Annotated in this window: 50 protein-coding genes (2 of these 50 cut by a window edge); 39 read left to right on the plus strand and 11 right to left on the minus strand. The window is 43.2% G+C overall.

Annotation, left to right across the window (positions count from 1 at the left end; genetic code table 11):
• The 11 genes from R7M92_RS17065 to nirD all read left to right on the plus strand — a co-directional run.
• Positions 1–148, plus strand: partial view of a GNAT family N-acetyltransferase gene (locus R7M92_RS17065; protein WP_031781129.1) — the 3' portion only. 287 nt of this gene lie to the left of the window's left edge; 148 of the gene's 435 nt are visible here — the last part of the coding sequence; the start codon falls outside the window, past its left edge; its stop codon occupies positions 146–148.
• A gap of 293 nt (positions 149–441) precedes the next feature.
• Positions 442–3,105, plus strand: a complete 2,664-nt coding sequence (locus R7M92_RS17070) for a nitrate reductase (protein ID WP_318133855.1) — start codon at positions 442–444, stop codon at positions 3,103–3,105.
• A gap of 20 nt (positions 3,106–3,125) precedes the next feature.
• Positions 3,126–4,031: a uroporphyrinogen-III C-methyltransferase gene (gene cobA / locus R7M92_RS17075; protein ID WP_017634211.1), complete on the plus strand. Its 906-nt coding sequence runs from the start codon at positions 3,126–3,128 to the stop codon at positions 4,029–4,031.
• A complete protein-coding gene (locus R7M92_RS17080) occupies positions 4,028–4,981 on the plus strand; it encodes a glycosyl transferase family protein (protein WP_318133857.1) in 954 nt (317 codons plus the stop codon). The genes cobA and R7M92_RS17080 overlap by 4 nt, the downstream gene beginning before the upstream one ends.
• Positions 4,982–5,210: 229 nt before the next feature.
• Positions 5,211–6,128: a dienelactone hydrolase family protein gene (locus tag R7M92_RS17085; RefSeq protein WP_005375880.1), complete on the plus strand. Its 918-nt coding sequence runs from the start codon at positions 5,211–5,213 to the stop codon at positions 6,126–6,128.
• A 73-nt stretch (positions 6,129–6,201) separates the two neighbouring features.
• Positions 6,202–6,783: an ANTAR domain-containing response regulator gene (locus tag R7M92_RS17090; protein WP_012129218.1), complete on the plus strand. Its 582-nt coding sequence runs from the start codon at positions 6,202–6,204 to the stop codon at positions 6,781–6,783.
• 265 nt (positions 6,784–7,048) lie between these two features.
• Positions 7,049–8,413: a CmpA/NrtA family ABC transporter substrate-binding protein gene (locus R7M92_RS17095; RefSeq protein WP_318133859.1), complete on the plus strand. Its 1,365-nt coding sequence runs from the start codon at positions 7,049–7,051 to the stop codon at positions 8,411–8,413.
• 72 nt (positions 8,414–8,485) lie between these two features.
• The gene (locus tag R7M92_RS17100) at positions 8,486–9,451 is read left to right on the plus strand and encodes an ABC transporter permease (RefSeq protein WP_053303689.1); all 966 of its coding nucleotides are present in this window, start codon (positions 8,486–8,488) and stop codon (positions 9,449–9,451) included.
• An 11-nt stretch (positions 9,452–9,462) separates the two neighbouring features.
• A complete protein-coding gene (locus tag R7M92_RS17105; RefSeq protein WP_005450080.1) occupies positions 9,463–10,299 on the plus strand; it encodes an ABC transporter ATP-binding protein in 837 nt (278 codons plus the stop codon).
• 10 nt (positions 10,300–10,309) lie between these two features.
• Positions 10,310–12,829, plus strand: a complete 2,520-nt coding sequence (nirB, locus tag R7M92_RS17110; RefSeq protein ID WP_318122691.1) for a nitrite reductase large subunit NirB — start codon at positions 10,310–10,312, stop codon at positions 12,827–12,829.
• Complete coding sequence (nirD, locus tag R7M92_RS17115) at positions 12,830–13,165, plus strand: nitrite reductase small subunit NirD (protein ID WP_047009252.1); 336 nt, start codon at positions 12,830–12,832, stop codon at positions 13,163–13,165.
• A 98-nt stretch (positions 13,166–13,263) separates the two neighbouring features.
• Here nirD and R7M92_RS17120 read toward each other — a convergent pair whose 3' ends face one another.
• Both R7M92_RS17120 and R7M92_RS17125 read right to left on the minus strand, forming a co-directional pair.
• Positions 13,264–13,668, minus strand: a complete 405-nt coding sequence (locus R7M92_RS17120; protein WP_225473143.1) for a PPC domain-containing DNA-binding protein — start codon at positions 13,666–13,668, stop codon at positions 13,264–13,266.
• Position 13,669: 1 nt separating this feature from the next.
• Complete coding sequence (locus tag R7M92_RS17125) at positions 13,670–14,245, minus strand: TetR/AcrR family transcriptional regulator (RefSeq protein WP_225473142.1); 576 nt, start codon at positions 14,243–14,245, stop codon at positions 13,670–13,672.
• Positions 14,246–14,529: 284 nt separating this feature from the next.
• Here R7M92_RS17125 and R7M92_RS17130 point away from each other — a divergent pair, with 284 nt between their 5' ends.
• From R7M92_RS17130 to R7M92_RS17145, 4 genes are all read left to right on the plus strand, one after another.
• Complete coding sequence (locus tag R7M92_RS17130; RefSeq protein WP_225473141.1) at positions 14,530–15,144, plus strand: glutathione S-transferase family protein; 615 nt, start codon at positions 14,530–14,532, stop codon at positions 15,142–15,144.
• 220 nt (positions 15,145–15,364) lie between these two features.
• Complete coding sequence (locus R7M92_RS17135; RefSeq protein ID WP_017820228.1) at positions 15,365–15,625, plus strand: hypothetical protein; 261 nt, start codon at positions 15,365–15,367, stop codon at positions 15,623–15,625.
• 29 nt (positions 15,626–15,654) lie between these two features.
• A complete protein-coding gene (locus tag R7M92_RS17140; protein ID WP_225473140.1) occupies positions 15,655–16,884 on the plus strand; it encodes a PP2C family protein-serine/threonine phosphatase in 1,230 nt (409 codons plus the stop codon).
• Entirely contained in the window at positions 16,865–17,326 is a 462-nt protein-coding gene (locus R7M92_RS17145) for an ATP-binding protein (RefSeq protein ID WP_025998580.1), read from the plus strand. The genes R7M92_RS17140 and R7M92_RS17145 overlap by 20 nt, the downstream gene beginning before the upstream one ends.
• Positions 17,327–17,396: 70 nt before the next feature.
• Here the strand turns inward: R7M92_RS17145 and R7M92_RS17150 are convergent, their stop codons facing one another.
• The 3 genes from R7M92_RS17150 to R7M92_RS17160 all read right to left on the minus strand — a co-directional run bounded on the left by R7M92_RS17150 (position 17,397) and on the right by R7M92_RS17160 (position 20,555).
• On the minus strand, positions 17,397–17,588 hold the full coding sequence (locus tag R7M92_RS17150) for a hypothetical protein (protein WP_025767706.1): 192 nt from the start codon (positions 17,586–17,588) through the stop codon (positions 17,397–17,399).
• Between the two features lie 34 nt (positions 17,589–17,622).
• The gene (locus tag R7M92_RS17155; protein WP_031781126.1) at positions 17,623–17,958 is read right to left on the minus strand and encodes an Hpt domain-containing protein; all 336 of its coding nucleotides are present in this window, start codon (positions 17,956–17,958) and stop codon (positions 17,623–17,625) included.
• A 446-nt stretch (positions 17,959–18,404) separates the two neighbouring features.
• A complete protein-coding gene (locus R7M92_RS17160; RefSeq protein WP_225473128.1) occupies positions 18,405–20,555 on the minus strand; it encodes a serine/threonine-protein kinase in 2,151 nt (716 codons plus the stop codon).
• A gap of 312 nt (positions 20,556–20,867) precedes the next feature.
• On the opposite strand from R7M92_RS17160, the gene tagH reads away from it, so the two are divergent.
• From tagH to R7M92_RS17270, 22 genes are all read left to right on the plus strand, one after another.
• On the plus strand, positions 20,868–22,061 hold the full coding sequence (gene tagH, locus R7M92_RS17165; RefSeq protein ID WP_238967145.1) for a type VI secretion system-associated FHA domain protein TagH: 1,194 nt from the start codon (positions 20,868–20,870) through the stop codon (positions 22,059–22,061).
• 11 nt (positions 22,062–22,072) lie between these two features.
• Positions 22,073–22,528 (plus strand): type VI secretion system lipoprotein TssJ, encoded by a 456-nt coding sequence (tssJ, locus tag R7M92_RS17170; protein ID WP_238967146.1) that lies wholly within the window; start codon positions 22,073–22,075, stop codon positions 22,526–22,528.
• Positions 22,529–22,549: 21 nt separating this feature from the next.
• Positions 22,550–23,875, plus strand: a complete 1,326-nt coding sequence (gene tssK, locus R7M92_RS17175) for a type VI secretion system baseplate subunit TssK (protein WP_080276943.1) — start codon at positions 22,550–22,552, stop codon at positions 23,873–23,875.
• Positions 23,876–23,886: 11 nt separating this feature from the next.
• A complete protein-coding gene (gene tssL, locus R7M92_RS17180) occupies positions 23,887–25,179 on the plus strand; it encodes a type VI secretion system protein TssL, long form (protein WP_053307737.1) in 1,293 nt (430 codons plus the stop codon).
• Positions 25,180–25,195: 16 nt separating this feature from the next.
• Positions 25,196–28,714 (plus strand): type VI secretion system membrane subunit TssM, encoded by a 3,519-nt coding sequence (tssM, locus tag R7M92_RS17185; RefSeq protein ID WP_258498032.1) that lies wholly within the window; start codon positions 25,196–25,198, stop codon positions 28,712–28,714.
• Positions 28,696–29,391 carry a type VI secretion system-associated protein TagF gene (tagF, locus tag R7M92_RS17190; RefSeq protein WP_053349939.1) on the plus strand — a complete coding sequence of 232 codons (696 nt, stop codon included), beginning with the start codon at positions 28,696–28,698 and terminating at the stop codon, positions 29,389–29,391. The genes tssM and tagF overlap by 19 nt, the downstream gene beginning before the upstream one ends.
• A 9-nt stretch (positions 29,392–29,400) precedes the next feature.
• Positions 29,401–30,195, plus strand: a complete 795-nt coding sequence (locus R7M92_RS17195) for a PP2C family protein-serine/threonine phosphatase (protein ID WP_005375947.1) — start codon at positions 29,401–29,403, stop codon at positions 30,193–30,195.
• Entirely contained in the window at positions 30,188–31,303 is a 1,116-nt protein-coding gene (gene tssA / locus R7M92_RS17200) for a type VI secretion system protein TssA (RefSeq protein ID WP_213867750.1), read from the plus strand. Before R7M92_RS17195 ends, tssA begins: the two co-directional genes overlap by 8 nt.
• A 15-nt stretch (positions 31,304–31,318) precedes the next feature.
• Positions 31,319–31,849 carry a type VI secretion system contractile sheath small subunit gene (tssB, locus tag R7M92_RS17205; protein WP_005387524.1) on the plus strand — a complete coding sequence of 177 codons (531 nt, stop codon included), beginning with the start codon at positions 31,319–31,321 and terminating at the stop codon, positions 31,847–31,849.
• Positions 31,849–33,342, plus strand: a complete 1,494-nt coding sequence (tssC, locus tag R7M92_RS17210) for a type VI secretion system contractile sheath large subunit (protein WP_005375950.1) — start codon at positions 31,849–31,851, stop codon at positions 33,340–33,342. The genes tssB and tssC (R7M92_RS17210) overlap by 1 nt, the downstream gene beginning before the upstream one ends.
• A gap of 52 nt (positions 33,343–33,394) precedes the next feature.
• Positions 33,395–34,906: a type VI secretion system contractile sheath large subunit gene (gene tssC / locus R7M92_RS17215; RefSeq protein ID WP_025767712.1), complete on the plus strand. Its 1,512-nt coding sequence runs from the start codon at positions 33,395–33,397 to the stop codon at positions 34,904–34,906.
• Between the two features lie 10 nt (positions 34,907–34,916).
• Positions 34,917–35,711: a type VI secretion system accessory protein TagJ gene (locus tag R7M92_RS17220; protein ID WP_005387519.1), complete on the plus strand. Its 795-nt coding sequence runs from the start codon at positions 34,917–34,919 to the stop codon at positions 35,709–35,711.
• A 7-nt stretch (positions 35,712–35,718) separates the two neighbouring features.
• Positions 35,719–36,183 (plus strand): type VI secretion system baseplate subunit TssE, encoded by a 465-nt coding sequence (gene tssE, locus R7M92_RS17225; protein ID WP_042520997.1) that lies wholly within the window; start codon positions 35,719–35,721, stop codon positions 36,181–36,183.
• Positions 36,180–38,003 (plus strand): type VI secretion system baseplate subunit TssF, encoded by a 1,824-nt coding sequence (tssF, locus tag R7M92_RS17230; RefSeq protein ID WP_213970838.1) that lies wholly within the window; start codon positions 36,180–36,182, stop codon positions 38,001–38,003. The genes tssE and tssF overlap by 4 nt, the downstream gene beginning before the upstream one ends.
• Positions 38,000–38,965 carry a type VI secretion system baseplate subunit TssG gene (tssG, locus tag R7M92_RS17235; protein WP_213970839.1) on the plus strand — a complete coding sequence of 322 codons (966 nt, stop codon included), beginning with the start codon at positions 38,000–38,002 and terminating at the stop codon, positions 38,963–38,965. Before tssF ends, tssG begins: the two co-directional genes overlap by 4 nt.
• Positions 38,966–38,975: 10 nt before the next feature.
• Positions 38,976–41,543, plus strand: coding sequence for a type VI secretion system ATPase TssH (gene tssH, locus R7M92_RS17240; protein WP_318084483.1), 2,568 nt, complete (start codon positions 38,976–38,978; stop codon positions 41,541–41,543).
• Between the two features lie 208 nt (positions 41,544–41,751).
• Complete coding sequence (locus R7M92_RS17245; protein WP_005375967.1) at positions 41,752–42,231, plus strand: Hcp family type VI secretion system effector; 480 nt, start codon at positions 41,752–41,754, stop codon at positions 42,229–42,231.
• A 49-nt stretch (positions 42,232–42,280) separates the two neighbouring features.
• Positions 42,281–44,116 carry a type VI secretion system tip protein TssI/VgrG gene (gene tssI, locus R7M92_RS17250; protein WP_206949029.1) on the plus strand — a complete coding sequence of 612 codons (1,836 nt, stop codon included), beginning with the start codon at positions 42,281–42,283 and terminating at the stop codon, positions 44,114–44,116.
• Positions 44,117–44,127: 11 nt separating this feature from the next.
• Positions 44,128–44,418: a PAAR domain-containing protein gene (locus R7M92_RS17255; RefSeq protein ID WP_005375969.1), complete on the plus strand. Its 291-nt coding sequence runs from the start codon at positions 44,128–44,130 to the stop codon at positions 44,416–44,418.
• Complete coding sequence (locus R7M92_RS17260; RefSeq protein WP_318133863.1) at positions 44,419–45,258, plus strand: NAD/NADP transhydrogenase subunit beta; 840 nt, start codon at positions 44,419–44,421, stop codon at positions 45,256–45,258. It begins immediately after the preceding gene.
• 361 nt (positions 45,259–45,619) lie between these two features.
• Positions 45,620–46,753: an exonuclease SbcCD subunit D gene (locus tag R7M92_RS17265; RefSeq protein WP_318133865.1), complete on the plus strand. Its 1,134-nt coding sequence runs from the start codon at positions 45,620–45,622 to the stop codon at positions 46,751–46,753.
• 9 nt (positions 46,754–46,762) lie between these two features.
• Entirely contained in the window at positions 46,763–49,819 is a 3,057-nt protein-coding gene (locus R7M92_RS17270; protein WP_318133866.1) for an SMC family ATPase, read from the plus strand.
• A 59-nt stretch (positions 49,820–49,878) separates the two neighbouring features.
• On the opposite strand, the gene R7M92_RS17275 is transcribed toward R7M92_RS17270, so the two are convergent.
• Positions 49,879–50,259 (minus strand): cystatin family protein, encoded by a 381-nt coding sequence (locus tag R7M92_RS17275; RefSeq protein WP_318133867.1) that lies wholly within the window; start codon positions 50,257–50,259, stop codon positions 49,879–49,881.
• A gap of 307 nt (positions 50,260–50,566) precedes the next feature.
• Between R7M92_RS17275 and R7M92_RS17280 the strand changes: the two genes are divergently transcribed.
• Positions 50,567–51,100 (plus strand): lipocalin family protein, encoded by a 534-nt coding sequence (locus R7M92_RS17280; RefSeq protein ID WP_017820207.1) that lies wholly within the window; start codon positions 50,567–50,569, stop codon positions 51,098–51,100.
• A gap of 206 nt (positions 51,101–51,306) precedes the next feature.
• Here R7M92_RS17280 and R7M92_RS17285 read toward each other — a convergent pair whose 3' ends face one another.
• The 5 genes from R7M92_RS17285 to R7M92_RS17305 all read right to left on the minus strand — a co-directional run bounded on the left by R7M92_RS17285 (position 51,307) and on the right by R7M92_RS17305 (position 56,099).
• Entirely contained in the window at positions 51,307–52,302 is a 996-nt protein-coding gene (locus R7M92_RS17285) for a succinylglutamate desuccinylase/aspartoacylase family protein (protein WP_262629081.1), read from the minus strand.
• Between the two features lie 110 nt (positions 52,303–52,412).
• Positions 52,413–53,945, minus strand: coding sequence for a putative basic amino acid antiporter YfcC (gene yfcC / locus R7M92_RS17290; RefSeq protein WP_005387492.1), 1,533 nt, complete (start codon positions 53,943–53,945; stop codon positions 52,413–52,415).
• A gap of 212 nt (positions 53,946–54,157) precedes the next feature.
• Complete coding sequence (locus tag R7M92_RS17295; protein ID WP_033907021.1) at positions 54,158–54,478, minus strand: c-type cytochrome; 321 nt, start codon at positions 54,476–54,478, stop codon at positions 54,158–54,160.
• A gap of 78 nt (positions 54,479–54,556) precedes the next feature.
• The gene (gene ltaE / locus R7M92_RS17300; protein WP_005375978.1) at positions 54,557–55,561 is read right to left on the minus strand and encodes a low-specificity L-threonine aldolase; all 1,005 of its coding nucleotides are present in this window, start codon (positions 55,559–55,561) and stop codon (positions 54,557–54,559) included.
• A gap of 22 nt (positions 55,562–55,583) precedes the next feature.
• A complete protein-coding gene (locus R7M92_RS17305) occupies positions 55,584–56,099 on the minus strand; it encodes an NUDIX hydrolase (RefSeq protein WP_005375979.1) in 516 nt (171 codons plus the stop codon).
• Between the two features lie 269 nt (positions 56,100–56,368).
• Between R7M92_RS17305 and R7M92_RS17310 the strand changes: the two genes are divergently transcribed.
• Positions 56,369–57,671, plus strand: the 5' portion of a protein-coding gene (locus R7M92_RS17310; protein WP_054576741.1) for an ATPase RavA domain-containing protein. 359 nt of this gene lie beyond the right edge of the window; the window shows 1,303 of its 1,662 coding nt (coding positions 1–1,303); it begins with the start codon at positions 56,369–56,371; the stop codon falls past the right edge of the window.

Below are 57,671 nucleotides of genomic sequence, written 5' to 3' on the forward strand. Positions count from 1 at the left end.
GTTAGGCTCAAGCGTGAAATTGACTGTCGATCCTAAGAACCAACCTGCATTGTCTTTATACCTCTCCCTTGGCTTTAAAACGTTAGAAGAAGAAGCGCATTATTTTGGTGACGAAGAATCCAGGTTAGTCATGGAATTAGTAAAGTAATTCTGCACGATAATGATCGAAATTTGCACACAATCAGTGCGTAGCATTACGTTGCTATAATTGGTTTTAAGCTAACCTTTTGTATAGTAAAGGTTTTTAATCTTGGCACCTCACTTGCTTTACATAAACGTTCATCGATAACTCGATGCGCCGCTCTCAATAGCAGGCGAGAGCGGTATAGGGTATTACTTTTTGAAAATGTACTAACAGCGTTAAAGGCATTGCTGCCTCTCTCGATTCGGGAGAGGCTTTTTTTTTGCTAGTAAGTTGGGCTGAATCGCACTGGAGGTGTTATGTCGCAAGGATGCAAAAAAACCACTTGTCCCTATTGTGGTGTTGGATGTGGTGTCGAGGTCAATGCGAAAGGAATCGTTGGGGATGCGTGTCATCCTGCAAATGCGGGCTCACTGTGCGTAAAGGGCGTCGCGTTGGCAGAGAGCTTGAATATGCCTTCGCGCTTGTTGTATCCAAAGCTTGTCACCAAGCAACGACCTCAAGGGCAAGAGGTGCAATGGCAACAAGCCACGGATCTGATTGCTGAAAAGATTCATCAAGCGAAAGCGGAGTTTGGACCGGATTCCATCGCGATGTACGTGTCAGGGCAGTTGTTAACGGAAGACTATTACGTCGCCAACAAACTCATGAAAGGCTATGTTGGCAGCGCAAACATCGATACGAACTCCCGTTTGTGTATGTCTTCGGCGGTTGCGGCTCATGTACGAGCATTTGGTGAAGATGTCGTTCCCGTCAATTACGACGATATTGATAAGACTGAGCTATTGATAATTTGCGGTGCTAATACCGCTTGGACGCATCCTGTTTTATTCCGACGTATTCAACAAGCGAGAGAGAGCAATCCTAACCTCAAGCTGGTGGTCATTGACCCGCGTGAAACGGTCACAGCGCAGCAAGCGGATTTGCATCTACCGATTAAAAACGATGGGGATGTATCACTTTTTAATGGGCTGCTTAAGTTTCTTATTGATCAGCAATGCCTTGATTCTCAATACATAAATTCCCATACCGACGGGGTTGATGCGCTTGCAGAAGAAGCTTCTGATTTACGTTACGATGTCACTAATCTAACGTCTTCCATTGGCATTTCAGAAGAAAAACTCACGACATTCTTCCAATGGTTTGCGCAAAGCCCAACCGCAATCACATTGTTTTGCCAAGGGGTTAACCAAGCCGAAAATGGTGTCGATAAAGGCAATGCCATTATTAATGCACATTTGGCGACAGGTAAAATTGCCAAGTCAGGTTGCGGGCCGTTTTCTATTACAGGTCAACCGAATGCAATGGGTGGGCGAGAAGTCGGTGGACTGGCAAATCAATTAGCGGTTCATCGTGCTTTTGACGCAGAGTCTATCGAGCAAGTGCAAGCGTTCTGGGATTCACCAGAAATTGCCACTCAGCCCGGTTTAAAAGCCGTTGAATTGTTTGAGGCGGTAGAACGTGGTGAGATTAAAGTTCTGTGGATCATGGCAACTAATCCTGTTGTCTCTTTGCCAGATAACCAATTGGTAAAACGAGCACTAGAGATTTGTCCGTTTGTGATTGTTTCCGATATCACAGCGGATTCGGATGTGGCGCATTACGCGGATCTGTTGCTGCCCGCCGCTGGTTGGGGTGAGAAGCAAGGCATGGTGACCAACTCTGAGCGTCGACTTTCAAGGCAGCGCCAGTTTCAAACGCCTCCCGGTGAAGCAAAATCAGATTGGTGGGCGATAAGCCAAGTTGGGCAAGCTCTGTGTGCATTGGAAAAGACACAAAATGGCTTTGCGTTTACTTCTGAGCGGGCGGTATTCAGGGAATATGCCGCGATGACAGGCATGAATGCAGATTCGCCATTGAAGCTAGATCTTTCTCAATACGCCAACTTAACCGAGCAAGAATACGAAGAGTGGGTGCCGACACAATGGGGAGGAGAGCGCCCTTTTGCTGATGGCGTCTATTCACACCCAGATGGAAAAGCGCGTTTTGTCGTGACCAGTGAATCTCCAACGCGCTTAGAAAGAACAAAAGGCTGGTGGCTCAATACGGGCAGGCAACGTGACCAATGGCATACCATGACGCGCACAGGGCATATCGCCCACCTTGCCGCCTCAGAGTTAGAACCAACCGTGTACATGAACACGCTCTCTGCCACTCAAAATCGCTTAAAAGCAGGACAACTCACCAAGCTGTTTCAGCCTGCTTCAAACACCGGTATTTATGCCAAAGTTGCCATTGATGAAGGTTTGGGTTTTCAGGAGCTGTTTATGTCAATGCACTGGGCGGGTCGATATGGCGGTGAAAGCAGTGTTAATGCGATAGTAAACAGCGCAAAAGACCCTATTTCAGGGCAGCCTGCATTTAAGTCGTCTTATGTTGAAGTGCAAGACGCCGCGGTCAAAACCTACGGTATGTTCATCGGTACGCAGTTTGATTCCGGTAAATTTCTCTACAGCGCATTTCAAGCAGAAAGCAATTTGGGCATTTGGCGCTTTGCACATGATAAGCGACCAAAGAAGCAGAGTTTTTGTCGAACGGAAAAGAGCCGCAGAATTACGATAGATATTGCCCAGGGTTGGCTAGCGGTGGATTACGACCTTGTTGGAGACGTTCGTATCATTCGCTCTGTTTTAGTGGTGTCTAGCGAACCGATTCAAACTGACTACACCAACTTTACTGGCTTGATTGGCAAGCCGATGGCGCTATCGCAACTGCTTACCATCACTCAATCGCAAAGCAGTGCCAAACTGGTTTGTAGTTGTTTCCGCGTTACCGATAAACAAATACATGACGCGATGGAGAAACAAGACTGCACTTCACTGACCCAACTTCAAAACAAACTCAAATGCGGTACTAACTGTGGCTCGTGCGTCTCTCAAATCAAACAAATGGTCGACAGCCATCAGCATCAAAAGGGCAAACAGCAAGCGAACCAGCAAAGTTTGGCTATTCAAATAAAGTAAGTCATAAAGAGGATAAGCACATGGAAGCGCCTTATCAAAAGTCTTGGTTTAAGAAAGGACAAGCGAGTCAGAAACAAGAACGCTCGTCTCGCTTTTCTAAGCATGATCAAGCAAGCAAACTGAACCAACTTTTAGAAGACCATTCACTAGACCTGGACGCGAACCACAAAGGTTTTGTCTCGATTGTCGGAGCAGGGCCGCACGATCCTGACTTGTTAACGGTAAAGGCTGTGAAAGCGATTATGTCGGCAGAGGTACTGTTGTACGACCGTTTGGTTAACAAAGATATTTTGGAGTTGGCTTCGCCACAAGCCGATTGGATTTACGTGGGCAAAAGATGCGGACAACCTAGTATTGGTCAGGAAGAAATTTGTGACTTGATGGTATCGCTCGCTCAACAAGGAAAGCGAGTTGTACGCTTAAAAGGGGGAGATCCTTTTGTATTTGGCCGTGGAGGCGAAGAGGCGTTAGCGCTCGTCAAACACTCAATCGCTTACGAAGTTATTCCCGGCATTACTGCTGCGATTGGATGTTCAGCAAACAGCTTGATTCCGCTGACTCATCGTGGCGTTGCTCGTAGCGTTACCTTTGTTACGGGGCAAGTGGTAACTGGCGCATTTGAGGCTTGGAGCCAACTGATGCAAAGCGGACAAACGTTAGTCTTCTACATGGGGTTAGAAAAGTCATCGCAAATACAAACGGGTTTAATAGGCTCTGGTTTGAGAGAAGATTTCCCTGTCGCGATCATCACTCATGGTTGCAGCCCTCAACAACAAGTGCATGTTACACAACTCAATCAGCTCAATGATTTATCGATTACACTTAAAGGCGTGAGCCCAGCATTGATTGTGATGGGAGAAGTTGTCAAACTGCGCGAACAACTAATAGAAACCGTACAGTCAGTGACGGAATACGAGGGAATATGAGCAGCATTTTGGAATGTATTAGAACAGTCGGTCGTGGCGAACGTGGTAGAAAACCACTGAACTTTGACCAAGCGTTTCGAGTTATGGATGAATACCTAAACGGTGAGTGCGATGATGATCAGATGGCAATGCTATTGATGCTGATCCGTGTACAGAACGAAACTCAACAAGAAATCGCTGGCTTTGTGAAAGCATTCCAATCCCGCATGCCAGCTATTGGTGCAGACATTGACTGGCCATGTTATGCAGGCAAACGTGAAGCGGCAGGTCAGCCTTGGCATCTGTTGGCAGCGAAGATCCTCGCCGATAATGGTCATAAGGTGCTGATGCATGGCTACCACGATCGTCAATCTGGTCGTTTACACGCTGAAGACTACCTCGACAAATTTGCTATTACGAAAGCGGAATCAGCAGAAGACGCAAAGCGTGTCTTAGAAACACAAAACATTGTGTATCTACCGCTAAGTTCGTTTGCACCCCAAGCAGAAACCATGATCGGTTGGAAGAATCGTTATGGGCTTAGAACGCCGATTAATACCGTGGTTCGTGCATTGAATCCGGGGCAGGCGACGGTTGGTATTCGTGGTAGTTTCCATCCGGGATTCCAACAACTTCATGCTGAAGTCGAATACGAGATTGGTCAAACCGCTCATGCCGTTGTGTCATTCAAAGGACAATCTGGTGAGTCAGAATACAACCCGAAAGTAAGTCAAACCGTATGGTTAAGCCAAACAAGCGGCGTGACATCGCACTACTGGACGGAGCAAATGCTGTCTGAGGTGCCAATGCCTGCGAACTGCCCATTTGGGACGTCAGAAGACGACATGAACCAAATGGCAAATACGGTTCTTGCTACCATGACAGTGGTCTTGTTTGCACAAATGCACGACAGAGAAAAAGCATTCGAACGTGCCTTTTCTTACTGGCAAGCCTATTGCGGCCAGCAATAACGTACTATTGTCAATTAATGTAAAACCAACGGCGCAAAGTTGTTGAATCTGAATCCATTATCTATTGTTTGAAGAAGGTAAAAGATCCTAGCTCGCCAATGATGTGTTTCACCACCTTGCTCCGTATCAGAGTGGTGAAACCGCAGTTTTAGCCTCAATCGCGTTCGTTTCTCGCTTCGCTTTTGAGAATGAGAAAATCCCATATGGTAAGACACAGAGGACATGGATAATGGTTCTAAAGCATACCACTCCTAGTGAAAAGGCTTCTCACCCGATCCCGCAAGAAGCCTTCGATTGGTACGACGAATACGCCCACGGAAAAATCACGCGCCGTGAGTTTCTTAATAGGCTGGGTGGCCTTGCTGTGCTCGGCTTTAGCATGACAGCACTGGTCGATGCGTTAACCCCGAATTACGCACTCGCAGAACAAGTTTCATTTAACGATCCTGACATCAAAGCAACTTACGAAACCTTTCCATCTCCAAATGGGCATGGAGAAGGGCGTGGTTATTTGGTGATGCCACAGAAGAAGACCTTAAAATCGCCGACCGTGTTGGTGATTCATGAAAATCGAGGTCTGAACCCTTATATCAAAGATGTCGCAAGACGACTTGCAAAAGACGGTTTTATTGCTTTCGCTCCAGACGCGCTTTATCCACTCGGCGGCTATCCGGGGAACGACGATGAAGGTCGCGCGATGCAGAAAGAGATGGACAGAGCCAAGATCGAACAAGACTTTATTGCAGCCGCTAACTTCCTCAAACAATACGAGGGTGGCAACGGTAAATTGGGCGCGGTTGGATTCTGCTTCGGTGGATACATTGTCAATATGCTTGCAGCGGTAATGCCTGAAGAGCTCGATGCAGGTGTGCCTTTTTATGGAACACCAGCTGCGCAAGAGATCCAAAAGCAAGTAAAAGGGCCGTTGATGATTCACTTTGCAGGGCTCGATAAGCGTGTTAACGACACATGGCCTGCTTATGAACAGCAATTGATCGCAACCGACGCACAGTATCAAGCGCTAATGTATGAGAACGTCAACCACGGCTTCCATAACGACTCAACAGCACGCTACGCACCGGAAGAAGCAGCACTCGCTTGGGAGCGCACACTCGGCTTCTTCAAAGAACATCTCGCCTCTAGTTAAAGCGCGTCTACTTTAGTTGGCACATTCCTTGTTATGTCTCTCTTAGTGAGTGAGATATAAACAAGGAATGTGCATGACTCAATCAACGTCAAAAACACCCATCATAGTATGCTGCGATAGCCTCCAAGAGCAGGCTCGATTGTCCGGCTTATTGAGCAAAGATTACGACAACATCATCGGCTGCCAATTGGCACAACTAGAAACGTTGATGCAACGAGAACCGTCGGCAAGCGTTGTGGTTGGATGGCAGCAACCAACCGCGGAACTGCGTTTGATCGTCGATTTCTGCCGCAGAAAATCGGCACCACTTCTTATCGTCTTAAAGCAGTTATCATCTAATGATATCAATCGGTTATCAGAAAAAATGGACTATGTACTCATGCCGCATGATAGTGAGTTTGCACTTCAACCTTGGATTGAACATGCGACATTAGTGAGAGCGAAATTCGAAAGTATGCAATCGGAAATTGAATCGCTGACCCACAAGATTGAAGAGCGCAAGCTGGTGGAAAAAGCCAAAGGTCTGCTGATGAAGATGCACAGCGTTGATGAAGATCAGGCTTATAAAGCACTTAGAAATTCGGCCATGCAATCGAGCCAAACGCTCGCACAAGTTGCCAAGAATTTGATAACTACTTTGGAAGTATTGGATTAGTCGCTCTACCACTTTGGGGTTAGAGTGCATTTTCTAACGTGGTGCGTGTTGCACTATCAGCAAGCAATAACGGGGGATAACGAACTGCGGAATATGCTAATTTATTGTATTTGCTGTGAAAAATAAGTTGGCACAGTAATTGGATTAGTAGAATTGGGTTTATTGTTGAATCGCTTATCTCAATTATCAACGGCGGTAATTGTAGACTTAGCAACGGCGCTACTGCTCTTCGGAGTAGTGGCGCTTTTTTTATGGGAGCAAACCAATGAAATGGAGTTCGATGCTGAAAGTGTCAGCAATTTCGTTATCGGTATTCACCACGGTCAGCGTAAAGGCAGAGTTGGGTGAGCCAGAAATTGAAGATCTGAAGTTTGGTTTTATTAAGTTAACCGATATGGCACCGCTGGCGGTTGCTTATGAGAAAGGCTTTTTTGAAGACGAAGGCTTGTACGTCACTTTAGAAGCTCAAGCAAACTGGAAGGTGCTTTTAGACCGAGTCATCGATGGTGAGCTTGCGGGCGCGCACATGCTTGCTGGTCAGCCATTGGGCGCGACGATTGGTGTCGGCACAAAAGCAGAAGTGATTACCGCGTTCAGTATGGATTTGAACGGCAACGCAATCACGGTTTCCAATGATACTTGGGAGCAGATGAAGCAATACATTCCAAAGCAACCAGATGGCAAGCCAGTTCACCCAATCAAAGCGGATGCACTGAAGCCTGTGGTCGACAGCTATCTGGATAAAGGCAAACCGTTCAACATGGGGATGGTGTTTCCTGTATCGACGCACAACTATGAGTTGCGATACTGGTTAGCGGCAGGTGGGATTCATCCAGGCTTTTACGCACCAGACTCAGGCGATAACAGTGGCCAGTTGGATGCTGACGTTCTTTTGAGTGTTACACCGCCACCACAAATGCCAGCAACAATGGAAGCGGGCACGATCAAAGGGTACTGCGTAGGCGAACCATGGAACCAACAAGCCGTATTCAAAGGTATTGGTACGCCAGTCGTGACCGATTACGAGATCTGGAAGAACAACCCAGAGAAAGTGTTTGGTGTTTCCAAAGCTTGGGCTGAGAAGAATCCAAACACACACATTCGCGTAGTGAAAGCCTTGATTCGAGCGGCACATTGGTTGGATGAAAACGACAATGCCAACCGCCAAGAAGCAGTGAAGATGCTATCAAAAAGCGACTACGTTGGAGCCGACGCCGAAGTTATCGCCAACTCAATGACCGGCACATTTGAATACGAGAAAGGCGACAAACGAGACGTGCCAGACTTCAATGTGTTCTTCCGTCATAACGCCACTTATCCGTATTACAGCGATGCGATTTGGTACCTGACCCAAATGCGTCGCTGGGGACAGATCTCAAGCGAGAAATCCGATGATTGGTACATGGATGTCGCAAAAGAGGTTTACCGTCCGGACATTTACCAACAAGCGGCTCAAGCACTGATTGAAGATGGTGTGTTGAGCAAAAAAGACTTCCCAGATTTCAGTGCTGAAGATGGTTTCCGTGCGCCGCAAACACACTTTATCGACAACATCGTTTATGACGGTCGTGAGCCAAATAAATATCTAGAGAAGTTCTCTATCGGGCTTAAAGGAAAAGACAAGGTTTAACCATAACGATAAACGCCACAGGCGAGGGAATTCGCTTGTGGCAACAAGGATGTAAATTTCTTAGGAGTGAGTATGTCTAGTAATGTCATTTCCCTTTTTCCTGCTAAGCAGGTAGTGAACCGAAGTCGGTTGGTGCTTTTGCCCGTCATTGGCTTGCTGATCTTTTTGGCAATGTGGCACTTAGCAGCGAGAGAAGTGCAAACTTCATTAGGTACGCTACCGGGACCAGTGCAAACTTTTCAGCAGTTTAGCAACCTTGTCGATGACCATTGGCAAGAGCGAGAAAAGGAACAAGCGTTTATCGAGCGTCAGGAAAAGCGCAATGCTGCGAAGTTAGCGAAGAATCCAGACGCGGAAGTGAAGATTCGTCCTTACACAGGTAAACCGACGTTTTTCGACCAAATCGTGACTAGCTTAGTGACTGTGACCGCGGGCTTTCTGCTGGCGACGATTATCGCGATTCCGCTTGGCATCGTGCTTGGTCTTAATCAAGGGCTGTATCAAGCGTTCAACCCAATCATTCAACTGCTCAAGCCCGTATCACCTTTAGCTTGGCTACCCATCGTTACCATGGTTGTAAGTGCCACTTATGTGAGTGATGACCCGATGTTTGCTAAGTCGTTCATTAACTCTCTGATCACAGTAGCGCTATGTAGCTTATGGCCGACGCTGATTAATACCGCTGTGGGTGTAACGAGCGTTGATAAAGACTTAATCAACGTGAGCAAAGTGCTCCAACTTTCGTGGTGGCAGCACATTCGCACTATCGTTTTACCTTCTGCCATTCCAATGATCTTCACAGGTTTACGTCTCTCTTTAGGTATCGCTTGGATGGTGTTGATTGCGGCAGAAATGCTCGCTCAGAACCCGGGGTTAGGCAAGTTCGTTTGGGATGAATTCCAGAACGGCAGCTCGGCATCATTGGGGCGCATCATGGTGGCAGTCATCACCATTGGTTTTATCGGTTTGATGCTCGATAGAGGCATGCTGCAACTTCAAAAGTGGCTGTCTTGGAATAAACAACAAGCGTTGAGATAAGGGAAACGATCATGGAAAAAGCATTATTAGATCTAACGCGTTTAGGGATGCGATTCCCAACGCCAGATGGCGAGTTCATCGCGCTTAAGAACGTCGATTTACAAATCAATAAAGGTGAGTTTGTATCCCTAATTGGTCACTCTGGCTGCGGTAAATCAACGGTATTAAACTTAGTCGCAGGGCTACACATGCCAACAGACGGCGGCGTAATAGTCGATGGACGAGAGGTGGCAGGACCGGGACCCGACCGCGCAGTGGTGTTCCAAAACCATTCATTATTGCCTTGGTTAACCGTGTATCAAAACGTTGAGCTTGCAGTAAAACAAATTGCCGGCAAAAAGGGCAAAGCGTGGATTCAGGAACAAGTGAACCACTATTTAGAGTTGATTCAAATGCAGCATGCTGCGCACAAAAAGCCGGATGAAATCTCGGGCGGTATGAAGCAGCGAGTCGGCATCGCGAGAGCACTGGCACTTCAACCAAAGGTTTTGCTGATGGATGAACCATTTGGCGCGTTGGATGCGTTGACACGTGCACACCTACAGGATGCACTGATGAAGATCCAAGCCGAGCTAAACAACACTGTCATCATGATTACCCACGACGTGGATGAAGCGGTGCTGCTATCCGACAAAATCGTGATGATGACTAACGGACCGGCGGCAACCATTGGTGAAGTGTTAGAAGTGAATCTACCTCGCCCTCGTGAGCGTGTAGCACTGGCAGATGATGCGCAGTATCAGAAGTGTCGACAAGCAGTGCTGAAGTTCCTTTACGAGAAGCAATCCAAAGTCGAGATTCCTGCTTCGAAAGAAGACAAACCCAAAACCGCAGCGCAAACGGCATAAGGAGGCAGCAATGAACAGTCCTTTAACGATCCCAGTAAAGAACGCATTGAGCCACATCGTTGTGGTAGGTAATGGTATGGTCGGGCAACACCTTGTCGAGCAATTGGTACAGAAAAACGCGCATTTGGAGCACCGAATTACCGTGATTGGTGCAGAGCGCTTTATCGCGTATGACCGTGTACAGTTGTCCTCTTTGTTTGCGGGTAAGTCTCATGATGATTTAATGCTGAGTAACCAAGAATGGTACGACATGCATGGCATCCAACTCGTACTTGGCAGCCAAGTAACAGGCATCGACAGAGAGCAAAAGCGCATTCTGCTTGATGGTGAAGATGTGCTGGGTTACGACCAACTCGTGCTCGCGACCGGTTCTTACCCGTTTGTGCCTCCAATTGAAGGTAAAGACCGAGACAACGTGTTTGTCTACCGCACGCTTGATGACCTTTCACAAATCAAAAAGGCATGTGAAGGCGCAAGAACAGGCGCAGTGATTGGCGGTGGCTTGTTGGGTTTAGAAGCGGCAAACGCACTCAAACTATTGGGGTTAGAAACTCACGTTATTGAATTTGCTCCTCGCCTGATGCCCGTGCAGTTAGATGATGGTGCTGGCTTGGTGCTAAAAGAGAAGATTGAAGCGCTAGGGCTAACCGTTCATACCTCGACGGGTACGGAGCGAATTTGCGATGGTGAAACGGCTAAGCATCGTATGGTGTTTAAAGACAAAGATCCTCTCGAAGTGGATGTGATTGTCTTTTCCGCAGGTATTCGCCCTCAAGATGAGCTGGCAAAAATGGCTGAGCTGGAAGTAGGCGAGCGAGGCGGTATTGTGATCAATAACCAATGCCAAACCAGCGATGAAAACATATACGCGATTGGCGAATGTGCCCTTTGGGATCAGAAGATCTTTGGTTTAGTCGCACCCGGTTACACCATGGCGAGAACCACTGCCGATGTTTTGACTGGAATGCCAAGCGAAGGTTTTAAAGGTGCAGACATGAGCACCAAGCTCAAGCTACTAGGGGTGGATGTGGCGTCTATCGGCGATGCACAAATGCAAACCGAAGGCGCACAAGAAATGGTATTGCAAGATGCGGTTGCAGGCATCTACAAAAAGCTGGTGGTTGATGCGAGTGGTACCCAATTGCTTGGTGCAATTCTTGTTGGTGACAACAGCGACTACGATGCGCTCTTACAGTGTTATTTGAACAAAACAGTCCTGCCAGACCACGCGGCGAACCTGCTGTTTGATACCGGAATGCTGGATGGAGAGATGCCAGACAGCGCTATCATTTGTTCTTGTCACAACGTCACAAAAGGCGACTTAGTTGCCGAGATACAAGCTGGCACTACCAACCTGACGGACCTTAAAGCCAACACCAAAGCCGGTACTGGCTGTGGTGGCTGTAGCAATATGGTCAAGTCGGTATTGGATACTCAATTAGCAGCCATGGGGGTAGAGGTTAACAACCACCTTTGTGAGCACTTTGAGCTCAGTCGCCAAGAGATGTTCCATATTTGCCAAGTGGAACAGATTAAAGACTTCGACACCTTAATTGCACTGCATGGCAAAGGGCATGGGTGTGATATCTGTAAGCCGACAGCAGCATCTGTGTTTGCTTCTTTGTGGAATGAACACATCATGGAGCCTCAACATCAATCTCTGCAAGATTCTAACGATGCCTTTATGGCAAACCTGCAAAAAGATGGCTCTTACTCAATTGTACCTCGTGTTCCGGGCGGCGAAATTACACCAGACAAACTCATCGTGCTAGGCGAAGTTGCTCAGCAATACGATCTGTACACCAAAATCACTGGCGGTCAGCGCGTGGATTTATTTGGTGCGCAGTTAGAACAGCTTCCTGAAATCTGGCAAACCTTAATTGATGCCGGTTTTGAAACAGGGCACGCCTACGGCAAGTCGGTCCGCACCGTGAAATCTTGTGTGGGTTCTACTTGGTGTCGTTATGGTGTTGATGACTCGGTCGGATTAGCCATTGAGCTAGAGAACCGCTACAAAGGATTGCGAGCGCCCCATAAGCTTAAGTTTGCCGTATCGGGCTGTACTCGCGAGTGTGCAGAAGCGCAAAGTAAAGACATTGGGGTGATCGCCACTGAAAACGGCTGGAATCTATACGTTTGCGGGAATGGCGGCATGAGACCAAGGCACGCAGATTTGTTTGCATCCGACTTATCCAAATCAGAGTTGATCACCATGATCGACCGAGTATTGATGTTCTACGTCAGCACCGCAGATCGCTTGCAGCGCACGTCTGTGTGGATGGAGAACATGGAAGGGGGCCTAGATTACCTTAAACAAGTGATTTTGGATGACTCTCTCAACCTATGTGACTCATTGGATGAGCAAATGGCGCGAGTCATAGATACCTATCAATGTGAGTGGAAGAGTACGCTGGATAATCCTCAAAAATTGCAACGCTTTCGTCCTTTCTTGAACAGCACGTCGGGCAGCAAAGTCTTGCCGTACCAGCGTGTGCGCGGTCAGCGTATTCCCGTGAAACAGGAGGTGTAAATGGCAGCTTTAACCAAAGTGAAATTGTGTCAGCTTGATGACCTAATGCCGTTCATCGGTGCCACGGTGTTGATTGAAGGCGAGCATGTCGCGTTATTCTACATTCCAGATAGCGGTGTTTACGCCGTTCAAGATTGGGACCCAATTGGTAAGGCTTATGTGATGAGTCGAGGGATTGTCGGTGATATTGATGGTGAGATGTGTGTCGCATCACCACTGTATAAACAGCACTTCAGTTTAAAGAGTGGGCAATGTTTGGAAGACGATGCGCACTGCCTAAAAACGTGGCAAGTAACGATCGACGATAATCAGGTTTGTTATTTAGCCGAAGAATGATCCTCGAAATTAGCTTGCTCGATATGAGTAAATGCTTAGCGTAAGAGACAAGCGAATAAAGCTCCAGAGACTGCACAGTATGGCTCTGGAGCTTTTTACTATTTGGAAGGATTCACTTGCAGTTCGGTATAGCCAGTCGAGTCGTCCATCGCTCTAGTGAACTCAAGTTCTGAGTAAGAATGGATGATCAATTCTGCGGTAGTATCAATCACTGTGCCTTCCAGCAAATGCCCACCCCAAACTCGTCCTTCACGATCAGACACCGAGATATGAACGTGTTGATGCTCAGGCGTCAGGGTTCCCATCACAGATACGATTTCAAATGGCTCTTGTTTGGTTAACGTACTCTCTGCACCTGCCAAACGAAGGTTGAGGTGAAAGATACAGCCAACGCATGAGGCAATCGAGCCTGCTTTGATACCATGCTGCTCGACCAATTTCGCTAGGCTCAGCTTTAAGTCCATGCCTTTGGTAAGGCGTACTGCTATCACTTCAATCGACATGTTATTTCCTAATCAAAACCAGCAAGCAGGAAAGCGCCGTATCCAAGTCGGCATAACGTTTGGCTTTGCCAAGTACGCGCATGCCTTGCATGTTGTTGAGAACAAAACGAGCAAGCTCTTCTGGTTTAAGCGTTTTCGGCACTAAGGTTTCTTTTTGTGCATTGGTCAGCGCATCCGCAATGATGTCGATAAGATGGTCAAACAAAAAATGCCCTTTACGCAGTACATCATCGTCTTCACCTGCGTGCTCAATCAACGCATTTTGAATAAAACACCCACAGCTGCGTGTGCGTTGCAGCTCAGCAAAAGATTTAAGGAACGATTCTAATTCAGGTAAAGACGCGTCGTCTTTTTCCAAATCATTCAGTGAAGGTAGCGAGACCTTCTTCAAGTAAGTATCGAGCGCCTCGTAGTAGAGCTGTTGCTTGTCACCATAGGTGTTGTAAAGACTGAAGCGGTTGATGTTCAACTCGTCGGTGAGATCCGAGATGGACGTGTTCGCAAAGCCCTTGCGCCAAAACACATCCATAGCCACGAGAAGCTTTTCATCTCGGTCGAAGTTGGCTTTTCTTGCCATAAATTACCTGCCTGGGTCTGCTTATCGGGTAATTAAATTGCTTTGGAGGGATGGTACAGAGAACCTCTAGCGTTCGAACTGAACCAATATGATGAATACCCATCTATTCTTGGGTATCAGCCTCCAAATTCATGTGAACTCACAAACGGCATCAAAAATCTCGCTCAGCAAACAGACCCACAACTGTTTGAAAATTTTTGATAGTGAAGTTCTTGACTGATCGTTTATAAACTGGCTACAGTATATCCTAACCAATCGGTTAGAAAAAGATAAAAGGATGTGAAATGAAGCTCTATGAAACCGCAATGACTCCAAGTTGTAAGCGAGTTAGCATTTTTCTAAAGGAAATCGGTGGCGAGGTTGAGCGAGTTGCGCTGAACGTTCGTGAGGGCGATAACCTATCTGAACCGTTTAAATCGAAAAGCGTGAACGGCAAAGTGCCTCTGCTGGAACTGGATGATGGTAAGACGATCTGTGAAAGCGTGGCGATTTGTCGCTACCTAGATGAAGCGTTTGAAAATGATCTGGCGTTGTTTGGTGCTAACCAGCTCGAACGTGCTCAGGTGGAAATGTGGCATCGTGTGGTGGAGTTCCAAGGACTAAATGCGGCATTTCAGGCGTTTCGAAACATGACCGGAGTTTATGGAGACAGAGAACGTTGCGTTGAAGCATGGGGCGAAGAATCAAAACAACGCGTCTATGAATTTCTGCCTGTCTTAGACAAGCGGCTTGAACATAATGATTTTATCGCCGTAGACCATTTTACTATCGTCGATATAACAGGCTTTATTTTGATCAGTTTCGCAATTAAAGGCCTAGAAATTGATGTGCTATCGACGTCGCCAAACATTGCTCGATGGTATAACCAAATTTTAGCTAGACCTGCATTTCAGAGTTAATGTATTGCAGCGAGTGGATGATAGCTCGCTGCTACCACCTTACCGATTCTTAACTCAGCAGGATATTCAAATTTTTTCAGATTTTTCTTATTTTTTCTCCTATCGCCTATAATTGGAAAAACAACCTCAATTTGCTTCGTTGCGTTTTAGAGCCTTGAGCTCTTGGTCCGTAGACGCTCTCTTTCATCATGGAAAGTCTAATAATAGACAAGGAGAGGTCATGAGTATTCAAGTGAAAACTATCAATAATATTCTAATCGCCCTGTTAATGGTTTCGGTTTTTGGTCTATTCGCACTGTACCTCAATTACACACAGCAGAATGAACAGATTGAAAGGCTGCAAAGTCAGTTAATCGAAAAAGAGCATCAGATACTAATTTCTAATGAAGCGTTGTCTTACACTCGATATCAACACCAATTATTAGCCGAAGACTACAGCCGTTTTAGAAATGAGCAGTCAGTGACTAGTGTTTTGCGTTAGCCAGTAAAGCAACCGTATTAAGGAGGAAGATGAAACCCATTCTTTTGGTCGATGATAGTAAAACAGTCCTGCTTTACATCAGCAGTGCATTGGAAAAGCAGGGCTATGAAGTGGTTGCAGTTGAAGACGGAAGAGCGGCGCTTGAAGTGCTAACCCACCGCCCTGATATTCAGTTTGTGCTGAGTGATTTAATGATGCCTGGAATTAATGGTATTGAATTGTGTCGCCAATTAAAATCTAAAGTTAGCGAGCGTTACATTTTCTTTGTTCTACTGTCTTCTAGAAATGACCAAAGTTCGATCGTGAAAGGCATTGATGCTGGCGCAGATGATTTCGTAGATAAGAAGACGTCTGTAGAGGAACTTCAGGCCAGAATCCGTGCGGGGTTTCGTACTTTAGAGCTGCACAACAAACTCGTTGAGAGAAATAAAGAACTAGATGCGGCCTATCAAACAATTCACCAAGACCTGCAGTCTGCGAGTCATCTGATGGAGCAACTACTCCCTGCTGAATCAACTATCCAAAATATACAGTTTAGTTATGTCTACAAACCATGCTCCCAGATTGGTGGTGATATGTTGGGGTATTTGGAGCTCGATGAACAACATGTTGCGTTTTATGTATGTGATGTTTCTGGTCATGGTATTTCTTCAGCTTTGATGGCTTTTTCTATTCAACAGACACTATCTCAAAGTCAGGGGCCTGATTCGATCACGATGGAGTTGAGAGATGACGGCTATTACGTAAGTGAGCCAGCATCTGTGATTGAACGGCTAAATCGGCGTTATCAGCAAACTAGAAACAGTCAACTTTACTTTACTATGGCTTACGCCATTCTTAACACAAAATCAGGGCAACTTAGCTATTGCACGGCTGGCCACCCCAGGATCTTAGTTTGGCGAGCGAGTACGAAAACGATGGAGCAGATAGGTGATGATAACTTTATCGTTGGTGCAATGCAGCCGATGGAATATAGCGGTAACCAAATTAGTCTAGATGAGGGCGATGCATTGTGGCTTTATTCGGATGGTTTGATTGAAGCGAGGCAGGGTGAGGAGATGTTTTCACTACAACGATTGGCATCGAGTATAAAAGCTGTTTGCACGCTGCCAGTTGAAGATCAAGTGGGAGACGTCTTTAAAAAAGTACAATCTTGGCACAACGAAGATGAGTTTGATGATGATGCCAGCCTTTTACAGGTAAAATGGCATGGTGAGAGGCTCGATTTTAAGGAAAAGAATGTCAAAGAGCGAATTTAAACGAACTTACGGGAGCTCCCTTACTCACTCACGAAGTGCGAGCAAAGACGTTGTTCGGTTTTTGATGGGTCATCAAATCCCCTTAAATGCAATTCAATCATTGGAGCTTTGTGTCGTTGAGCTCATGAATAACGCTTATATTCATTCTTACAGTGAAATAGAAGGCCTGCCAATTGAAGTGGAGTGTAGGGTTGGGGATGACCAAGTGTCCGGTTTCGTGGAACTGAGAGTCTCTGATTGCGGAGCGCCGATCAATGAAAAGACGTTCATCCAACATAAAAATAAACAGATTGAGGCACCTAACTTAATGGATGACGATAGTTGGTCCTCCTCAGGTCGCGGACTGATGTTAGTCGCTCAATTATCTGACCTGTTTACATTGGAAAAAGGTTTCGAAAACAATACGTTTGTTGTAGTGAAAAGGAATAGGGAGAGAAACTAACAACCAAGCAAAGTCGATTTGCTTCACTTGGTCCCTAGCGTTAATCTGACGGTTGCGTTGTATATCATTGTTATTTTGTATTCGTTGTTGGTGCCGGTGATAGTAACGCCTCCAACTCTTCTGGTGTTAGAATATCACTGATGTTTAACATATTACTTTCATCATCTAGCGCCATCTTTGTACGGCTAAGTAAGTACCTTTTTTGAGTTGGTGTTAAGTCTTTGAGAGACTCAATCAACTCCCTGAAATTGCTATTATTCATTGCCATATTTCCCCCAGTTAAGCCTTGAATTTCTTTATTGCATATTCTTCAAGTAAGTGAAGATTTGTTGATTAATTGCAGCTAGCTCTTTAGTAACTATAGCTATATCTGAGCTATCTGGCGCTGTATCGTTTCTGGTTTTTTCTTCTATTCTTTGAAACGCAATGACCGCGGTGTCTTCTCCGAAACTCTCTAGAATGCCCTTTAAACTATGAGCTAATAGATAGAGTTCTGACCAACATTTGCTTGCATATAGCTCATCTATACGCTCTATATCATTCGTGTGATCTTCAAGGTATGTAGAAAAAACAGTGACGATCAGATCTACGTCGTTATCCATGTATGTATTGAGAACATCAAAATTAATCATGTATACCCCTATTAAACGTTGAGGTAGAGGAATGTTTCGGATAATGAAGGCTTAGCCGAAGGTATGAATGGCATAACCAGTATTTGAGCAGAAATAGTTTGCTTGTCGCTTGAGATAAACTTACAAAAAGAAAGTCATTGTTAAAGATATTTTGACTTATATCCAAACGGCAATGGTCGAAATGTAGGGATGAAAAAACTTCAACTCGCGTGTTTTTAACACAAGTAGCAAAGGGGATGTTTCCAAGTAAAACGCCGAGTCGGTAAGTGTCTTGCAGTCCTAGTTTAAGGCTATCGTTACATACGGACGCCAGACGTTCGCCAACTTTGACTATTCCTTCAGTCAAGGCTAACTCTCCTCATTAAGTACAAGTATAAATTAGCAATCTAGTTGCATATTGGCAAGTGATCTGCGGCAAAAAAGGGACTCGCGTCCCTTTTGTATTACTAGCTTTGCTTAGAGTCCTGTTCTATTTGCTTCATAAGCTCGTTGGCTTTCTTCATAGCGCGTCTTGCGCTTGAAGTCCTTCGCTTATTAAGTAATATATCGGAGAAGCGTAAGTATTTATCAGCAGTTTTGAATCTTAAATCGTTAACATCCTGAAAACCAATAGGAAAGTTTTTCGAGAACAGATCCACATCCTTCACCAAGTTATCGAGATGAGTTGTCGTCCTTGCCTTTTCTAGGCGAGAATAAAAGTTTTCAAACTCTTCTTGGAACAGGATTCTAGCGGCATCTTCTGGAAACGGTAGAGGGCTGTTGGAATCTAGCGCTGTCTCATATAATTTCATTTCCAGCACTGCATCTTTCATCGCATTACTTATCTGTAAGTTCTCTTGATGCTCTTCTACGTTTGAAAAGAAGGTGTTCCCAACCTTAATAAGAGCAACAAGTGCAGCTGCGTCTTTCTTTTGGAGTGCTTCAGTGAGGTGCTGACCGAAAACATCGCTAGATAACGAACTTGGCGTGAAAGGATAACCTTGATGAATCTGATTTAACTCATCCTTGAGCTCATAGATGGATTTACTGCCGTCTTCTTTACTGTACCGAGACTTTTCAAGTTGACTATTGATTTGCCTTGCTATCGAAAGTAACGTGGAGTGCTTGCTTGACTGAATATCTAAGGCAAGAACTTCTATTTTATGTGAGTCAGGGTAGTAGGTTTTTGCTTTATCAAGTATGGACTCAATTTCATCATAATTCGGGTAGTTGTTGGCATCAGAATTCAAAACCTGATCAATTTCAGATTCAAACTCGCTGAGAATATAGGTCTTGTGTAAGCGTAATAAGCCAGCCTTAACGACTGGATGTAAGCTTTTTTCACTATTAATCAGTGCTAAACTTTTTTCTGCTGGCGTATCAAGCTGCCACTCTTGTCCGGCAATTTGATCATTTTGCTTGCTAATAACGGTTTCCAAAGTGGCGATGGTTTCTTGTTGCTGCTGATAACCAAATACAATGCCGCTAACTAATAATATACTCGCTGCCGCGCCGCTAGCGATAGGCCAATAGCGCATATTCAATTTGCGTTTCAACTGCTCAGGGGTCAGCTCGTTCGGAATGATGCCAGTTGAAAATACGCTTGAAAATATTGGCCACTTAGATGCGGGCATGTTAGTTGGTTTAGAGACCTTGATCTTCTGTTTGAGAGCTTCATTAACTGGAGTTCTTGCGTAAGGGTGTTTGCAACTCAATAACTCGTAAGCAATACAAAATAGAGCAAACATATCGTCGCTTAAGTTCGGTTCCTTACCGGATAACAGGTTGAGTGATGCATAGTTGGGAGTATAACCAAGCGTTTCAACATTTTCGGATTTACGTTTAGCCGCATATTGATCCTGCTTTAATTGATGAGTTTTAGATACACCAAAATCAAGCAACTTAACGTTACCCTCAGACGTTAAAATCACATTAGCGGGCTTTAGGTCGGCGTGCACTACACCAAGAGAGTGAGCATATGAGAGCGCATCGAGTACCTGATTTAGGATTGATAAAGTTGCATTAAACTTCAGCCCATGCGGCCTAGAACGCTGTATTAAACTCTCTAATGTTTCTCCGTTAATATACTCCATAACTAAAAAGTATATTTCGCCATCAACACCAAAATCAAAAACCCTAATGATATTAGGGTGGCTTAACCTTTGAGTTTGTTGAGCTTCACGTATTAACATGCGTGCAGTCTCTGGTTGAGAAGCAAACTCTTTCTGTAATATTTTTAACGCAACGTAGGGTGTTTCTGAACCTGAAGATTCAAGAATCTTATCTTTAGCTAAGTAAACATCGCAAAGCCCACCATGCCCAATAACCGACTCAATTTCATACCGATTTTTAACGGTCGTTCCTATTAAGCTTTCGTTAATAACATCTTTGTTATTATTTAATGAGTCATCTTTATTGTTTTTTTTCTTATTAACTAACGGAGTGTTTTCTTTTTGAGACAGTTTTGTATTTGTTTCATTTTTATTTTTAACGGAGGTTTCATTATTAGTGAGTTTGGTTGATTTAATTGCATTGTCTCGTTTTTGAGTCTTTACAATTTTAGTTTTATCTCCGCTCTCTTCGTTATTTATAGAATTGTTTTTATTACTGTCTTCCATCACAAGAACTCCGTATAAATGATGGGGGAATATATACCTTTCTGCTCAATGAAAAGTCATTATGTTAGAATTTCTCGGCCAAACTAACATTCGTTTTTTTATTGATGAAAGTCTAAGTGTCAAAAATTTGAACTTGGTTGGATAATTAAAATTGTTGAACAATACGTGATTGCTTTGATAAAAAAATGATTCATTATTCCGTGCATGATTTTCAATGGCAGTATTAAGGTTTTTATTAATCTTACTGTTAATAAGAAAGCAGTTAATAATAAAATTAAAAATAATATCTAGCAGGTCTTTGGCGAGGTTTACATGAAGTTGGTTTTAACCATAACAAGTTTTCACAAATTTACTCCAGAGATTGAGAGTGAGTTCGTGTTTGAATCAAGTGATGAACATGCCAAGGTTACATTTGGTCGGTCTGAACAATGTGATTGGACACTACCAGATCCTGAAAGAGTGGTATCCGGAACCCACGGAGAACTGATTAAGTTTGGTGACAAATACTTGATAAAAGACCTCTCAACTAATGGTACTTTTGTAAATAATGCTGTAACTCCTGTGGGTCAAGGAAATGAAATAGCACTAAGCGATGACGATATGGTTAGCTTAGGGGATTATCAAATTTCAGTTTCTATTCAAACAGATACAGATGTATTCAGTCTTGAGACAAGTAAAAGTCTTTCTAGCGCCCCCCCTGAAGTAGTCTCAAGTCCATCGGAAGAGGAATTTGTTGACCTAGGCCTTAGTGCTAGTGAACTCTTAAACGAAAGTGTTCCTTCTGACTTTCAGCTAGATATTGGTTTAGTCGATGATTTTATTGATATCCCAAAGCCCGAAAAACAGAGCACCGTATCTGAAACTTTACCGAAAGTTAACCGACAATCAGAACAACTATCGACTCCCAACTTTGATACCAATGGGGGTGAACTTGCGGCTTTTGTTAGAGGGGTGGGTATAGATCCAATGATGATTCCCAGCGATAACCGAGAAGAATGGTTCGAACAACTGGGGGAGTCATTTTCTTTGATGCTAGTTGGTTTAATGGAAACACTGCATAACAGAGCAGTGTTTAAACAAACAAATCGACTTAGTCATACCGCATTTCGTAAGTCAGAAAATAACCCTTTAAAGTTTTCTGCAAACTTAGAAGATGCGATTCATAACTTATATAACCGTCAAACCGCTAGCTTCTTAAAGCCAAATGCAGCCATTAAAGAAGCATTTAATGACATCGAAAGTCATGAGCAAGCCTTAATGAAAGGTGTTGAAGGTACGGTTTCGAGTGTTATGTCACTTGTTGAACCTACTTCTATATACTCAGATGCTTTAGCGAAAGACACGGTTATTAATAAGGTTATTCCAGCTAGAAAATATGCTCAAAGTTGGAAGAGGTTTGAGGATATTCATGAAAAGTTATCCGATGATATTATCAATAAAGAGTCTCCGTTCTATTTAGAAGACTTCGCTAAGCACTATGAATTAGCATTAAAAAACAAAGGCTAGGAATTAGGGTGATGAAAAAGTTTTACCAATATATTTTGTTATTAATTTCAATGGTTTTATTTGGGTGCTCAGCAGCGAACCTAGTTGTTGATCCATACTCAGATTTAGAAATAGCAGCAAGTCATAACATTAATCCTGATTCAAACGGCAGGCCTTCTCCTGTAGTGGTGTATGTATTTGAATTAACGTCAAATACCATTTTCGAAAGCCAGGACTTTTTTTCTATTTATGAAGAAAGTGAAAAAGTCTTAGGACCTGATTTAGTGAATAAATATGAAGTTTCATTAACTCCAGGTCAGAAAGAAACATATCAAGCAAGTATGTCTCCAAAGACAGAATATTTAGGCATTGTCGTCGCGTTTCGAGATATTGAAAACTCAAATTGGCGACAAGTCATTAAAGTGGATAAGACCGGTTACAACACATATCAAGTATTGTTAGAAGATCTGTCTTTGGTCGTTAAATAACGTTTAGTTGGCTAATTATAAATGACGCAATACTCCAAGACGGCTTGGTGCGAAGGAATGTTTTTACGTCCCCAGCACTTCCAACAACAAGAACGCGCAACCTCTCAAGAATTCAAGGGCTTACATCAGTTAGGTGGGGCTTACAATTGGGGAGTTTGGAAATGTCGAGTAAAAAAACACGCGCTAAAAGATGGTCTTATTGAACTTGAGCATCTTGAAGCTGTTTTGCCAGATATGACGTTGGTTAATACGTTAATATCCAACGATTCAGTTTCGCCTCTACTTATTGATAAAAACACTGAAAATACGTTAGTAAAAATAACTCTCCCTCTTTCAAGTGTTACAGGTAAAAACGTTTCGGATGTAAGCGAATCGATCGTCTCTCGTTATGTACTTCAAGATATCGACGTGATAGATAACCTTACAGGACAAGATGAGGAAACCATCCAAGTTGCAGCCCTTAACCTAGAGTTGAAAGCGAGTAATGACAAATTAGCGGGTTATGTGGAGTTACCTATCTTAAGGATCAAAGAGGTAACTCCTGAAGGGGAAGTTATACTAGACGATGAGTACGTTCCTCCGCTTATCAATCTCCTTAGCGACAAAGTTATGTCAGCCTATCTACGTAACGTTATCGCGATGACAAAGATGCGTGCTGACGTTATTGCGCAGCGCTTGATTAAGGGTAAATCTGCATCGGCATCTGCTGTTGATTTCATTATGCTCCAAATGCTGAACCGATATGAGGCTAAGTTAAAGCATTTCAGTGAGTTAGATAGGTTACATCCACTGGAATTAGCGACGACACTTAAAGGTTACATTGGTGAGTTAGCCACTTTTTCTAATAAAACTAAAAGAGTCCCAAGTTTGCTTGCGTATGATCACTTAGATGTATCAAGTGTCTATAGCGAGTTGAATCAGATACTCAGTCAGTACCTCAGTGTTGTTCTTGACCAAACTGCGACCAAACTTCCGTTGGAGCCTCGCCAGTACGGTATTCAAGTGACGCCACTTCCAGATAAACGCTTGCTTGAGTCATGCCAATTTGTGCTAGCAATTAAAGCAGATACCACAACAGATGAAATAAGACGCCTGGTCCCAGCGCAACTCAAGTTTGGCCCCGCAGAACAGATTCGCGATCTAATTAATAATCAGATCAACGGTATAAACGTAGTGCCGTTGAGTGTCGTCCCGAGACAGATTCCTTACCAAACGGGCTATGTCTATTTCGAAGTTGTCAAGAAAGGGCCATTTTGGATGAGGCTAAAAGATAGTGGCGGTATTGCGCTTCACCTATCAGGGCATTTTCCGAATGCTGAACTTGAGCTTTGGAGTATTAATCAATAGGCGCGCTCAGTATGGAACAAACGATCGTAAAACCAACACCGGGTGGAAGAGCACCCGCATCGAAACCACAATCAGAAAAGTCACTGGATAATACCGTAGTTATCTCAAAAAGCCCTGAATTGGTGAACAATGATTCAGTGGTCGCTTATGGGAATAACTCTCTACTAGCAGAGGCGAATGGCCTGTTATCTATTATCGGTCAAATTCGGTCGACAGCGACTCATTCCGATCCGTTGTTTCTAAAAGAGACATTGGCACAAAAGCTTAGAGATTATGAGAACCGATTACGTCAGCATGACGTTGATTTGGATACCATTGATACAGCTCGTTATTGTTTATGCTGTTCACTAGATGAAGTTGTCCTTAACACCAATTGGGGGGGGCATTCATTCTGGAGTCACGATTCATTACTCAGCTCCTTCTATGCTAGCAGTCAAGGTGGGGAAGCGTTCTTTAAGCATCTTGATAAGTGCATGGCGAAACCAGATGCGAACTTAGATTTGCTTGAACTAATGTATGTGTGCTTATCTCTCGGGTTTCTGGGTCAATACCGTTTAGAAAAAAATGGACTGGAATCGCACCGGAAATTGAGAAGACAGGTTATTGCTACTCTTAAGTCTTATGGGAGAGGAGTCCCTCAGGAGCTAAGTAATAGTATCGACCAACACATTTTGAATGGCTCAAAGGCTTCTGATAGAGCCCCTCTTTGGGTTGTATGTTCTGTAACGGCGGCATTATTGGTCTGCATATATATGTATTTTAGCTATGAGCTAAATAAGGCATCCAATCGCACCTTTTCTCAATTAGTCAATTTGATTCAACCGCAACAACTTAACCAAGATGCAACGTCAGAATCAAAATCAGCGCCAATTGCAGAAAAGATTTCAATGTATCTAGCAACTGAGATCGGTAAGGGGCTAATCAATGTTGAGCCGCTGCAAGACAGGGTAAGAATTTCGTTAAAGTCTCAAGATCTATTTGAATCAGGTAGTGCTGATGTTGTCGCTTACATCCAACCCGTTATTTCTAAGCTTGCGAGAACATTGGAGTCGACCCAAGGCAAGATCATTGTTACTGGTCACACCGACGATAGGCCTATTTTCACGAGTAAATATCCCTCGAACTGGCACCTATCATTAGCTCGAGCCACTGCTATGTCTGAACAACTGATCTCGAATAGTGCATTAGAAGGGCGAGTGATACCCGAGGGATTGGGGGATGCAAGACCATTAGTTGAAAACAGTAGTGATGAAAACCGAGCTATTAACCGCCGGATTGAAATCGACCTTCTTGTCGCGAATTAATAATAGGTAGATAGAGATGCGTATTAAAGAAATTGGCAGAATATTTACTCAAAGATGGTTTCTCGGTCTTATCGGTGTCGCTGCTTGTTCTATTTTCATTTGGGTTGTTGGTCCACTTATTACGATAGCGGGGTATGAGCCCCTAAAGAGTGACTTTCAACGGCTAGTCACTATTCTTGTGTTAGTGTTGCTTTGGGCGATATTTAACGTTACCAAGCAGCATAAGCAGAAGGTGAAAGAAGACGAAAGTATTCAAACGTTGCTTGAGGTTGATAGCCAATCAGATAAAGAAGCGGCAAGTGAAATTGACTTAATGCGCGAGCGTATTGAGCAAGCTGTCAAAGTAGTGACGAAAACACACAAAGGCAAGAGAAGTTTGTATGACTTACCGTGGTATGTATTGATTGGCCCTCCTGGAACGGGGAAAACAACCGTATTAAAGCAGTCGGGGTTAGAGTTTCCATTAGGAGACAGCCTTGGCTCTGACTCTATTGCCGGTGTAGGTGGCACTCGCCACTGTGATTGGTGGTTTGCAAATAAAGCAGTTCTTATAGATACGGCTGGCCGGTATACGACACAAGACAGTCAAGAAAAGGTCGACTCTAAAGCGTGGCATGGTTTCTTAGGATTGTTGAAAAAGTATAGAACGCAAAGACCAATTAATGGTGCGATTGTTACGATAAGCTTAGCCAGCGTGATGTCTCAGACTCGAACCGAGCGAAGTCTTCATGCTCGAGCAATTAAGTCGAGACTTCAAGAACTGAAAAACCAGTTAGGCATGCAGTTTCCGATTTACGTATTGCTCACCAAAATGGATTTAGTTGCCGGTTTCAATGAGTTCTTTGCCGATTTAAGTAAGGAAGAGCGAGAGGAATTATTTGGTTTCATGTTCCCTCGTGAAGTGGATGATGAAAGAGGCGTTATTTCTCTATTCAACAAAGAATTTCATGGCATGTTGGAGCGCCTTGATGCCCGTATGCTTAGAATACTTGAAACAGAGGACGATTTAGATAAACGCGCGCTTATCTTTGAATTTCCAAAGCAATTAAGAGTGCTACAAGCTAATCTTGACGAGTTTTTAGCTGAAATTTTTGCACAAAACAGTTTTGAAGAGCCTGCCTTGATTCGTGGTGTGTTTATGTTGAGTTCGGTTCAAGAAGGCTTACCAGTCGATAAGCTGATGAATGAATCAACCAATGGACTTGGGTTAAATCGTTTAGCTCTAGCAAAGAGTCAGACTGGTTCTCATAGTTATTTCGTAAAGAATCTTTTTGACAAGGTTATTTTCAAAGAGCAACTGTTAGGAACAGTTAATCGTCACTATCAAAAGCAGTCAGGTTGGATGCGTCGAGGTGTTTATATTGGATGTACAACGCTACTGCTAGGAGCTTCTGCGCTTTGGTTTATGAGTTATAAGTGGAACTCACAGTTAATTGTCGATACCAATGAACAAGCTAGCCATATTGATGCACTGATTGGCGCTCAAAGTTTAGATTTTGAAGCGGATATTGTTTCAGCTGTAGAAACATTAGATAGGTTGATGACGCTTCCTCTCGGAAAGCAAAGCAACTACGGTGATGCCGACTCTGTAAAGAGGTTTGGTCTCTATCAAGGAGACAAAGTATCTCAGGCGGCAAACAATGCATATTCTGATGCTTTGACCCAATTTTTCGCCCCTTTGCTTCTTGATAGCCTGGTGTCAGAAATGGAGAGCAATCAACAGCATCGTGAGTATTTGTACGAAACGTTAAAAACGTATTTGATGTTATTCAATCCAGACAAATATCAACAAGATGAAGTGTTGGCTTGGTTTAACTTTTATTTCGAACGTCAATATCCGGGTGAGCTAAACGCAGACTTAAGAAGACGCTTGCTACAGCACACTCAATATTTATTAGGCAACGATGGACAAGGCTTTACTTACAACACTGCTGCTGTGACGAGTGCTCGAGAAGTGTTGACTCAAATGTCTCTACCTGAACGTGCTTATCAGCGAATGAAAATACAATTTTCTAAGAGTCATGTACCTTCATTTCGCTTGACTGATGTATTGGGACCTAAAGGGCTTGAGCAGTTCGAGCGAGCTAGTGGAAAACCGCTATCACAAGGCATTTCGGGTTTCTACACGTACAATGGTTTTCATAGCATTTTTCAGATTCAGATCAACCGTATAGTAAAAAGCCTAATGGAAGAGAACTGGGTTTATGGTGACGATCTTAAGGCCCATGAAATTGATCAAGATAGTGCCATCCAAGGCGTTCAGTCTCGATACTATCAAGATTATGTTAATGAATGGAAAACGTTGATCGAAGATATTCAATTGAAGCAGGCTCCGAGCCTAGAACTTGCGACAGAGCAAGCGAGGGTTTTATCTGGAGTTGAAAGACCAATCGAATCTTTGTTGAGAGCAATCCAAAAAGAGGTTGCTCTATCAAAAGTATCATTGTCAGAAAATCAAAAAGCCGCTTCTGAAGTTGTTGGTAAAGTTGCCAAAGTTAAGTTTTCAAATACGGCAGATAGACTAGACATGTATTTACCTGAAGAAAACGGTTTCAATGTTGCTCTGCCAGGTAAAGAAGTCGAATCGCATTTTTCAGAGATCTTACGCCTTGGTGAGCAAGACTTTGATGATATTCAACAAGCAATGGTTAACTTGCGTTCGTATTTAAGTGACTTATCAAGCTCTGGTAACAATCAGAAAATTGCCTACAAAAGTATTTTAGATGGAACCGTTACACAAGATGTCGCAGCTTCCTTTGCTCGTGCTAAAGAACTTTTGCCGAGACCATTTAATCAATGGCTAGGTGAGCTTTCTCAAGAGTCGGTTAAGTTTGCGGAGAGCGGTTCGAAGGATCATCTAAATCAACTTTGGGTAACACAGGTGGTCCGCCCTTATCAGCGGACTATTGCTGGCAGATATCCATTCGAGCCCAACGCGAGCAGAGAAGTTAGATTGAAAGACTTTAAGCGATTCTTTGGTTATGGAGGTACGCTTGACGCATTCTTCCAAGAATACCTCGAACCGTTTGTGGATACTTCGAAAAGTCGTTGGCGATTAGAAAAGGAAATTGGAGTTCGTCCAGAAACACTAATGGTCTTTCAAAGAGCGCAACGTATCAGGCAGTCTTTCTTTGAATCTGATAATTCCTTACGCGTAGAGTTTGGGATGAAGCCTGTTTATCTAGACCAGCACATTACTCGATTTGTCTTAGAGTTGGGTGGACAAGATTTGGTTTATAAGCATGGACCAGCAAGAGCTAAATCGTTGAGTTGGCCTGCCGGTCAAGATCAGACTCGAATTGTGTTCACACCACCTGAATCTAAACGCGAAATTGCGCATACCTATGAAGGTGAGTGGGGCATATTCAAGCTTTTGGATCAATCACTTAAAGCAAGGCCAGAATCGCGTAAAGACAATATAGTTATGATTGATTTAAAGGGAAATAAGGTGCAACTAGAGCTTATTCCTTCTAGTGCCATTAATCCGTTTTGGTCAAATGAAATGGAGAGGTTCAGATGTCCACGAACCTTATAACATCAGGCTGGGGTTATATCGGTAAAATGCCTGCAAAAGGGGACTTTGTGAAAGATGGTTTATCACAAAATTTCTCGGAGCGTTGGCATGATTGGCAACAGGCGGTTATTGCAGTCAGCAGGGAACAACTGGGTGAAAGCTGGAATGAGCACTTTTTAACGGCTCCTGTGTGGCACTTTGCTTTGGATATTAGCTATTTAGAAGACTCAACCTACATTGGTAGCATGATTCCTAGTGTTGATGCATGCGGTAGATACTTTTTCTTTACTATAGCTCGTGCCGTAAAAGGTGAAGCTGCGCAATATTGGGGTGACAGAGCTTGGACCGAGGACAGTGCAGCTCTTGCTCTTTCAGTACTTGAGGACGACTTTGTCTTTGATGTTTGGCATAAGAGTACTCAAGAAAAAAATGACCTCGTTGCGAATGTAACAAGTGAAGTGAGGCCTCTGGAGTTTCTTTATCAAAGCCAAATATCTACAGTTTTTCATGATCACGGCAATACTGATCAAAACACGCTTTTGAATTACTTCATTAAAGAAAAATTGAGTAAACCATGTTTTTGGTGGACTGAAGGTTCAACGAAGGTTGAACCATGCATGTTCATTACGAGTGGATTTCCTTCAATTGGTCAGTTTTCAGCCATGCTTGATGGCGGCTGGAAAAAGTGGAATTGGTAGGATAGAAGAATGAATTGGAACTATTTTACCTTTGCTAAATCGCACGCAGGAAAAGTACGCCCTTATAACGAGGATGCTCTGTTGGATATGACAGAACAGCATATTTGGGTGGTTGCCGATGGAATGGGTGGACACAGTGCTGGCGATATAGCAAGCCAGATGCTAGTGGATAGAGTCGCGCGCCACATGCAGGATGTCTCCAATACTAATATCGATGATATCCGAAGAGTGGTTCAAGAAGCGAACTTAGAAATTTACCAATACGCACAAAATCACTTAGACGGTAAAACGATGGGAACAACACTTGTTTTGTTGTTTATTCAGGATGGGTATTACCACTGTCTTTGGGTGGGTGATAGCCGAATTTACCAGCTTAGAAGTGGTAATTTTGTCCAAAAAACACGTGATCATAGTCAAGTCATGGACTTAGTGGATCAGGGCTTATTGGCATTTGAAGATGCCGAATCGCACCCTCTTGCAAATGTTATTACCAGAGCTGTTGGGGTCGACGAAAGTGTCACTATTGATCAAGTTTCAGGGCAGTTGGCTGACGGCGATCAGTTTCTACTCTGTAGCGATGGACTCTCTAAGGAACTTACGAGTGATGAAATTCATCGGACATTGTATGCAGACTCAGTCAACCAAGCTGGATTAGCGCTCATGCATTCGGCTTTGGTTCGGGGCGCAAGTGATAACGTAACTTGTGCTTTGATCAAAGTTCGCCAAGCGCAAACGGAGTGCGAAACAGTAACTAGAGAAGACGCGACGATACCTGTCTTTCTAAGAGGGAGAGCTTATGAGTAATGAAATGTTTGATTGGTATGAACAAGCGTTGGCTCCTATATCTCAAGAAAATCCTACAGGTATTGATCCTAGAGAGGATGTATCACCACAGTCTGCTTACTATCGGTTGAAAGATCAGCGTATGGCCGCCCGCAATGCTGAACGTAATGCTCTTATAGAAGAAGAAAGTATCTATACCCACAGTAATTTATGGCGAGTATTTATTGAAGATGTCCCAGAAATACTCACGAATCAGTCTAAAGATTTGGAATTTGTTGCCTGGCTTATAGAAGCCCTAACTCGATTGTATGGTTTTCGTGGTATGGGCGTTGGCTACAAACTCGCAACCAGTTTAATTGAGAACTTTTGGGATGATCTGTACCCAATGCCTGATGAAGATGGTATTGAGACAAGAATATCGGCGATTATTGGCCTCAATGGTATCGATAGTGAAGGAACACTTATTTTTCCAATTGCTTGTATACCATTGACTGACTTAGGCGTGGAGCAAGCTTATGCCTATTGGGAATATCAGCAAGCTATAGAGCTTGAACGCTTAGACGAAGATAAGCGCCGAAATCGAGTCGAGCTTGGGGCTGTTGAGCTATCTGAAATTATAACTACGGTTAAGTCGACTTCTGATACGTTTTATCGAGAATTAATCACGGATTTGGAGTTCGCTACGGAATCATTTAATGAATTCAGTCAGCGATTAGATGAAGCGGTCGGTGATGTGACTCCTAGCTCTTATATATCAAAAAGACTTGAATCAATACACTCGGCATTAAAGCACCTTCTTGGAGATCGTTTTAATCAACCACAAGCAGTGATTGAAGAGCTAGAGGATCTTGATGAATCTTCTTCTGAACAACCGTTAAGTGCACAAAGTTGTGATGCATTATTAGCGACAAACATGAAATCACGAGAGCAGGCAATTAGACAATTGCAGCAAGTAGCTGATTTCTTCCGAGAGAGTGAACCTCACTCACCAGTTTCTTACTCCATCGAACAGATCATTCGTTGGTGTGGGATGCCTCTGCCGGAGTTACTGGCGGAACTTATCTCCGACGGGGATGCAAAGAAAAGCTACTTCCGTTTGGTTGGCATAGCAGAACAAAATGAAAATTAATAAAGGGAGAATGGTATGACGAGTATCCACTCGAAACTATCACGAGTACGGAAGCCTCGTGTCCACATTACCTATGATGTTGAAACTGAAGGTACAACTCTTAAGAAAGAACTGCCTTTTGTTGTAGGTGTAATGGGTGATTTCGCTGGTCAAAACACAGAAGCGTTGAAGCCATTAAAAGACCGCCGTTTTATTCAGATCGATCGAGATAACTTTGACGATGTACTCAAAAAAATGAATCCATCGGTGAAGTTTAAAGTTGCGAATAAGCTTGCGAATGACGATTCACAGTTTGAGGTCGATTTAAACTTTAAATCAATGCAAGACTTTGAGCCTGCTGCGATCGTAAATCAAGTTGATCCACTACGCCAATTGATGGAAACGCGTAATAAACTGCGTGATTTGATGACAAAAGTTGACCGCTCAGAAGAGCTTGAAAATATCCTAGAGGATGTTTTGAACAATACGGACAATCTGGCAAGACTTGCAGGCGAGTTAGATCTTGACAAGAAAGCGAAGTCAGACAGTACTGAAGGAGCGGAATAATGACGACTGAAGCTGAAAAACAGTTAGATCCAACAGTTAATGAACAGACAACTTCATTCTTAGATCAAGCTATTGGTGCGACTAAGCAGACCGAAGCTTCTCGTGCTGAGGAGCTGATTAAAACGCTCGCTGAAGAAGCAATGAAAGGGACAGTTACTTGGAACAAAAACCTAACAGTAACTTTTCGTGAAGCGATTAATTTGCTCGATAGGCAGATTTCTGATCAGTTGTCTGAAGTAATGCATCACCCAGAATTACAGAAACTCGAAGGTTCTTGGCGCGGCTTAAATTATCTAGTGATGAATTCAGAGACCAGTTCTACTCTGAAAGTTCGCATGATGAGTATGACCAAGAAAGAACTACATAAAGACTTGAGCAAAGCTGTTGAGTTTGATCAAAGCCAGATCTTTAAAAAGGTTTACGAGTCTGAGTTTGGTAGTGCTGGTGGTGAACCGTATGGTGCATTGATTGGAGACTATGAGTTTACCAACCACCCAGAAGATATTGAGTCGTTACGCCTAATGTCAAATGTAGCGGCTTCTGGCTTCTCTCCATTCTTGTCCGCGGCTTCACCAGCACTATTCGGCTTTGATGAGTGGACTGAGCTGTCAAAACCACGCGACCTAGATAAGGTATTTGAATCACTAGAATACGCCCAATGGCGTTCGTTCCGCGAGAGTGCCGATTCGCGCTTCGTTAGTCTGACGATGCCAAAAGTCCTTGCTCGTTTGCCATACGGACAAGCTACCGCTCCAGTCGAAGAGTTTGGGTTTGAAGAGTTCGAAGTAGATCCTGTTTCAGGTATTGCTGTTAACGCTGAACATAACGACTACTGTTGGATGAACTCTTCGTATGTTCTTGGTGTTAAGTTAACTGACGCATTTTCAAAATATGGATTTTGTACTGCCATCCGTGGTGCAGAAGGCGGCGGTCGAGTGGATAACTTGCCAACGCATTTCTTCATGAGTGATGATGGCGACCCTGATATGAAGTGCCCAACAGAGATTGGTATTACCGACAGACGTGAGGCGGAGCTTGGTAAGCTTGGTTTCTTACCGCTTTGTCACTACAAAAACACCAACTATGCAGTGTTCTTTGGTGCGCAAACCTGTCAAAAACCAGCGAACCATGAATCCCCTGAAGCAACGGCCAATGCGGCCATTTCTGCCCGCCTACCTTATATGATGGCAACATCTCGTTTTGCGCATTATTTGAAAGTAATGGCTCGAGATAAAATTGGTAGCTTTATGGAAGCAGAAGACGTTGAGTCTTGGCTGAACCGCTGGATCCTAGGTTACGTCAATGCTTCTGAAGGCGGTGGTCAAGAGATCAGAGCGAAATACCCTCTAGCAGACGCTCGTGTTCAGGTTAAGGAAATTCCTGGCGCACCTGGTTCTTACAATGCCGTAGCATGGCTGAAACCTTGGTTGCAAATGGAAGAACTGACTACATCTTTGCGACTTGTGGCCAAGATCCCTCAGTCAGGTGGATAAGAAACGAATTGGCTGGTCGAAAGGCCAGCCATGACCAATCTTTATGTTCTAGATGGAATTAGCAGTGTCACTTAACTTTCGCGACCCTAGCAAGCTAAAACATGAGTTCAGTACCGGAGGCTACGCTGAACTTGATAGCCCGTGGTTGACTCGATTCAATGAATCTTCTGATCTTGTATCGTCAGCGCGAATTTGGCTAGAAGGTACACGTTCAAGAGATTTGGACAGCTTTCGTCATAGTGTGATGAACACAATTAACCGCATTGATGAGCTATTAGAATCTCAACTAAATGAAATATTACATCATCCTGAGTTTCAACAGCTCGAAAGGGGGTGGGTTGGAGTTAGGTATTTATGTGAACAGGTTGATTCTCGTTCATCGGATTCTGTAAAAGTTAAGGTTTTAACGGCGACATGGAATGAAATCAGTAAAGATGCTTTAAAAGCCATCGAGTTTGACCAATCAGCACTATTTAAGTTGCTCTATCAAAATGAATATGGGATGGCAGGGGGAGAACCCTTTGGTGTGGTGGTTGGAGATTATCAGCTTCGCTGTGATCCTAGTAAAAATTATTTTGATAGAGATCTGTCTGTGTTGAGTAAGATCTCTCAGTCTGCAGCTGCAGCATTCAGCCCATTTATCATGTCTGCATCGCCAGAGATGTTTGGTGTTGATAGTTTCGCTCAACTCTCTGCGATAAGAGATATAGCGGCCCAATTTGAACAGGAAGATTATGCAAAGTGGCGTAGTTTGAGAGACAACGATGACGCTAAATTTATTGGTTTGACTGCACCTAACGTCTTGTTCCGTCAGCCATACAAAAGTGATGGCTCGCGGAATGATAAATTCAATTTTCAAGAACACATCTACGACTCCAATCGAGATTTGCTATGGGGGAGTAGTGCGTACTGTTTTGCTGCCGTATCAATTAGAGCATTTCAGGAACATGGTTGGTTCACGCATATGCGAGGGATTAAACAAGGCGATTACAGTCAGGGTATTATCGTCGCTCCTACAAGGAGCAAGATGCGTGTTAATGGCAAGAATGATCGTGAAAGATGTCCGTTAAACTTGAAAATCTCTGAGAGAAAAGAACAAGAATTGTCTGAGTGCGGTTTTATTTCTATTTCTCCAATACCTGAGACCGATATGGTGGGGATGACCTCGAATGTATCTCTCTACAAGCCCAAACAATACGCAGAAAAGCATATTTCAACGAATGCAAAACTGACATCGATGTTGCAATACACATTGTGTGTATCGCGAGTCGCACATTATCTCAAGGTTATGGGGCGTGACAAAATTGGTGGGTATCAAGACGCAGAAAGCCTAGAGCGTGACTTTCAACGCTGGTTACATCAGTACACTACCGCATCAGATGAAGCGTCTGATGAGCTTCGAGCTAAATACCCCCTAAATGAAGCGAAAATTACAGTTCGAGAGAAAAGAGAAACTCCTGGACATTATTACTCAGTTATCCATTTGCGACCGCATTTTCAACTCGATCAAATGGTATCTAGCATTAAATTAATTACCGAATTATCACCAGAGCACATGGTGTAAGGAAATAACAATGACTCAATGGAAAAATGCTTTGTCCCAAGGCCTATTGCAACACGCTCTAGAGCAATTAATTGATGAAATTAAAGCAACCCCTAAAGATGCGAGCTTGAGAAGTTCCTTCATTGAGCTTCTTTGCATTGATGGGGACTTCGAGCGTGCGGACGCTCAGCTCATGCAATCGATTAAATTGTTTCCTGAGTATCTGCCTGGTGCAAGTCAGCTACGACATTTAGTGAAAGCAGCTCAAGCTAGAAAGGATTTTATCAATGGTGCGGCTAGTGCCAAAGTATTAGGTGATGAGGAATTAACTAAAGAGCTTGTTCGATTTAATCTTGCTCTCGGAAATCAAGAGTACGAAGAAGCGTCACGTCTATCGCATCGCATTGAAGAGCATCGTACTATTAAAGGGTTTAACGTAAACGGCACAAACTACGAAGATGCTAGAGATATTGATGATCGTTTAGGTGGTTACATTGAACTGTTTTCTACAGCAGGTAACTATTTTCTTGTACCCATATCGAGTATCCATACGCTAGAAGTTAAAGCACCTGCTTCTTTGTTAGAGAGTATTTGGCGACCTGTCGAGTTTGATATCGATGGACTTGGTGAAGGCGAAGGCCATATGCCTTTGACGTATGTCGACTCAGAGACCGATGCGCAAAAGTTAGGTCGAGAAACAGATTGGAAGCAGATTGGTGAGCAAGAATCTTTTGTTGGCTTGGGTCAAAAATGTTGGTTAGTCGGTGACTCAGCGCTTCCAATCTGTGATTTGACTACATTATTAGAACAGAAACAAATAGCGTAGAAATATCATGTCGTTAACCGTTTCTCTGCTCGACAAATTGATAGATAGTGATCCTCTCGCTCGGGATGAGAAAGACTTCCCTGCAAGCCAGCAACAGATGTTGAGCAGCTTACTTAGAGATCTAGAGTCGATGCTGAATAGTCGTATTGGATGGAAAAATATTCCTGATGATCTTCTAGAGGTTCGTTATTCAATATTGAACTATGGGCTGCCAGATTTTTCCTCAATGCCCTATAGCAGCCAAGAAGGGCAGAATCAGCTTTGCGACATCGTTCATGATGCAATTAAAGAGTTTGAGCCGAGGTTAAGGAACCCTCATGTCCAGATTTCGGACGAGAAAAACGCTATTGATAGGGTATTGAGGTTACAGATAAATGCCACTTGCTTAATTGATAACAGTATTCATGAAGTGCGATTCAATTCTGAAGTAGAGCCGGTAAATTTAGGTATGAAACTGAGTAGAGCAAAATGAGTGAAGAGTTTCTCAAGTACTATAATCGCGAGTTAGCTTATTTGCGTCACAAAGGGCAAGAGTTTGGTGAGCAGTATCCCAAGATTGCCGCGAGACTTCGTATTAGTGAGGAACAGGTTGACGATCCACACGTAGAAAGATTGTTAGAAGGTTGCGCATTTCTAACAGCAAGGATTAGACAAAGCTTAGACAATAGTTACCCTCAGTTTACAGAGTCTTTGATGGGACAGTTATATCCGGATTTTCACGCCCCAATCCCGTCAATGTCAGTCATTAAAATGAGCTGTTCTAACTCCACTTCCTCTTATTTTGATGTAGAAGAAGGCGAGCGAGTTGTTATCGGTGCTACTGGATATCATGAATGCGAGTTTAGAACTTGTTATCCGGTCAGAATGTATCCTGTTGATGTGACCTCTGGCGTTTTTAAAAATGCGCCTTTCAAGCCAGTTGGCTCACGATGGGAAAGCAATGCTCATTCAGTTTTGAAAGTACAGCTCACGGCTCAAGATGAAGAGACTCCTCTTGGTGAAATGGGGATAGAACGGCTGCGCTTCTATTTAAACGGTCAATCTCAATTGACTTTTAAGCTCTACCAAATGCTGTTTCAAAACCTAATTGGTTTATCTGTTGTTGTGGATGGCAAAGAAGTTCGTCCTTTAACCAAAAGACATCTTTCTGAAGTAGGATTTTCAGAAGATGAGAAAGTTGTGCCATACAGTAAAAGAAGCTTTTCAGGAGCAAGATTACTTGTTGAGTATTTGCACTTTCCTGAGAAGTTTATGTTCTTTGATATCACCGAACTTGGATTATCTGAGCTAGATCTTGGAGAGCAAGTCGAACTGTATTTTTACTTTGATACCAACGATGACTGGCTTCCAAAGCAAGTGGACGAAGAAAGCTTAATGGTAGGTTGTGTGCCTGTAATCAACTTATTTAAAAGTATTATGGAGCCTAAGCGTATTCTACCAACTGAATACGATTACCACTTGTCTCCGCAATACCAAGAATCTGAAAGTAATGAGGTTGTCTCAATTTCTGACGTAACGTTGAGAAACTGGAACAAAACGTACCACAATTTGCCATGTTATCACGCTGGTGAGCACACGCATTATACAAACACTAGTGAGATTTATTGGTTGATGAGACGTGAGGATAAGAACTGGGCTGGTGGGTATGATGAGCCAGGTAGAGAAACTTACATTTCTTTTGTTGATAAAAAACATCAGTTGTTCAGCCCGGATAGCCGGGAAAACTGGTTAATGTACGTGGAAGCTGAGTGCTGTAACCGCAACTTAGCGCAGAAACTTCCATTTGGAGGTGGGCTGCCGCAAGTATCTTTACCGGAGGTAAATGACAATTTCGAATCTGTTCGTTGTTTAGTTTCTTTATCAGAAACTATTCGGCCAGAAATGGATGAAAGCACACGATGGCAGTTAACTAAGCTTTTAACTTTAAACCATTTTACCGAGGAAGATGGTTTAGCAACTTTGAAGCAGACCCTTAATCTCTATGCATTTTCTGGGACAGCAGAAACGAAAGCGGTAATCGATGCTTTAACTAAGTTAGAGTTTGAGCCTACTACAGGAAGAATTAGTCAGAAAGGTAAAGTTGGATTTGCGCACGGTATAAAAATTATTTTGACGGTTTCTGATCAAATTTTACCTAAAGAGCAGATCTTTCTCTTAGGTAGTGTTTTATCTGTTTACTTCTCGCAATATGCTGAAATTAACATTTTTACGCAGTTAGAAATAAGACTTAAGTCCACGGGAAAGTCTTTCCACCTATGGCCCGCATTAACTGGCGATAAGGTGTTGTTATGAGCGCGGAACAATTTTATCGAGAATTAAAGCAACATCCATTGTTTGAAGCGATTCATCTTATTGAACACGAAGTTCTGCAAGCAGAGGCGCAAATAGGAACAGATGCGTTACCGAAGCATGAAAAGCTAAACTTAAAGGTTAATCCATCATTAGGTTTTGAAAATGCTCAGCTTTGTGAACTGAAAAATATAGATGACAGCAAGTTAGAGATTGAGACCAATTTAATAGGCCTAACGGGTGAGCAAGGTGTGCTTCCCCAGCACTATAGTGAATTAGCTTTACATCGCCAAAAAGAAGGCGATACGGCTATGGTGGACTTCTACGATATTTTCAATCATCGCTTATTATCTCTTTATTATCGATGTTGGCAACTGAGTCAGCTGACTGTTCAGTCTCGTGCGCATGCGCAGGGCACGCGTTCGCCGTTAGAAAGCTGTAAATCGGCATTAACTGGGAAAGGGAGTTCACTGTCCCAGCACTATGGTGGTGTGTTTGCTTCACCAGTGAGAAGTAAAGGTGGACTAAAAAGTATTCTTGAATGTTTATCTGGATGCCAAGTAAAAGTTCATGAATTTCAAGGACAATGGTTACACCTTACGAAAGAAGAGCAAACACGCCTTGCATCCCGAACTATGCCTGAAGGGCAGTTTGCTCAACTTGGTTTAGGAGCGTCTTTGGGTTCGAAAGCATGGAACATAAACGCGGGGACAACAATAGAATTTCTGCCAAAAGATAAACAGCTAGTTAGTAAATTGCTTCCTAACCAACCCAATATAGCAATCATTAAGAACGCTGCTTATGAGTTGATTGGAAAACATAAACAACTGAAGTGGCAGCTCACCACCAAACATAGTTTGCTACCACAAGCTTGTTTATCGAAACAGCAGGGGCAGTTAGGTATTGGTTCTGTGCTTAAAAAACACGAACGTACAAAAGATCGAACTATAACAATTACTATTTAAAGGAAATGTAATGGCTTCACTCTCACTTTCAGCGTTGGTCGAAAGATTGTCTCCTCAGGCTAAGGAAACACTTGAACAGGCAGCTGCGATGGCAAGCTCCCGAACTCATCACAGTATTGAAATGTCTCACTGGTTAATGATGATTATCCGCCATCCTGACGATATTTACTCTGAAGTTTTTGACGAATTTGATGTCGATAAAATCAAGGTTGAAACCGATATTCAAAAGGCATTAGAAAAATACAAAACAGGATGCCAGTCGGTGCCTGGGCTATCAGCTCATACGGTGACTGTTATGCAAAATGCCTTGTTGTCTGCAACCATTGAATTCAATCAAGAACAGTTGGGGTGCATCCATCTTTTATTTGCCTACTTGTCTGATGATACGTTAGTCAACATGGCTGGTTCGATTAGTCCTGAACTAAACAAGATAGAACCATCTCGCTTATTGAACTTTAAAGAAAGTAATGCGCCTCAATCAAGATCGAATGACTTAGCGCAGTCAAACGCGAATTCCGCCTTGAATCAATTTACAACAGACCTTACTGAGCAAGCTAGGGAAGGTAAAATAGATCCGGTGATTGGTAGAGATAATGAAATTCGCCTAATGATCGATATTTTATTAAGACGCCGACAAAACAACCCGATTCTTACGGGAGAAGCTGGTGTTGGAAAAACAGCCGTTGTTGAAGGTTTGGCGCAAAAGATCATTGATGGCGATGTACCTCCCGCTCTGCAAAATGTGGCAATTAAGTCTCTGGATTTGGCGTTACTGCAAGCCGGCGCAGGCATGAAAGGTGAGTTTGAAAACAGGCTTAAGAACCTTGTTAAGGAAGTAAACGACGCTCCACAGCCTATTATATTGTTCATTGATGAAGCTCATGGCCTAATTGGCGGTGGTGGGCAAGCGGGCCAAGGTGATGCGGCGAATATTCTGAAGCCAGCATTAGCGAGAGGTGAACTCAGAACGATCGCAGCAACAACGTGGGCAGAGTATAAAAAGTATTTTGAAAAAGATGCAGCTTTAACTAGGCGTTTTCAAGTCGTAAAGGTTGATGAGCCTGCCCCTGAACTCGCGATCGAAATGTTACGAGGCTTACTTGATGTAATGGCACAACACCACGATGTTCATATCACTAACCAAGCTCTCAATGCAGCGGTCCAACTCTCAGCTCGATACATTAATGGTCGTCAACTGCCAGATAAAGCGGTTTCTGTTTTGGATACGGCCTGCTCTCGAGTTGCGTTAAGTCAGTCATCTACACCGGGAGGCCTAGATGCGAAAAGAAATAAACTTAAAGCAAAGCAAGCTGAGTATGAGCATCTTAGCCAAGAGAATCGGCTAGGAGCATCTCTTGATGTGCAGCTGCAAAGTGTCCGAAAAGAGATTGATGCGCTATCTAATGACATTATTGAATTAGAAGTACTTTGGGAAAAAGAAAAAGAATGGGTAAGTGAAGCTAAGTCACTTAGAACCCAAATAATGCAGGAGGGTTCTGAGACTGCGAGAGACAAGTTACAAGAGCTTGAAAATAACCTCTCCGCTAACTCACAGCCCTTAGTTTTTTCGCATGTAAATGAAGCGCTAATCGCAGAAGTTATTTCGGATTGGACCGGTATACCGCTGGGTAAACTTCAGGATGATGAAATCCAAGCAGTATTGGGTTTGAAAGAAAGTTTGTGCAAGCGAGTTGTCGGGCAGGATCACGCTTTAGAGCTCATGTCTGAAGTGATAAAAACCGCGAGTGCGCAGCTCACGGATGAGACACGACCAAATGGTGTATTTCTCCTAACCGGACCAAGCGGAGTGGGTAAAACCGAATCGGCTTTGGCGATTGCAGAGAAAGTGTATGGTAGTGAAGAAAATGTCACGACTATCAATATGTCGGAATTTAAGGAAGAGCATAAAGTCTCATTGCTATTAGGTTCTCCTCCTGGTTATGTCGGTTATGGAGAAGGAGGTGTACTGACTGAAGCTGTTAGACGTAAACCTTATAGTGTAATTCTCCTCGATGAAATGGAAAAAGCGCACCCTGGTGTTCAAGATATTTTTTATCAGGTATTTGATAAAGGCTCAATTAAAGACGGTGAAGGTCGAGATATAGACTTTAAAAACACTATTATTATTATGACCGCGAACACAGGGACCGAAACGACGATGTCTTTGTATTCTGATCCTGATTTAGCGCCTGAGCCGTCAGCACTAAAAGATGCTTTACGCGATGATTTGTTGGTTGACTTTAAACCAGCATTTTTAGGGCGTGTGAATGTATTACCTTATTTGCCTCTATCAAGAAAAGTATTGATAGAAATAACAAAATTAAAGTTGGATAAAATTACGACTCGTATTCGTAAGCACTATAACGCTGACCTGTTTTTTGATGAGGAACTAATTAATGATATTGTAGACAATAGCAATGAGTCTGGGAGTGGTGCGCGTGTGGTACAAACAACCATAGAAAATACATTGCTTCCGAAGATTTCTCATGAAATATTGCATGCAATTCTTAATGATAAGACGTTTGATGAAATTATTGTTAAAGGTACAACTAGTGGACTTGATGTCTCAATAGTTTAACATCCTTTACACTCTCAATAATAATTGGGAGTTGGTTCATATTAACTATTATTTTTTATAAAAAACGCTTAAATTAAATCTTATTTAAAGATATAACAGGGCGTATTTAAAATGAAGTTTTTGATACATTAATCACTAATTATCACCAAACGTCAGATAATTAAATTATTACGATATATGTCAATTAATAATGCTATAGGAGATTAGCATGCAGTCTAATACGTATCTTAAATACGCAGATATTAAGGGTGAGGCAACAGCCGAGCAATACAAAGATTTGATTACACTACTATCTGTAGATTGGAGTGTAGGTCGTGAGATCTCATCATACACTGGTACAGCGATGGACCGTGAAGCGAGCGCTACTCGTCTATATGATTTGACTATCACTAAACTTCAAGACCGTTCTTCTCCTGACTTATTTAAAGAAGCGACGATTGGTAAAGGTAAACCAGCGGTTTTCCATATTACTAAGCAGGGTGAGAAGGTTGAAGAGATCATGAAGATCGAACTGACTGATGCGATGATTTCTAACTACTCAGTTTCTATCCAAGACGATCGTCCAGTTGAAACTATCACAATTTCTTACACAGAAATGATGATGACAGTGACTCCTACTGACGATAAGAACAACACTTCTGCTCCATTGGTATACGGCTACAGCGGTGTTAAAGGTCAACAAATGTAATTTTCATGCGGGGGAGTATTCCTCCGCATTTTTTTGAAAGAAGTATTTAATGAAAAGAGCAACTCAAGATAACAATTTCATCCGAATTTCTTCGCCATTCGGTAAAGATGCCATCATACTAAACTCGTTTGAGTATAGAGAAGAGATCTCAGAACTTTTTTCATTGCGTGCTAAAGCTTACTTTAATGATCAACGAAGTGAGTTAAACGAAATTATTGGTAAGGAAGTTACCATTACCCTTGAAAATAATGAGGATGTTTCTTCAAATCCTCGTTATATGCATGGTTATGTTTCTGCTGCAAGATTAGAAGGGAAAAGGGTTTCTAATACACATAAAGGCGAAAATTATAAAAACATAGAATTATTAATAGAGCCTAAATTACGTTTCGCTGAATATCGAAAAAATTGCAGAATATTTCAGCATAAAGATATAAAGGAAATTATCTCTGAAGTACTATCGGAGCATAGTGTTGCCTTTAGTTTTGAGTTAACCAAGTCCTATCCTAAATACACATACAAAGTACAATATGAAGAATCAGATCTTGAATTTGTTCGACGTCTGTTATCGGAGGAGGGGCTATCATTTAGTTTTACACATACTAAGTCTGCCCATACGCTCAATATTTTTGATGACATCAGTTTTTATAAGCCGGGTACTGAGTTTTTAGTCGATTTTGATACAGGTACGGCGAAATCTAGCCATATTTCTTCTTGGCATGAAACGCAAATTCTGACTACTAAAGCGAGTCAAAAGTCAGGCTATAACATGCTCAAGCCTTCTTCGAATCCTAAAAATACTGCAAAGGGTGAAAGTGATTTTTTTACAGTACCTGGAAGCGAGTATTTTGAATACATGGGTGAAATGGAGAGCAATGATCAATACGCACTGAGAAACACGCATGCAATAGAAGCACTACAGCAAAATGCATATTTGTGTCGTGGCGAGGCTACGTGCAGAACATTCAGTGTGGGCAAGTGCTTCAAGTTTAAAAAGCATGAAGATAAATCTCGAGTCGGCAAAGAATATGTACTGTCTTCTGTTTTTTTGTCTGCTGCTGTTTATAACCAGACTGGTCAAGGTGGGACTGGTGCGCAAGGTGTCAAAGTCTCGTTTAGTTGTGTTGACTCAAAGACAATCCTGCGTCCTTCAGTTAACTACCCGAAACCTCAGATGAAAGGTTTGCAAACCGCAGTAGTTACGGGGAACAAAGATGGTGAAATTTACATAGACAAACATGGCCGTATCAAAGTTCAGTTTCACTGGGACCGTGTTGGTAAATACGATGTAAATAGTTCATGTTGGATTCGTGTTGCGCAAAATATTGCAGGTAACGGATGGGGGTCGGTGTTTCACCCTAGAGTCGGACAAGAGGTCATCGTCGAGTTTGTTAACGGAGACCCTGATCAACCAATCGTTACGGGGTCACTATATAACGGTAGTCAACTCCCTCCTTACGCTTTACCAGAGCAAAGTTCTCAGAGTGGTTATAAATCACGCTCTGTACAAAAAGGTACATCCAATTTTAATGAGTTGCGCTTCGATGATAAGCCTGGTGAAGAGCACATTTATCTTCATGCTGAAAAACTGTTCCAAATGCTAGTTGAAGACTGTGTTGATATCGCCGTTGAAAACAGTAAAACCGAAAAAGTGACCAATGATGTTAATCAAGAGGTTGGTCAGAACGCGAGCTTGAAAGTAGGTAAAAACTTTTCGAATGAAACGGGTGAAGTACTGTCTTTTAATGCAGGAAAGAGCGTCGAGATCAAAGTAGGTGGTGCTTCTATTCAGATGTCTAGCTCTGGAGAAATCAATATCAAAGGTAATAAAATATCCATTAACGGCTCAGCTATTGCTCTTAAAGCTGGGCAAATTTCATTGAACTAAGGTGATTTAAAGTGGGTAAACCAGCCGCAATTTTGGGCAGCTTTCATCTTTGCCCTAAAAAAACAGGAAAGATACCGCATGTCGGTGGTCCCGTCGTTGTTGGTTCACCAAACGTAACGATTGGCGGGATACCTGCGGCAAGACAAGGCGACAAGCTTATTTGTATCGGTCCTCCGGATAGTATCTCAGCAGGTTCTTCTAGCGTAACAATCAACGGTAAACCAGCCGCGAGAGTCGGCGATTCAACGTCTCATGGTGGCAAAATTCTATCTGGTATGCCTACGGTTTTAATCGGAGGCTAGATGCCACTCGCATTTCAAACGCATCTTCTATCCTTTAATGGCCGTTCACACACCGTTCGCGAGATAGCTGATGATTCTTTTAGATTGTCCGAGGAAATCCGACCCCAAGACTTTGCTCAATCAATAGATGAGCATATATTAAGCCTCGTGCGCTCTGAGCGCGAGAGTCTTGAGCAAGCTGATATCAAGGGGAATCTCTGTGTTCTTTTACCATCTTCGGTAGACAAACGCTTGCTTAAAGCATTGATAAGCGAGCTTTCTATTTTCGTTGGCCAAACTGTCAATACTGAAATTTACTTTTATCCTTATGGCCAAGCTGCATTTTTGATGGCACTAAATCGGATAAATCGTGAAGTTAATGAAACGCAAGCAACTTGGATATTGGCTATAGAGGTTACGAGCGATGTAGAAGGGCATGTCAAACCTCAAAGCTCTATCATTTTAACCAAGTGTTTTTTTCGACATTCAGGTCTTGTGCCTGATGTTGTTCGAATTGATTTAGATGCCAAACGACAACGCATCGCCGTGGACAAGGTGTTTAAGCAATTAGGAGTAAGTTGTGAACATCCACTCAGTCAATTGTATTTATCCGTTAATAAGGAAGAACCGCAATGGTTAAACTCAATGCAATTCTTGTCTCCGTGGGTGACCGATCATACTCAGTACCAATTTGTTGATATCAAACTTGGCGGATCGGGTGCATGTGGCGGCGTTTTAAAAGCGTTAGTGATTGATGAGCTTCAAAGAAGCAGCCCCTGCCCAGACTTTAACGTGTTGCAAGCCGACATCGAGCCAGATGGCTATGCGGTAGGAGTAATATACAATTGGCGTAGTGAATAATAGGTCTGGCTATTGCTTTTCCTTCTAGTAGCTGAGGTTTTAGTGATGCAAATGTTATGGGGGATTGACTCGAAACTGGCCCTTTAATGATGTTTGGACAATGACTAGGCGCAGCTTGCTTTTCAAAATAGCTTTGCTCACCGCGTTTTTACAGTGTTCTTCTTGCTTTCTGATTAAATAGCCAGCCATAGAACACAAACCACATGAAAAGCTGTTCGACTCAAGATATCCTTACCGAAATAAAATAACTTGAGTTTTGGCTTGTTCGAGATCCCACCCGTGACGCATTCCTTTTTATAAACGGTACATGGACTCTGACAGAAGCAAGCCTACTCATAGAATTGGCGGAAAGTGAATTCGAATGAAGTTTATCCACACCTCAGATTGGCATCTTGGTCGACAATTCCACAACGTATCACTACTCGAAGATCAACAAGCAGTACTCGAACAACTGATTAACTATATTGAACGCAACCCCGTCGATGCAGTTGTAGTGGCGGGAGATATCTATGACCGTTCGGTGCCACCAACGGTTGCAATAGAACTGTTAAATCGAGTCGTGAAACGCATTTGTACCGAGTTAGAAACACCAATGATATTGATATCTGGCAACCATGATGGTGCAGAAAGGTTAGGTTTCGGCTCAGAGCAAATGAAAAATGCAGGTCTTCATATTGTTAGCAACTTTGAAGATATGCTCACTCCCATCATCATAAAAACGGACTCTGCGGATGAGGTCGCGTTTTATGGTATGCCTTATAACGACCCTGAACAGGTCAGGTTTGCCTACAAAGCCTCGGTATCCACTCATGATGAGGCTCATCAATTGCTTGTTGAGCAAATTAAAGAGCGCTTTATCTCTAAGCAAAAGCGCGTACTCGTGAGTCACTGTTTTGTTGATGGGGCCATCGAGTCAGACTCTGAACGACCATTATCTATTGGTGGTTCTGATCGCGTGAGTCATGAACACTTCTTAGATTTTGACTACGTCGCACTTGGTCATTTGCATCAGCCTCAAAAGAAAGGCGCAGAGCATATCCGTTACTCTGGCTCTCTCATGAAGTATAGCTTTGGTGAACAGAACCAGAGAAAAGGTTTCACGTTAGTTGAACTGGACAAGAAAGGATTTGTTTCTGCAGAGCATATTGATCTTACGGCTCCTCATGAAATGCGCATTGTAGAGGGCGAGCTGGATAAAGTTATTGATCAAGGCAAAACAGACCCTAAGAATGAAGATTATTTGTTAGTTCGTTTGATGGATAAACATGCGATTTTAAACCCAATGGAAAAACTTCGTTCAGTGTATCCAAACGTTTTACACCTTGAGAAACCTGGCATGTTAATTGGGGTAGAGCAGGAAATGGCGCAAGCAAAGTTGGCGCGAAGCGAAATTGATATGTTCCGAGATTTTTTTATTGAGGCGCAAGATAGCCAGTTGTCTAAAGAGCAAGAGCAAGCTGTTACTGACATTATTAAGCAATTATCACAGCAATAGGGACCAAAGATGAAACCAATTAAACTAACCATGCAAGCCTTTGGTCCGTTTGCAAAAACTGAAATCATTGATTTTGAGAAGCTTGGCAGTAACCCTCTATTTTTGATTAATGGTCCTACAGGTTCCGGTAAAACGTCGATCTTAGATGCCATTTGCTTCGCCCTTTATGGTGAAACCACAGGTAATGAGCGACAAGGTATTCAGATGCGGTGTGACTTATCCGCGCAAGATTTACCAACCGAAGTAGTTCTCGAATTTTCGTTACACGGCAAACAATACCGAGTTGTTCGATCCCCTGAGCAGGAAGCGCCCAAGGCCCGTGGTGAAGGGATGACGATTAAAAAGCACACTGCGGCTCTTTATGAACTCGGTGAGACTGAAACGCTTATCACCAGCAAGACGACTCAGGTTAAAACTGAAGTTAGCAATATTATTGGCTTGAATGAAACTCAATTTCGTCAAGTTATGGTGTTGCCTCAAGGAAAATTCCGAGAACTGTTGCTTGCTAGCTCTAAAGAGCGTGAAGAAATTTTTGGCCAGCTCTTTCAAACTGACATATATAAAAAAATTGAGTACGCGCTCAAAGATAAAGCGAGTGCAATTAGTAAAGCGAAAGGCGAATTTGATAATCAAATTCGAGGTGCTTTACAAGTTGCAGAAGCGAGTTCTGAACAAGAACTATTACAACAACTGGAACAAGTAACTAAGCAATTAGAGTCTGATAAAAAGAATGAGCAAGCAGCGTTAGATAAGCTCAATACTGCTAAATCTGAATTGCAAAAAGCGGAAACCTTGAATGGAGAGTTTTCGAAACGAGAGCAAGCAGAAAGCGCACTCAAGCTGCATCTAGAACACTCAGATTCGATAAAAGCTCGTCAACAGCAATTAGAAAACGCTAAAAATGCCAATAAGATAGAGTTGCCCTACATCTCATTACAAAATGCAAAAGCTCAAACGCAAGAGCTAAGGCAAAAAATCGTAGCTTTGAAAGAGAGTCTCGAAAAAGCTCATGTCGTTGCGAGAGAACAAGAAAACTTGCAGCAAAGTGCAAAAGAGGCCGCGGCAAAGGTCCCGCAGTTAACGCAACTGCAGTATCAGCTTGAAAGTATGAAAAACAAGTTGGTCGAGAAAGACAATTTGGAAAGCAAAATAACGGCGGGCTATCAACAAAAACAACAATTTGAAGCAACGTTAAAACAGTACATAGAACTAAAAGATAAGTTAACGTTACAGGCCCAGCAGGGACAGAAGGAGCTAGAGAAAGCACGAGTTGATGTTGCGCTTATTGGCAGCATCGATGCGGAAATAAAACAAAAACAACGGCTGCTACAGGATCTACAAAAGCTGCATGATCTTACTTTAGAGCTCTCTAAACTCAATGCGCTAACTGTAGGTAAGCAGCAGTCACTAAACGAAGCCAGTCAGCGCTATATGCAGTATCAACAAGACGCTGATACGATAGAGCTTAAGTGGCACAACGCTCAAGCAGCAGTATTAGCGCAGCGACTAAAAGCAGGTGAAGCATGCCCGGTGTGTGGTAGCGAAACGCATCCTAACCCCACAACGTTTGTTGAAGAAGCCGTTACAAAAGAGCAAGTTCAGGCGGCTAGAGCGAAAGAGCGAGAAGCTCAAACCTTGTTGAACCAACTAAGCAATCAGCTAGAACAACATAACGTTGTCATTAGTCAGTATCAGAATCAGTATAACCAGTTGAAAGAGGAGTTGGGTGAGTATGCTACATCTGAGATCTCGACAGTTCAAAATGATTTGCAAGCGCTTAATGCTCAACTCCTACGTCTACAAGCTATTGATATTGAAAAACTAGAAAGGAACGTTGAACAGCTTAATCAACGCTGCGTCGTGGGTGAAAATAAAATTCATGAGCTGCAGAATCAAATGGCGGCAAATGAATCAACCGTTAAAGCGAACCAAGAACAATTGGCTCAATTACAAGCTTTTATTGACCCAAAATACAGTTCCGCTGACTTGCTTGAACGTGAAATTTTGCTGACAAAAGAGCAAATTCTGAGTTTGAACACAGGCTTAGAAAAGGCGCAAAACGCTTTGCAGCAAGCGATATTGGAGAAATCAAATGCGGAAAGTCACTTAGCGACGAACAAGCAGTGGTTATCTGAGTCAGAGCAAAAACTTAGCCAAGCAGAATTAGCGTGGAATGAGGCACTACAGGCGAGTAAATTTGAAGATGAAAGCCATTATCTAAGTAGTCGAGTGGGAGATGATGAACTTCAAGCCTGGCAGCAAGAAATAGACAGCTTCAAACAGGCACAAACCAAGCTTGAGCAAACACTACATGATTTAAATCATGCATTGAAAGATCTTGAAAGGCCTAATTTGGAGTCGTTTAACGACAGGTTAACCACTCTGCAGGCGCAATATATTGAAGTAAGGAATCAACTTGATACCACACGCTCAATATTTGAACGTCTTGAAAAGGTTCGTAAAGATATTGCCGTGTTGCATGAGAAAAATAGTAAGTTAGAAGAAGAATACAAAGTCTTTGGTACGTTGTACGACGTTGCTAGTGGTAAAACAGGCAGCAGGGTTAGCCTACATCGCTTTGTTCTTGGTGTACTGTTGGATGATGTGCTGATCCAGGCCTCTCAACGTTTAAGCCTTATGAGTAAAGGGCGCTATATTCTTGCTCGAAAAACAGAGGGCTTCAAAGGCGCTGCGGGTCGCGGCTTAGATTTAATGGTTGAAGATGGCTACACAGGAAAAACGCGTGATGTTGCGACACTTTCCGGCGGTGAATCATTTATGGCAGCGCTTGCTCTGGCACTTGGTTTGTCGGATGTTGTGCAATCCTATAGTGGCGGTATTCGTTTAGACACTTTATTTATTGATGAGGGCTTCGGTAGTTTAGACCCAGAGTCTTTAGATCTTGCTATTCAAACGCTAGTGGATCTGCAACAGACTGGGCGCATGATCGGTGTTATTTCTCACGTTTCTGAGTTGAAAGAACAAATGGCGCAGAGGATTGATGTAGAACCATCAAGACTTGGTTCAACGGTGTCGATTAAATCTCAATGTCGCTTCGCTGTCTAATTCAGTGACTACTGTTAGATCAAAAAGCCCCTATTGTTAGGGGCTTTCTGACTAAGTCGCTACTGTTCGCAAAAGTGGCCTTCTTTTGGCGATCGGGTAATCGCATATTCGCCATCGAGGTTGCGATAAACAATCGTGTTCCAAACAGAGCCATCATCCAATTCAAACTCAATAGCATAGTTGACGCCGCTAACGATTTGCGCGTGAACATTCAGTATTTGTTTAAACGACGATATTGTGTCCATTTTCTTTAAAACAAAGGCCATTGCCTTTTGTGCATCAGGGGTCGCGTTAAACTCATTCCACCCACCTGGCATGTTTTCTTGTGCATTACATACATCTGCCGAGGTCGTTAATTGTGTCGTTTCGCTCGGCTTTTCCTGCTGACAACCTGCAAGTAACACCAAAAGTGCACAAACTGACACTGTTTTTAATTTCATAACAATAACCTCTGTCTATAACGCAACGTATTATAGGAGGGTGATATGCCTACGAATGTCTATGTTGTGCAAAGTTTCTATATGCATAGGGTTAAATGCTGACAAAATGTACAAGCATGGTCAGCTTGTAAGTCAAAAATAGAGCAATCTTGTGATCGATTTGCTGAGATGACGAGGTTTCGGTGTTCAGCGCGCTATTGATGATGAAGAATTGTGATGTGTACCTATCAGGGCGATGGTGCGGCTTAGTGATCGATTTGTTATCTTCTAGAGTAAAATCAATCACTAATTAAAATTTAGGTGTTGTATGAAATCGATAAAAATATTTTTACTTTTGTCACTTGCAACTTTATTTGGTTGTACCTCGAAGCCGGATGGGGTGGAACCCGTCAATAATTTCGATTTAGAGCCATATCTAGGTAAGTGGTACGAAATTGCACGCCTAGACCATTCATTTGAGCGAGGCTTATCCAACGTTACCGCTGAGTATCAGGTTCGCGAGGATGGTGGGGTTAAGGTGATAAACCGTGGATATTCCGAAGAAGAGCGACAGTGGTCAGAAGCTGAAGGCAAAGCTTATTTTGTTGAAGATAAAACGGTTGGACACTTAAAGGTTTCCTTTTTTGGGCCAATATACTCTTCTTACATTGTTTTTGAGCTAGGTGAAAACTATGACTATGCGTTTGTTTCCGGTTACAACCACGACTATTTGTGGCTATTGTCTAGAACGCCTAACGTTGATGAGAAAGTAGTGGAGCGCTTTAAGTACGTAGCTAAAGAGAAAGGTTTCGCTATCGACGAGCTCATTTTTGTTGAACAAGAGAAACAAAGACAGCTTTAAGTTCATTAGCGTGGCTGAAAAAGCGGACAGAGGGGAAGCTTCCTAATTAAGAGCTCAGTTTGTCATTCGCTTAACAGTAATTTGTTACCGCGTAACTTAATGTGGTCAAAATGGATATAGCCCCATCATTTGTGATTACTCGTGATGGGGCTTATATAAATTTGAGTGAGCGTCGAAAGGTTGATCTATCAACAAACGGTTATGGTTTACTTAATCAAACGAACGATCAGGGAACCTGGTGCTCGAATAGATTCAACATTGTGGCTAAGTACTGTGCCGCTTGTTGGGGCGGTGTAGCGTTTAATCTCAGCGCCAAAGCTGTCGTATTGAATCGCAAGAAGTTGGCCTTGCTCGACAAAATTCATCAAACTGACATGAGGCAGTACAAAGCCGCCGTGTGTCGCTTTCACACTGACGATTTCGTTTCCTTCCAAGCATGACGTGATAGGGTCAATATCACCTTCAACAATGTTATGCTTTTTCAGCACATTAAAAATGCCTGTTACAGTTCGACTGATGAGCTCTTGCTCGGTGTATCGCCCCATACCTACTTCAACTGTAATGCTTGGGACACCATGGTTATTCCAAACCGTTTCAAGGACGCCAGCATCTCCAGGATCATTTAAAATCGCATCAGGATTAATGAGACGAGCCATTTCTAATGATTGCTCGATTCGGAAATCTGCAAACACGTAAAGTGGATAGGCCGCACCACTGGTTTGAGTGTGAAGGTCAATGGCTAAATCAGCATTTGGCTTGAGCAAATCATTCCACAATGCATATAAGTAGCGTTGGGCCTCATTGCCGTTTTGGTCACCAGGAAAAAAGCGGTTTAAGTTTGCAGGAGACGCGTCAGGGTCTGCGGAATAGAAATCGCGGCTGTGGTTTAGCATACCTGGCATGTTAATGGTTGGAACAATAGTGACAGTACCAGCGACTTCAGTGCCGATGAGCTCTCGAGCAGTTTTCTGCGCTGCTAACACACCATTGTACTCATCACCATGAACCCCTGCGGTAATCATGATCTTCTTGCCAGGTTTTTCACCTTTGAACACTAGCACAGGTAGGTGTTGCCACTGAGAGAGAGCATTCGTTGCGATGCGAAACCAAAACTTATGCTCGCCCGAATTTAGGTCTGCTACATTGAGAGATTGAATCACTTGATGACCCTGAATCACGTCATCGAGAAATTGTGTTGCCATTAAAGTTACCACTCCAAAACCATAAGCTAATCTAAAACCTTAGCGTCGTCATACCATGAATGTTAATAAGGCGAGAACATGTCTCGCCTTAATTACCAATTGGTTTCGTTTTACGCAAAACCCATAATATGAGCTGCGATAACGACGATACTTGATAGGGTAAAGAGTAATAGAATAAATCGCCAGCAGAATTTTGCCCAGTCACCCCAGTCGATACGGCAGACACCAAGCGTTGCCATGAGAGATGCCGAAGTAGGGACGATAACGTTAGTAAAGCCATCGCCAAGTTGGAATGATAAAACTGCCACTTGGCGTGTAACGCCTGCAATGTCTGCCAGAGGGGCCAGTAGAGGCATCGTTAGTGCCGCTTGTCCAGAGCCCGAAGTGACGAAGAAGTTGAAGATAGATTGGAATACATACATTAACCATGCCGCAGCCACGTCAGGAAGCCCGCTAATCACGCCGCCAGCACTGTTTAGAATTGAGTTCAGTACACTCGCTTCATCAGTTGTACCACCACCAAGGATCAACAATACACCTTTTGCACAACCCACTAATAGGGCAGGTGCAAGCATAATAGCTGCACCTTCTTTAAATGCATCAGCTGCGCAGTTCAGCGTCATACCGTTCAGGCGGAAAATCGTACCGATGATCGCGACAACAAAGCCCATAGTGAAAAATTGAGAAGCGATTTCTGGGATGTACCATGCGTTAGCGACCACGCCCCAAACGACCCACACCGTGGTCGCAATAACCGTAAGGATAACGAGTGTGTCACCTAGGTTCCAACGAGAATCTTGATTGCCAAGCTCTTGCTGACGGAAATACTGGTCTGTGCGATGGCTGTAAGAAAGTTTAGGATTTGACTTCACACGAGCGGCGTAGATCATTGTGAAAGCGATACCGATTAACGTAAAGCCAGCCCATAACCCCATGCGTACTGTCATGCCGGATAAAACAGGTACACCCGCAATGCCTTGCGCAATAGCTACGGAAAAAGGGTTCATCCAAGAAGTAGCGAAGCCAATTTGAGTCGCAACATAGGTAACCATTACCGTAGTGATACCATCATAACCAAGGCGAACCATAAGCGGCGCGATAATAATCGCAAACGCTACGGCTTCCTCACCCATACCAAATACCGCACCGCCTAGCGAGAACAGCAAAAATAGCACTGGAATGAATAGCGCTTCGTTACCTTTGGTCTTATCGATAAGGCGCAGGATACCGTTATCGATTGTGCCTGTGCGCATTACAACGCCGAAAGCACCGCCGATAACCAACATGAACATAATCACGCCGATTGCGCTGCCCCATTTAGAGCCAGAAACTAGCCCTTCGAAAGGGAAGTTCATCAAACCAATGCCACCACCAGAAGCAAACAGGCCAACTTTGTTGTAAACCAATTCACCGTTTTCGTCGGTTGCATAAGAGAAAGAAGAAGGATCGATAACTGTGCGAGTTTTTTCTGCACCGTCGACCATGTAGGTCACCTGTTGGCTATCAAAATGACCAGCAGGAATTAAGTAGGTAAGAATCGCAGCAAGAATACCAACAATGAAGATCAAAATGAGGGTATCTGGCATCTGCCACGACTTAGGGGTAGCAACCGAGTCTGCTGGTTGCGCATGTGTGTGAGACATAACTTACTTCACGTCAAATTCAATAAAGCATGAAATATCGATAAAATAGAATAAAAAGTCAATATTAATGCTTATGTTGAACTATAAATTCATCAAATATTTGAAGTGAAGTTAATTTGATTGTTTTGTGGTCAAATGTTGGGTTAATGTTTCAATATGCGTTGAGTTTGGATGATTCACGAGCTTTCATAGTGCATCTACAAGTGATCTAATCACTTGATTTCCTTCTGTTCTGCATAAAAAGCAGCGACATCACGAAGGTCTTCATCATTTAACATTTTTAACTGTGCTGCCATCATTTCTGCAAGTGGCCCTTTACGCTCACCGGCTTGGTAAGATTTCATTGCATTGTAAAGGTACTGAGTATTTTGACCAGCAAGGCTTGGATAGGTGTTGTTCGTTGCGATGCCTGTAACACCGTGACAATAGACACAGCTAGGTGATTTGATTTTACCTTTATCAGCATCACCAAACGGCTCGGCATGGATAGCGGAAGAGAAAATAAAAGAGATTAGAAGTACAAATCTGAGCATGGAGGTTATCTATTCGCTAAAAATCATGCCGATACAATAAAGCTTCCCCTTAGGGGAAGCTCAATGATCAAAATCAAATTAAAGTAGAGATTTTATACTTGATAAGAAAGTGTCGATGTCTTTCGCTGAAATATCTTTATGAGTTACAAAACGAATTGGATTTCCAGGGGTTATCGTGATGTTTTGTTCCTTTAGTTTCGCTGCGATACTTACTATGTCCACTTGAGGATCAAGCTTCGCGAACACGATGTTCGTTTGAACAAATTCAGGGTTGACTGAAAAACCAGGCAGTTCTGCTAAGCCTTCCGCTAAGGTTTTTGCGTTGATGTGATCTTGTTTTAGCTGTTCCACTTGTTCGGTAAGGGCAAGTTTGCCTGCTGCGGCAAGAATACCCGCTTGACGCATACCACCGCCGACCATCTTTCTTAAGCGACGTGCTTTTGCGATGTAGTCTTTGCTACCAAGCAGTAGCGAGCCAACAGGGGCAGCCAGACCTTTCGACAGACAGATCGTCATTGAATCAAAGTACTGACCGATCTCTTTTACCGGAACATCAAGTGCAACGGCTGCATTAAAAACGCGAGCGCCATCTAGATGCATCTGCAAGTTATGTTTATTCACGAAGTCACGTGCTTCTGCTAAGTAAGACAGAGGTAGTACTTTACCATTAATTGTGTTTTCTAAGCTGAGAAGCTTAGTGCGAGCAAAGTGACAATCATCTGGTTTAATCGCAGCAGCCAGTTTATCAAATGGTAGCGTGCCATCTGGGTTATTTTCGACTGGTTGAGGTTGAATTGATCCCAAAACCGCCGCGCCACCAGCTTCGTATTTGTAGTTATGTGCTTGTTGCCCACATAGATATTCATCTCCCCGCTCGCAATGCGCCATTAAACCGAGCAGATTGGCTTGAGTGCCTGAAGTGGTAAACAAAGCTGCTTCGAAACCAGCAAGCTGCGCAGCAAATTTTTCAAGCTCATTGACCGTAGGGTCATCACCATAAACATCATCCCCAACGGGGGCCTTAAACATGGCTTCTCGCATGGCTTGGGTGGGCTGTGTAACGGTATCTGATCGAAAATCCATGAATGTCTCCTTGGTCAAAGTCCTAAATATATCCGCAAAGGCGCGCTTTGCTTAAGCAAGCGATCGTTTTGGCATCGGTGATCGTGCCATCGACAATCTTTTCTTCGAGTTGCTTGATTGACAAGGTGACGACCTCAATCACTTCGTCTTCATCGCACTCGTAACGGTTTGTTTTATTGAGCTTTTCGGCAACAAATAGATACTGTATCTCATCACAAAATCCGGCAAGAGGGGTGACTTGGCCGAGAGACGTGAATTTCTCTGCACTAAACCCCGTTTCTTCCTCTAGCTCTCTTTTGGCGCAGCAGAGTGGCTCTTCGTTGCCTTCTCTGGTACCAGCAGGAAGTTCCAATAGCCATTTATTAAGTGAAGGCCGAAATTGGTGGACAAGGACAATGTGACCCTCCGCTGTAATAGGGAGAATCACCGCAGCACCCGGATGATGGATTGTGGTGTGCGTAATTGCCTGTCCTGTAGGAAGCACAACGTCTTCTTCAATCAGAGAAATTTGCTTCCATTTATGAATTATCTTGCTCATGCAGTTATGAACCCTAGCTGTTACCGCATTTTTGACGTTTTTCGACATTAACCACAAATGGTGGGAAACAAAAGCAAAAAATACTGCAACACGACGAAAGCGTTTGCACTTTAAGTGAGCAATGTCTCATAAATGGAAACTTTGATTGCTTCGTCAAGAAGGGGAAAAGCATCTGCTATAAGGGGAATTCGACAAAATACATTTGTAACAAAGTTATAACAAGTGTATAAAAATGTTAACGCAATACCACTTCAGTAGCCGGAGAACGTATGACACAAACCTTATTTGCCTCAAATGCCGAAAAAGCGCTTCTCTCAGAACGCATCAATAAATTGGCGAAAGCGTTAACGGATGGCGTTTATGAGCGTGAACATACGATCAAGCTCTGCCTTCTTGCTGCACTTGCTGGTGAAAGTGTTTTTCTTTTAGGCCCCCCTGGTATTGCAAAAAGCTTAATTGCCAAACGACTCATCCAAGCGTTCGATAACAGCAGTTACTTCGAATACCTGATGACGCGCTTCTCAACCCCTGAAGAGGTGTTTGGGCCACTGAGTATCCAAGAGCTAAAAGACAACGGCCGTTATGTTCGCTTAACTAAAGGGTATTTGCCAACTGCACAAGTCGTATTTTTGGATGAAATCTGGAAGGCGGGGCCTGCAATTCTTAACACATTGCTGACAGTGGTTAATGAGAAAACATTCAAAAATGGCAGCGATATCGAGCGTGTGCCAATGCGCCTGTTGGTATCGGCTTCCAATGAATTACCCGATGAAGATAGTGGATTGGATGCCCTCTACGACCGCATGTTGGTGCGTGTGTTTGTGAATCGAATTCAGAATAAACAAAACTTTAAGTCGATGTTGACTGTGGGCACATCGCAAGAGGCACAAGTACCAGAAGGCCTAGCGATAACTGATGAAGAATATCATCAATGGCAACAACAGCTCGACAAATTGACGCTAACCGATAATGCATTCGAAAAGCTTTTCCAGCTTAAAACGATGTTAGAAAGCAAAGTTGAAGCTCAGTTTGGTGATGTGGCCAATACCGACATGTATGTCTCTGACCGCCGCTGGAAGAAAGCCGTGAAGTTGTTAAAAGCGAGCGCGTTTTTTAATGGTCGCGATGAAATCAATCCGCTTGACCTTCTACTGCTGCAAGATTGTTTATGGAACAGTCCTGAATCGCGAGATGTGGTACGTGAAGTGGTTCAAGAGTTCGCCTTAAAACATGCATTTGATCAACAAGACGCGGAGCAGGAAATCGAGTACTGCCGTGAGTCTTTGGTTGATGTTCAACATGAACTTGAAGATGCCTACCGCATGACGTTAACGTCTGAAGCGGCAACGGGTATTTTGCGCAAAGAAACCATGCGCTTTGATACCTCTAAAGCCAAGATGTACAAAGTTGGCGCAGCCGTTAACTTAGTTAAATTGGTGGTCTTGCAAAGCAACATGTCGGTTTCAGAATCAGAAAAAGGTGATAGCCGCTGGGTTTATGTACCCAAAGATGAGTTAGATCGAGTCATTAAAGAGGGAAGCGGTGATGTGTATGGTTACGTCAATCAAAACA

The organism is Vibrio sp. Vb2880, from assembly GCF_033337975.1.
Classification (GTDB): domain Bacteria; phylum Pseudomonadota; class Gammaproteobacteria; order Enterobacterales; family Vibrionaceae; genus Vibrio; species Vibrio alginolyticus.

Excerpts from the sequence above, each read along its gene's own strand:
- R7M92_RS17135 (WP_017820228.1), top strand. The coding sequence starts at position 15,365 with ATGAGTATTCAAGTGAAAACTATCAATAATATTCTAATCGCCCTGTTA.
- R7M92_RS17105 (WP_005450080.1), top strand. The coding sequence starts at position 9,463 with ATGGAAAAAGCATTATTAGATCTAACGCGTTTAGGGATGCGATTCCCA.
- R7M92_RS17090 (WP_012129218.1), top strand. The coding sequence starts at position 6,202 with ATGACTCAATCAACGTCAAAAACACCCATCATAGTATGCTGCGATAGC.
- R7M92_RS17140 (WP_225473140.1), top strand. The coding sequence starts at position 15,655 with ATGAAACCCATTCTTTTGGTCGATGATAGTAAAACAGTCCTGCTTTAC.
- tagH (WP_238967145.1), top strand. The coding sequence starts at position 20,868 with ATGAAGTTGGTTTTAACCATAACAAGTTTTCACAAATTTACTCCAGAG.
- tssC (WP_005375950.1), top strand. The coding sequence starts at position 31,849 with ATGACGACTGAAGCTGAAAAACAGTTAGATCCAACAGTTAATGAACAG.
- R7M92_RS17275 (WP_318133867.1), bottom strand. The coding sequence starts at position 50,259 with ATGAAATTAAAAACAGTGTCAGTTTGTGCACTTTTGGTGTTACTTGCA.
- R7M92_RS17295 (WP_033907021.1), bottom strand. The coding sequence starts at position 54,478 with ATGCTCAGATTTGTACTTCTAATCTCTTTTATTTTCTCTTCCGCTATC.
- tssC (WP_025767712.1), top strand. The coding sequence starts at position 33,395 with ATGGAATTAGCAGTGTCACTTAACTTTCGCGACCCTAGCAAGCTAAAA.
- R7M92_RS17220 (WP_005387519.1), top strand. The coding sequence starts at position 34,917 with ATGACTCAATGGAAAAATGCTTTGTCCCAAGGCCTATTGCAACACGCT.
- R7M92_RS17130 (WP_225473141.1), top strand. The coding sequence starts at position 14,530 with ATGAAGCTCTATGAAACCGCAATGACTCCAAGTTGTAAGCGAGTTAGC.
- R7M92_RS17245 (WP_005375967.1), top strand. The coding sequence starts at position 41,752 with ATGCAGTCTAATACGTATCTTAAATACGCAGATATTAAGGGTGAGGCA.
- cobA (WP_017634211.1), top strand. The coding sequence starts at position 3,126 with ATGGAAGCGCCTTATCAAAAGTCTTGGTTTAAGAAAGGACAAGCGAGT.
- tssG (WP_213970839.1), top strand. The coding sequence starts at position 38,000 with ATGAGCGCGGAACAATTTTATCGAGAATTAAAGCAACATCCATTGTTT.
- tssJ (WP_238967146.1), top strand. The coding sequence starts at position 22,073 with ATGAAAAAGTTTTACCAATATATTTTGTTATTAATTTCAATGGTTTTA.
- R7M92_RS17080 (WP_318133857.1), top strand. The coding sequence starts at position 4,028 with ATGAGCAGCATTTTGGAATGTATTAGAACAGTCGGTCGTGGCGAACGT.
- R7M92_RS17120 (WP_225473143.1), bottom strand. The coding sequence starts at position 13,668 with ATGTCGATTGAAGTGATAGCAGTACGCCTTACCAAAGGCATGGACTTA.
- R7M92_RS17195 (WP_005375947.1), top strand. The coding sequence starts at position 29,401 with ATGAATTGGAACTATTTTACCTTTGCTAAATCGCACGCAGGAAAAGTA.
- R7M92_RS17260 (WP_318133863.1), top strand. The coding sequence starts at position 44,419 with ATGCCACTCGCATTTCAAACGCATCTTCTATCCTTTAATGGCCGTTCA.
- R7M92_RS17160 (WP_225473128.1), bottom strand. The coding sequence starts at position 20,555 with ATGGAAGACAGTAATAAAAACAATTCTATAAATAACGAAGAGAGCGGA.
- R7M92_RS17150 (WP_025767706.1), bottom strand. The coding sequence starts at position 17,588 with ATGAATAATAGCAATTTCAGGGAGTTGATTGAGTCTCTCAAAGACTTA.
- R7M92_RS17070 (WP_318133855.1), top strand. The coding sequence starts at position 442 with ATGTCGCAAGGATGCAAAAAAACCACTTGTCCCTATTGTGGTGTTGGA.
- ltaE (WP_005375978.1), bottom strand. The coding sequence starts at position 55,561 with ATGGATTTTCGATCAGATACCGTTACACAGCCCACCCAAGCCATGCGA.
- R7M92_RS17095 (WP_318133859.1), top strand. The coding sequence starts at position 7,049 with ATGAAATGGAGTTCGATGCTGAAAGTGTCAGCAATTTCGTTATCGGTA.
- R7M92_RS17155 (WP_031781126.1), bottom strand. The coding sequence starts at position 17,958 with ATGATTAATTTTGATGTTCTCAATACATACATGGATAACGACGTAGAT.
- R7M92_RS17280 (WP_017820207.1), top strand. The coding sequence starts at position 50,567 with ATGAAATCGATAAAAATATTTTTACTTTTGTCACTTGCAACTTTATTT.
- R7M92_RS17145 (WP_025998580.1), top strand. The coding sequence starts at position 16,865 with ATGTCAAAGAGCGAATTTAAACGAACTTACGGGAGCTCCCTTACTCAC.
- nirB (WP_318122691.1), top strand. The coding sequence starts at position 10,310 with ATGAACAGTCCTTTAACGATCCCAGTAAAGAACGCATTGAGCCACATC.
- R7M92_RS17100 (WP_053303689.1), top strand. The coding sequence starts at position 8,486 with ATGTCTAGTAATGTCATTTCCCTTTTTCCTGCTAAGCAGGTAGTGAAC.
- tssI (WP_206949029.1), top strand. The coding sequence starts at position 42,281 with ATGAAAAGAGCAACTCAAGATAACAATTTCATCCGAATTTCTTCGCCA.
- R7M92_RS17265 (WP_318133865.1), top strand. The coding sequence starts at position 45,620 with ATGAAGTTTATCCACACCTCAGATTGGCATCTTGGTCGACAATTCCAC.
- tssF (WP_213970838.1), top strand. The coding sequence starts at position 36,180 with ATGAGTGAAGAGTTTCTCAAGTACTATAATCGCGAGTTAGCTTATTTG.
- tssL (WP_053307737.1), top strand. The coding sequence starts at position 23,887 with ATGGAACAAACGATCGTAAAACCAACACCGGGTGGAAGAGCACCCGCA.
- tssB (WP_005387524.1), top strand. The coding sequence starts at position 31,319 with ATGACGAGTATCCACTCGAAACTATCACGAGTACGGAAGCCTCGTGTC.
- tssA (WP_213867750.1), top strand. The coding sequence starts at position 30,188 with ATGAGTAATGAAATGTTTGATTGGTATGAACAAGCGTTGGCTCCTATA.
- tssM (WP_258498032.1), top strand. The coding sequence starts at position 25,196 with ATGCGTATTAAAGAAATTGGCAGAATATTTACTCAAAGATGGTTTCTC.
- tssK (WP_080276943.1), top strand. The coding sequence starts at position 22,550 with ATGACGCAATACTCCAAGACGGCTTGGTGCGAAGGAATGTTTTTACGT.
- R7M92_RS17305 (WP_005375979.1), bottom strand. The coding sequence starts at position 56,099 with ATGAGCAAGATAATTCATAAATGGAAGCAAATTTCTCTGATTGAAGAA.
- nirD (WP_047009252.1), top strand. The coding sequence starts at position 12,830 with ATGGCAGCTTTAACCAAAGTGAAATTGTGTCAGCTTGATGACCTAATG.
- tagF (WP_053349939.1), top strand. The coding sequence starts at position 28,696 with ATGTCCACGAACCTTATAACATCAGGCTGGGGTTATATCGGTAAAATG.
- yfcC (WP_005387492.1), bottom strand. The coding sequence starts at position 53,945 with ATGTCTCACACACATGCGCAACCAGCAGACTCGGTTGCTACCCCTAAG.
- R7M92_RS17125 (WP_225473142.1), bottom strand. The coding sequence starts at position 14,245 with ATGGCAAGAAAAGCCAACTTCGACCGAGATGAAAAGCTTCTCGTGGCT.
- R7M92_RS17270 (WP_318133866.1), top strand. The coding sequence starts at position 46,763 with ATGAAACCAATTAAACTAACCATGCAAGCCTTTGGTCCGTTTGCAAAA.
- tssE (WP_042520997.1), top strand. The coding sequence starts at position 35,719 with ATGTCGTTAACCGTTTCTCTGCTCGACAAATTGATAGATAGTGATCCT.
- R7M92_RS17085 (WP_005375880.1), top strand. The coding sequence starts at position 5,211 with ATGGTTCTAAAGCATACCACTCCTAGTGAAAAGGCTTCTCACCCGATC.
- tssH (WP_318084483.1), top strand. The coding sequence starts at position 38,976 with ATGGCTTCACTCTCACTTTCAGCGTTGGTCGAAAGATTGTCTCCTCAG.
- R7M92_RS17285 (WP_262629081.1), bottom strand. The coding sequence starts at position 52,302 with ATGGCAACACAATTTCTCGATGACGTGATTCAGGGTCATCAAGTGATT.